This is a genomic window from Sabulibacter ruber, assembly GCF_017355955.1.
GTDB classification, from domain to species: Bacteria; Bacteroidota; Bacteroidia; order Cytophagales; family Hymenobacteraceae; genus Nibribacter; species Nibribacter ruber_A.
Genome location: NZ_JAFFID010000001.1, coordinates 2,707,083 through 2,764,753, shown reverse-complemented (window position 1 = coordinate 2,764,753; position 57,671 = coordinate 2,707,083). Strand labels below are relative to the sequence as shown.

Here is a 57,671-nt window from a genome sequence, read left to right as displayed (position 1 = left end):
CTGAAAATAGCTTTGAAATAAACCGGTTTTGGGGGCAAACGCCTAAAGGCAGTTACAAACTGCCATCATGGTAGGTCCAAGTCACAGACTTGAACCATGGAAAGGCAATGTGTGCAGGAGACAAGGCAGTGCCTTGTCTCCTGCACACATCACTATCACTGCTTCTCCTTCTGCTTATGACTCTTTTCCCGATTCCAGTCTTTCGGGCGAGCGCCTTAGCAGGTTCCGGTGCCGCCAGGCATTGCGACCGCCAGGGAGCAAAGGAAGCTGGTGCAGCGCGAGCGCGGAAGACGGGGCCCCGCGGCCGTGAGCGCATATCGCAACCTATGAAATAACTAAGCTTATGAGTCATTGGATCAGCGGTCAAATCGCCAGCATCAGCAGAATACAAGTCCTCATATATCTCTCATAAAAGCCATTTCAACGCCCTTACTCAAAAAATACCCTCAAAACGAAACCTCTTTCCAAGCCAGAAAGAAAAACTACTTCAGAACCCTAACTTCTTACCAGTGCCATAAGTACCAGTAAGTTTTATAATTTTGCCGCATGAACCACCCAGTATCTTTATATAATACCCTCACCCGAACCAAAGAACAGTTTGTTCCTCTGCAAAGCCCCTTTGTAGGCTTATACGTCTGCGGACCTACCGTTTACGGCGATGCGCACCTGGGCCACGCCCGGCCCTACATCACCTTTGACGTGCTGCGCCGCTATCTGCAACACCTGGGCTACAAGGTGCGCTACGTGCGCAACATCACCGATGTAGGCCACCTGCAGAACGATGCCGACTTTGGCGAGGACAAGATCCAGAAGCTGGCCAAGGCCGCGCAACTGGAGCCCATGGAAGTGGTGCAGCAGTATACCAACAGTTTCCACCGCGACATGGCCCGCCTGAACGTGGCTCCGCCCGACATAGAACCCCGCGCCTCGGGCCACATCATAGAGCAGATTGAGATGATCCAGGAGATTCTGGATAACGGTCTAGCGTACGTGTCCAACGGATCGGTGTACTTTGATGTGCCCGCTTATAACAAGGAGCATAACTACGGCAAGCTCTCCGGCCGCGTGATTGAAGACCTGCTGGCCAACACCCGCGATAACCTGGAAGGGCAGGAGGAGAAACGCTCGCCGCTGGATTTCGCGCTGTGGAAGAAAGCCTCGCCCAGCCACATCATGCGTTGGTCCTCGCCTTGGTCAGATGGGTTCCCGGGCTGGCACCTGGAGTGCTCGGCCATGAGCCGCAAGTACCTGGGCACCCAGTTCGATATCCACGGCGGCGGATTGGACCTCATGTTCCCGCACCACGAGTGCGAGATTGCGCAGAGCCAGGCCAGCCACAACCACACCGATGCCGCTCGTTTCTGGGTACACAACAACCTCATCACCATCAACGGCAAGAAGATGGGCAAATCCCTGGGCAATTTTATCACGCTGGGGGAGTTATTTACAGGCACGCATGAACTGTTGCAGCAGGCGTACTCGCCTATGACCATACGGTTCTTCATTCTGCAGGCGCACTACCGCAGCACTCTGGATTTCAGCAACGAAGGTCTGCTGGCGGCCCGCAAAGGCTACCTGAAGATCATGAACGGCCTGCGCATCCTGGATCAGTTGCATTACCCCACCGGAGCTGAGGCCGTAGACACCAAAGCCGAGGAGGAGATCAAAAAGCTGACCGCGGAGTTGTTTGTGCCCTTGAACGATGACCTGAACACTGCCAAATCCATTGCCGCGCTGTTCAACCTGCTCAAGAAAGTGAATAGCATGCACACCGGCGGCTTTAAACTGGAGACCATCTCTGAGGAGACCTTTGAGCAGATGCGCACTCAGTACCGCGCCTTGGTGCTGGACGTATTAGGCCTGAAAGTGGAGCAAACCGCCGATGCCCAGGAATTGCTGAACGTGGTGTTAAGCTTTTACAAAGAGGCGAAAGAAACCAAAGACTACGCCAAGGTGGATGTGATCAGAGCGCAGCTGAAAGGCCAGGGCATCGTGATCAAAGACATGAAAACCGGTATTGACTGGGCTTATGAAGAATAACATGAAAGCGCTGGCCTTAGGCCTCATGCTAGCCGCCAGCTTTCCGGCCTGCGATAAGAAAACCAATACGGAAACGGCAACCACCACCACAGAGCAACCCGCCGCGGTTGCAGATGTGAACGTGCCGGCTTTCAATGCAGACTCAGCGTACCAGTTTGTAGCCAAACAGGTGAACTTCGGGCCGCGCGTGCCCAACACCCCGGCGCACCGTGCCTGCGGCAATTTTTTGATCAGTAAACTCAAAGGCTACGGCGCCAACGTGTTGGTGCAGAGCTTCACGGCCAAGGCGTATGACGGTACTTCGCTGGATTTGCGCAACATCATGGCGCAGTTCAACCCCAATGCCAGCCGGCGCATTCTGCTGGCCGCGCACTGGGACACCCGCCACGTAGCCGACAAAGATTCCCTGAACCCCAAGAAACCCATGGACGGTGCCAATGACGGCGCCAGCGGGGTAGGGGTGCTGCTGGAAATGGCGCGTCAGTTTCAGGCCAATCCGCTGAAAGGAGACATTGGCGTAGACATCATGCTGTTTGACGGCGAAGATTACGGCCAACCCGACAATGCCGGCGAGTACAAGGAAGATACCTGGTGCCTGGGCTCACAGTATTGGGGTAAGAACCTGATGCCGAAAGGCTACACCGCCAGTTACGGAGTTCTGCTGGATATGGTAGGGGCGAAGGGTTCTCGGTTTGCCCGCGAAGAAACCAGCCGTGCCTACGCCGGCGATGTAGTGGAGAAAATATGGCGCACGGCCAACCAGATTGGGTACTCAGACTACTTCCCGTTTCAGGACAGCCCCGGCATTACCGATGACCACACCTACGTGATCCAGCACACCAACATCCGGATGGCCGATATCATTGCCTATGACCCCACCAGCCCAGACGGGTTCTTCGGGCCATACCACCACCGCCACACCGATAATATGGACATCATTGACCGAAACACGCTGAAAGCAGTAGGCCAGACCCTGTTGCACGTGGTCATGACGGAACAATAATTAAAGATTAACGAAGCGTTTTGAAGCCGTTTTTCGGGAAACAATCGGAAAACGGCTTTTTGTTTTGCCATAGGTGAATGCCCTGGAAGGCTCTGTTTTTAGTCCGATTTCGGAAAACTAGCTTACAAACGCGATTGCGTATACTCCAGGGCAACCCCCTCAGCGGTCACCTGAAGGGTAGCTTCCCGGCCCACTACCATTGCCAGATTAAGCGGCACGTGCCCTACCGGGAAATCAAAGCAGATAGGATAGCCGTAGCTGCCGCAATGTTCCAGGATAATCTGGGGCACGTCCTTCCCAAAGGGCACAGCCGTGTCGTTCATGTCTGAGAACTGGCCCACCACCAAACCGGCTAGTTTTTCCAATCGACCTAATCGGCGTTGGTGCACCAGCACGCGGTCCAGGTTGTAATAGTATTCGCCTACGTCTTCCAGGAACAGGATTTTGCCGGTGTAATCAATGTCTGAGGTGGTGCCGGTGATGGTATCCAGCAGAATGAGGTTGCCACCTACCAACTGACCGGTAGCGGTTCCTGGAATATTAAGCGGATGAGCGGGAATGGAGTAAGACAACTGCTCCCGGAAAAGTACCCGGCGCAGGCTTTCATCGGCTTCAGTGGTCTCGGGTTGGTTCATGAGCAGGGGCATGGTGCCGTGCACACTTTCTATGCCCATCTGGTGCAGGTGGCAGAGCAGAGCCGTTACGTCGCTGAAACCGACAATCCACTTGGGGTTGCTCCGGAATTGACTGAAATCAATCTGGTCCAGAATACGGGTGGTGCCGTAACCGCCCCGCGCCGAGAAAATGGCCTTGATCTCAGGGTTGTCCAGCATTCGTTGGAAATCAGAGGCGCGCAGAGTGTCTGAACCGCCCAAATAGCCTTCCTCGGCCCCCACGCTGTCGCCCAGTACCACGCGCAGGCCCCAGGCCTCCAGCAGGGAAATGCCTCCCTGGATATCTTCTAAACTTACTTTTCGGGCTAAGCAAACAATGCCAACGGCATCGCCTTTCTGTAGGGCAGGAATGGTCACGGTGGGTACGTCAATTGAAATGGAGTTCCAAAATAAGGAAATCTTTGGGTAGGATGTCTATCACTTCACCTTTTTAGCGGGTTTGAAAGCCAGTAACCGGCTTGAGGCTTGCCTGTTCAGGACTGTATTTGTTCCAATTTGTTCATCGTACTCGCAAAGTCAAGGAAATTAGTTGGACAATCTGAGTGGAGGTTATGAGGATATACCAAAAACTTGGTATTGAGATAAGCCTATATATAGAATTACTTTTGTTTCCTGTTGCTAATCTATAGTGGCAATGCACGTGCATGAATTGACTTTTCCCTACACCTGTAATTTTTTTCTATGACAAACATTTACACGAAAAACATGACACACGAGAATTGGCGGAAGGCTTTAGTTTTGGGCTTCCTTTTCCTGGCGCTTGCCCTAACCAGCTTGGCTCAAAATAAAAGTAACTCCTTCTTTGGCACCAATTACCGGAAAGCCGGAACAGGAACTAAAAACCCTTCCTCAGGTCTGCGCACAAAAGCCCAGCAGAATGCTTTTAGAAAGGGCATCAAAACCAGACAGCCGCGCAATGGTCAGGAATACTTTTGGGATGAAAATACCAACGGCTGGCGATTGGGCTACAATCACGCATATACCTATAACACCTCGGGTTTGATGATAGAAGACCTAATGACGGAGGCAAACAACAGTAATTTCTCAAAGTTTGTGACGGTCTATGATAGCCACAACCGTATCACTGAAAATCTTCAATATTACTGGGAGAACAGCGCTTGGTTATTATACAGCGGCTATAAAACTTCTTACACCTATGCCAATGATAAAGTGACAGAGATTGTGTATCAGACCTATAACATGGGTACTTGGGAACAGACTGATAAGGAAGTTTACAACTATAACACCTTAGGTAATCTGGCTGAAATTATAGAATATGAACGGGAGGGAAACACTTGGGAAGTAGACGAGAAAATTGTAGTAGGGTATAACCAAGGCAGCAACCAACCAATCTCCTTCACTTACCAGGAGTGGGAAAACAACGCTTGGGTGAACACAGAACGTGATATAGACCTGGTTTGGCATGACTTCAATAATGTTGATTTAACCGACTTTGAGGAGTGGAATTTATCTGGCTATACCTACCAGGAGTGGGTAAACGGCGCCTGGGTGAACGTAGATAGAGAGACCACCACCTACCAGGCCAACGGGAGTTTTGTGTTGCTTGACCAAGATTGGGAAAATGGAGCTTGGGTGAATGATGGCCGTACTACCGTCACCTACGATGACAAAGGCTATTTCACGTTGGACCAGGAAGAAGAATGGCAGGACGGCAATTGGGTGATAACCTACGGAATGAAGGCCACCAACACGTACAACACCTCTAACGATCTTACCGAGGTCATCTACCAGACGTGGTCGGCGGAGCCGGGCAGCGGCAGCGGAGGGAGCTATAAGAATGATTACCGGTTTGTGTATACCAACTTCCAGAATGTGCTTTCGTCCAGGGAGGAGTTGAGCCCGTTGGCGGCCTTGGTATACCCTAACCCAACCGTTGATGATCTTAACGTGAAACTGGAGAAAGCCGCCATCGCCACCGTGAAAGTAATGAGCCTCTCGGGCCAGACGCTGCTCAATACTACCTTGACAAAGGCATTGGAAGGCGAGCAGATCAGCCTATCCACCTTACCAGCCGGTACTTACATTCTGCAGATCCAATCCAGATCGGGAGTTCGAACCCAAAAGATCGTGAAGCGGTAATCAACGATGTTACTAGATCGCTTTAGCCCTGGTTCTGCAAAGAGCCAGGGCTATTTTTTGCCCTTTTTCTGAAAACCAGACCCAAAACGCCATCCTGCTGCCACCATACCCTATCTTTGCCCAGATTCTCAATTCCTAATTCTTAATTCCCAATTAATAAAGTGGCCCGCATCAAAATAGACCTTCCCGACCATTTCTCCTTCCAGACCGAGCTGCCCATCCGGATCACCGATCTCAACTACGGCAATCACCTGGGCAACGATGCGCTGCTGAGTCTCCTGCACGAGGCGCGGGTGCGGTTCCTGAAAGAACATGGCTATTCTGAGATGGATTTTGCCGGAGCCGGGCTCATCATGTCTGATGTGGGCATTGTGTACAAAGGCGAAGGCTTCTACGGAGATGTGCTCACCGTACAGGTGCACCCCACTGAGTTCAGCAAGTACGGCTTTGATCTGGTTTACCGCCTTTCTAACCAAAACGGCAAGGAAATAGCGCACGCCAAAACCGGCATGCTGTGCTTTGACTACAGCGCCCGCAAGCTCCAGACAATTCCGCCAGAAGCACTGGAGCGGCTGGAAACTAAAGCGTGAGATATTTTGTACCTTTGTAGTATGAGTACCACATTGATCCCAGATATAGAGATTCTGAACCGGCAGGACATCCGGAAACTGTCTTTGGACCAACTAAAGGCCTGGATGACGGAAAACGGGGAGAAGCCGTTCCGCGCCAAACAGGTTTACGAGTGGATCTGGAAACTGACGGCTACCTCATTTTCAGAGATGAACAACATAAGTCTGCCGCTGCGCGAGAAACTGGAGCGTTCCTTCACCATCAACAGCGTGGAAGTGAACACCAGCCAACGCAGCGATGACTACACCATAAAATCAACGTTCCGGCTGTTTGACGGCAACATCGTGGAAGGTGTGCTTATTCCGCACCCTAAGCGCATGACGGCCTGCGTTTCCAGCCAGGTGGGTTGCTCCTTGACGTGCTCTTTCTGCGCCACCGGCAAGATGGACCGCATCCGTAACCTCAACGCCGATGAGATCTATGACCAGGTAGTGCGCATCAAGGAACAGGCCGAACAGCATTATGGCAGGGCGCTGACCAATATCGTGTACATGGGCATGGGCGAGCCGTTGCTGAACTACGCCAACGTAATGAAGTCTATTGAGCGCATCACCGCGCCCGATGGCCTGAACATGGCCGCCCGCCGTATCACGGTAAGTACCGCCGGTATCGCCAAGATGATCAAGAAAATGGCCGATGACGGCATTAAAGCCAACCTGGCTTTGAGCTTGCATGCCGCCAATGACACTAAACGCAACGAGATTATGCCGATTAACGAGTCTAACTCGTTGGCGGCATTGAAGGAGGCCTTGGTGTATTATCACCAGAAAACCGGCCGCAAGGTGACCTATGAGTACATTCTGCTCAGCCACTTCAATGATACCTTAGAGGATGCGCAAGAACTGCTGCAGTTCTCTAAGATCATCCCCTGCAAGGTGAACATTATTGAGTACAACCCCATTGAGGGCGGGCTGTTCCAGAAATCGGAAGATGACCGTTTGGAGCCGTTCATGCGCTACCTGGCAGACAGAGGCGTACAGGTGAACGTACGCCGCAGCCGGGGCAAGGACATTGATGCCGCCTGTGGTCAGTTGGCCATCAAAGACAAGAAAGAGAACGTCTAACAATTTCCAGACAGAGCATAAAAAAAGGAGCGCCACCTGATCAGGTGGCGCTCCTTTTTTTATGCCGGATTGGTGCTACTGTTCAAAGACAGAAAGGCTTTTATACCCTGCTCTGACCTCTTAGGGCATCCCTGATCTCGGTGAGCAGCACTTCTTCTTTGGTAGGGGCCGGAGGTACGGTAGGTGACTCGGCCTTTTTCCGTTTAAGTTTGTTAATGAGCTTTACCACCGCAAAAATGGCCAGGGCGATGATAAGGAAGTCAAAAACGTTCTGCAGGAAGGCGCCATAGTTCAAGGTAACATCGGCTACCTTGCCGTCGGGGGCCATGACATCCTCGCGCAAGACCAGTTTCAGGTCTTTGAAATGGTTTCCTCCCACCACAAGGCCTAGGGGAGGCATGATAATGTCGTTTACCAAAGAAGTAACAATGTTCCCAAAGGCAGCACCAATGACTACCCCAACTGCTAAATCCACCACATTGCCCCGCATGGCAAACTCCTTGAATTCTTTCAAGACAGCCATAAGAATAACAATTTAAGGTTAGAACAAGACCACTCAAGAAGCAAGGGCCCTGAGCAGTTGAAGATAGTACGAGTAATTACGGAGGGTAGTTTTTAGAGGATTAGCTCCGTGTTTTTACTACTACTGTGCCAGCAATTTTATCATGAAGCGCCTGTTTACGGGAAGAAAACGCTGCCATGATGTACCCAATGCACATGAGAAGAGAAGAAAGGAAAGTAGCCAGGGAACGGCCCAGAGCCCGCAGGAAAGAAATGCGCTGGCCGTGTACATCTGTCACTTTCAGATCCAATGCTCTCTTTCCTAAAGTAGCCTGCCAGGAAGAGCTTTCCATCACCGCTTTATAAAGGAGGTTGAGCAGAGTGGAGGCCAGAATATAGGTACCCATACTGGCGAAGAAGATAAAAGGGTTCTCGGCAATGGCTTCCTGGCTGTAGATGGTGCTTCCTATGAAAAGGAATTGCAGCATTACATTAGGAATGGCGAGAACAATTCCGTCAATGAGCACTGCGACAAACCTGATCCAGAAACCGGCATACGCCACCTGGTGCGAGGATTCATAGATGTCTGAGAAAAAGGAGTCAGCGGTAGAGTTGTGTTCCATAAAGGGTTTGGTTGAGGGTTGGTTAGTTTGTATTCAATATAGGATTAATTCAACAAAACCCAAGCACTGACTCCTGCTAAGATCTAACTTTTTCGTTTTCTGGTTTCTTTTAAGAACCGTTTGATCCCTTTCCTGATTTGTTTAGCCATTTCTGCCTGAAACCGGGGATTGATCAGGCGTTGCTCATCCTCGGGGTTAGAGGCGAAAGCGGTTTCTACCAGGGCGTTAGGGTATTCTGTAGGAGCGTTCAGGGCGAAGTTGAAGCCGCCAATGTTCCCAAACTCTTTCAGGTCCAGTTTCAGGACCTCTTCATAAAGCGCCTGGGAGAGCGGCCTGAATGCTACGTGCCGGTAATAGGTGCTGGTGCCTTGTACTTCTGCGCGACCGGAGGAATTCACGTGAATGCTCACCAGAAGATCGGGCTGGGCCTGTTTCAGCAGGAGAATGCGTTCTGAGTTGTCTAAGGTAACATCGGCCTCACGGGTCATCACTACCCTGGCTTTCCGCTTTTCCAGTTCTTTTTTGAGGAGTTGCGCTATTTTGAGGGTGATTTCTTTCTCCGGAACGCCGGTTTTGCCTTTGGTGCCCACATTGGTGCCCCCGTGCCCGGCATCTACCGCAATGGTAAGATGCTTCAGCTTCAGTTTCTCTGGCTGGCGTTTCACCCGGATCACCAGTGACGTGCCCTGATAGCCCACGCTGTAGCCCCACGGTTGCGGATGTTTCAGGTCAATGATCACGCGGTACACGTCTGAGGCGATTTGCTGGTACTGCACATTCCTGACTTCGCGCAGGCTGCGGTGCAGGGTCATCCAGTTGGTGTTGGAAACGGCTCCGTACACATCCACCACAATTCGGGACGGATTCACATCCATGTACGAGGTGTAAGGCAACCGCTGCCCAACCGCTACGCGCACGTAATCATACTTGCCGTTGGCGTCATCACCGGAAACGCTCCAGGAGCTGGTGAGGCTCTCGCCAGGGTAGGTACTGGGGCCTTCCAGTTTTACCTGTTGTACGGGAATATAGGCGTTAAACGTGTTGGAAAGTTTGATGCGGTAATCGCGGCCCACTTTGCCATTGATCTGCACCCGCACCAGAGAATCCAGGTAGCCAACCTTAGCGCCACCCAATCGGTCGGCCCCCAAACCATAGTTCATGTACGGCATTTTGCCTTGCGTGAAGCCATAGATGGGCTGCGCCGGGTTCAGGATGGTGACTTTGGTTTTGGTCCCGAAAACGGTGTACGGATACAGATCGGTGGTGTCGTCTACCAGAACAGGGAGGTTCAGGTTGTTAAGTTTATCCGAAGGCTGCACAATGTAGGAGCACACGTACAGGCCTTTTTCGCCTTTGTTCTGTTCGGCGGGCAGTTCCTGCAGCGGGTGTTGGTTCCAGAGGCTAATCTTTAGCCCAGTTTTGGCTTTCACCTGTACATTCAGGCGGTCGCCGGGCTGCAGCCACAATTCCTCATTGGGTTGGGTCTGCACGTATTCCACCTGCAGCGAATCTACGCCAGATTGGGTGATGGATTTAGTAGCCGGGGTTGATTTTACAGGTTGGGTCTGAGCCGTAGCCATGTGCGCCAAAAGGCTAAGGAGCAGCAGGGGGAAGTATTTCATAGGGAGCGTTGGTCTGAGGGGCAATATAAGGCTTCTGCTATGTTCCCGCCAAACGAGGACGACCTCCGTTTCAGGCTTGCTTTAGGTAAAACTGCCTTAAAATGAAAAGTCCCGCCACGAACAGGCAGCGGGACTCTAGAAGAGTTTGCGGGAAACTACTTCGTTTCTTTTTTCTCTTTGAGCATGATGGCATCCACGTTCTTGCTCCGGATGAGTTGGTTCAAGGCCGGTAAATCGGTGGCGAACACCTGATTCAGTTTCTGCAACTGCTCGTCTATCTGAGCGGTTACTTCTTTCTGGAACGCGTACATCTGATCCGTAGGCCGGAAGTCACCTACCGATGCCTGCGAGGCCAGATTCGCCAGTTTGTTGTTCAGCCTGATGGGGAAGTTCAAAGGATCCTGGCCGCTGCGGTTTTTGGTTTGGTAAAGGGTTTCCTCCACCTCAGTCATCTTTTTGTTCATCGCTTTGGCGGCATCCAGTACATCCTTCATGTCTTGGCGGTCCTGAAAACGGGCGGTCACGCTGTTGATCTGCGTACGGGCCTCCCTGATTTTGCTGATGGCGTCATGCGTCTGGGTGAGTTTATCGCGCACGGAGATCAGGAAGTCATGCTGGGCCTGCAGATCGGCGAGCGGAGTCTGGCTGCGGGGATCGGGCAAAATCTCGAACTCAGTTTCCTGCGGCTGGCCGTTCAGTGTTAGGCGGGCTTTGTAGGTGCCCGGCACGGCTTTAGGTCCCTGCGTACCGCCGCCCCACAGAATCATGCCTTCAAACCGCGAGGCCTCTGGGTACAGCATGTTCCAGACAAAGCGGTTCATGCCTTCTTTTATCTCCAGTTTGTTCGTGGGGTCTTTCGCTTTGTTCTCGTACTTCCTGATCAATTTGCCGTCTTTCTGCAAAATCTCCAGAGAAACGGTAGTGGCAGTATCCGGGGCCTGCGGCAGGTAGAAGTGTACCATTACGCCCCCGGGGTGGTTCTGGCCCTCAAACTTGGTATTAGCCGAGTTGCCGCCTGCCAGTTTGTAAGAGGGCATGGGCTTGTACAGGTGGAACTTGCTGCTGGCCACCTGAGGCGTGAGTTGGTGCAAGGGCGTAAGGTCATCTATGATCCAGAAGCCCCGGCCCTGGGTGGCGGCAATGAGATTGTCGTTTTTTATGGTGAGATCGGTGATGGAAACCAGCGGCAGGTTCATCTGGAACGGCTGCCACGAAGCCCCGTCGTTGAACGAGACATACATGCCATACTCTGTACCCGCATACAGCAAGCCTGGGCGTTTAGGGTCTACGCGCACTACGCGGGTGAAATGGTGGGCCGGAATACCGGTGGTGATTTTAGTCCAGGTTTTGCCGTAATCTGCGGTTTTGAACAACAGGGGCTGAAAATCGCCGGTCTTGTACAAGGTAGCCGCCATATACATCACACCTTTCTGCGTAGGGTGCGGGTCTACGCTGTTGATCATGCTCCACTCGGGCAGAATCTTAGGCGTTACGTTGGTCCAGGTCTTGCCTCCGTCACGGGTTACGTGCACCAGGCCATCGTCTGAACCGGTCCAGATCACGCCTTCCTCAGCGGGAGATTCCATGGCCGCGAAGATGGTGCCGTAGTATTCTACGCTGGTGTTGTCTTTGGTGATGGGTCCACCCGATGGTCCTAGCTTAGATTTGTCGTTGCGCGTGAGATCCGGGCTGATGACTTCCCAACTCTGACCTTCATTGGTGGTGACGTGTACGTGGTTGGACGTGGTGTACAGCCGGTTGGCGTTGTGTGGCGAGAAGAAGATAGGGAAGTTCCACTGGAAGCGGTACTTCATGCCCTCGGCGCCGTGGCCCATCGGGTTGTCTGGCCACACGTTAATGGTGCGCTCAAAACCGGTTTTATGGTCTATGCGGCCCAGGAAACCGCCGTAGTTGCCGCCGTATACCACATCCGGGTCTTTGGGATTCACGGCCAGGTGCGCGCTTTCAGAGCCCGCGGTTTCTTCCCAGTCATGCATGCCAATGCTGCGGCCGGTGGTGCGGTGGGCAATCCGGATGGCGCTGTTGTCTTGCTGCGCTCCGTAGATGCGGTACGGGAACGCGTTATCCGTGACTACGCGGTAGAACTGGCCGGTGGGCTGGTTGTCCATGGTGCTCCAGTTCTCGCCGCCGTCAAAGCTCACTTGGGCACCACCGTCATCGGCAATGATCATGCGCTTGGGGTCTTCCGGGGAAATCCAGAGGTCGTGGTGGTCAGAGTGCTGGGTCCGGATGGATTTGAAGGTGCGGCCGCCGTCGGTGGAGTAGTGGTGGCCTACGTTGAGCACGTACACGCCTTCTTCGTTCTGTGGATCAGCGTAGACGCGGGTGTAGTACCAGGCCCTCTGGCGCAGACTGCGGTCATCGTTCACCTTGGTCCAGTTCTGACCACCGTCTTCGGAGCGGAACAAACCCCCATTCTCGGCTTCCACCAAAGCCCACACGCGCTGGTTGTTCACCGGCGACACCGTGATGCCAATAATGCCCAGCGTGCCTTTGGGCAGACCGTTGTTGCGGGAGATTTCTTTCCAGGTGTCGCCTCCGTCGGTGCTTTTCCAGATGCCGGAGCCGGGTCCGCCGCTGGAAAGGCTGTACGGCGTTCGCTGTACCCGCCAGGAGGTGGCGTACAGGTGCCGCGGGTTTACCGGATCAAGGATGAGGTCTACCATGCCCACCTCGTTGTTCACGAACAGCACGCGTTCCCAGGTTTTGCCCCCATCTTTGGAGCGGTACACGCCGCGCATGTCATTCGGCGCATAGATGTTGCCCAAGGCTGCCGCATACACCAGATCAGGGTTCTTGGGGTGAATGCGTACACGCGTAATATGCTTGGAATCCTTCAGGCCGATGTGCTGCCAGGTTTGCCCCGCATCCACCGACTTCCACATCCCAAAACCCGAAGACACGTTGCCCCGCACGGTTTTCTCGCCTTCGCCCACGTAAATCACGTTGGGGTCTGCCTCGCTCACAGCCACTGCTCCAATGGACCCACCGAAGAATTTATCAGAGATATTCTCCCAACTGGAGCCGCCGTCTTTGGTGCGCCATACCCCCCCGCCGGTACTGCCAAAGTAGTACAGGTTAGGTTTGCCCGGCACCCCCGTGACAGTAGCAGAACGCCCGCCGCGGTACGGCCCAATGGAACGCCAGGTAAGCCCGTTGTACAACTTGGCCGGGTAAGGGTCCTGAACGGCCTTTTTATTTCTGGAAGCCTTGGGAGCTGATTTTTTCTGGGCCTCCCCGGAAAGCGGGGCCAAAAGCGTCATTCCGCCTAAAAGCAGGGGAAGCCACCGCCGGACGAACCGTTGTGGTAAAGGTGTTTGCATGCTGGTTTGTTTGCTTTGTGTTTAGGAATAGAAGCAGTAAGCTACTGAAAATTTCAGGAAGGTGGGCAAACCAAGTGAAGCGTTCTTGACCTGTTTTCAGGAAAACAGGTCAAGAACGCCTTTGGGTAAAACTTCTAACTTTTGGAAATCTATCCGAAGCGGCTTTTCTTCAGGAATTCTCCTGAAGTAAGCTCAAGTGGGTGAACTGAAGAAGCTATGGCTGTTTTCAGCCTTTTTTCTCCATATCACGCAATAAACGTACGGTCATATAGCCCAACCCCACCGCCAGAAGCGCAATAGCGGCCCAGATCAGAATGGTAGAGCTGCGGGGAGACGGTTTCTTTTCTGCCTGCAATGATTGGATTTGCCTGGTCTCCACCACGGGAATATTCTGCGGAATGCTGTCCTGGAAAAACTGCAGGTCATACTCAGGCGCAGTCAGCTTCTCGCTTCCGAATTTCAAGGTGTACGTTTGATTGGGCGCCAATTCTGCTACCAGATACCGGTTGAGCTGTAGCACCCGCACAGAGTCAATGGTGAGCGGCGGGTTATCAGCGTTTTCAATCTGAATGGTTAAGGCTTCCACTTTCTGGCGGGGCAGGTCCAGTACCGCGGGCGCATTGGAATGCAGCAGTAGTGGGACAGAAGTTTCTTCCAACCTGGCGCGTCTTCTTCGCTTTCTGCGGCGCTCATGCCCTTGTTGTTCGCCCAACACTACTTGACCAGGCCGATGGTACAAAGCTGGGGCCGAGATGTAAAATGCTATCTGCTCTGGGTACACCGGTTGCCCAAACCTCAGCCGCAGATACGTGGTGTGGTTCTCGGTGCTGTCTACCCGGCTGAAGGACTGGACCGGAATGCGCGTGTACTTGCCTGCCTCTGAGTAGGTGTCATAGTAACCGGCTTTCAAGATGTTGAGCGGGGCACTGGTAGAGTCGTTGAGCTGGAGCCGGAAATATTGGTAATTGCTAAGCGGGAAGTCCAGCAGCTTTACCTCGGCGGTTTTCTGGGTGTTTCTGATGGCATAGAGCAGATCCTGTTCTTTGAGTACATACCAGTTCTGCTGATCATCGCTTCCGCTTAAAGAAACCTGCTTGCGGACCTCGGCATTGCCAATGAGCAGGCTGATGTTGTTGATGGCACGCTTCTGCGGATTGTGCACCAGCAACTCAGAAATGCCACCCGGCTGGCGGGTGTAACGCAAAATCTGGTACGGCTTGAACAATGTGCGGTACTGCACGGGCACCTCGGTGCGCAACAGGTACGGCACAGTCTGTCCCTTTGCATCAAAGAGCCGAATGTCTTCCTGGTTAGGCTGGGAGTGGCCCACCACCCGAGGGGAAAGCAGAATGCGGTAATAGCCTGGCTGGGCCACCGGAGCCAGTTGGGCCTGCCACGCAAAGTCCTGCGCCCAGGTGGGCTGAAAGGCCAGCAGCCAGCCAAGAGCCAGGAGGAATAGCTTACTCTTCATGGGCTAACGGGGCCTGATCTGTAGGGGTGGTGTCTCCCTCCAGGATCAGGTTTTTCAGTTTTTGGTACATAAAGGAAATCACCAGCAGGAGCAAGCCCAGGCAGATGAAAGCGGCAATCTTGCCTCCTTCGGTCATATCGCGCACATCAAACAGGAAGAGCTTGAGCAGCGTGAGGAAGAACAAACTGAGGGAGATGATCCGGAGGGTTTTGATTTTCCGGGACATGCCCACCATCATGAGCCCAAACGAGGTCACGCCCCACAAGATAGGATACCCAATTTTGCGCACGTGGCGCAGCGTTTCATAATGTTCGGCCGCGGAAGGGTGGGAGGTCAGCAACCAGAGATGTTCCAGCTCATAACTGAACAAGAACACGCCTGCCGCACTCGCCGCCCACAAACTGAGTTTTCCTATCAGGCTGGTAAAGCCGTACTGTTGCTGCACCTTCCTGAGCGCTGCCGCTAGTAAAACCAGCAAAGTCAACAGTGGCAGATAATGGAACAGAAACGCTCCTAACGTCTGGGTGCCGTTAAACAGATAACCGTTGCGGATGTAGGTGGTAGAAGGCTGCAGATTGGTCATGTACCCTAACAGCGCCACTACAGATAAAACCATGGTTATACGGGTGTAAATGGGGTTGACCAGACGACCACTCCACCAGAGCAGACCCAGTAAGAACAGGTAATGGTAAAAGCCTATTGCCAGCACCTGTACATCTCCGCTTAAAGCGGAATGCGCCAGTTGGTGTTGCAGTTCCAGTAAAAGCACTAGGTACAGAAACAGCACCAAGGCGATGCCCACCAACGTTCGGTATATCTTGAAGAACCTGTTTGGTGCCAGAGCATCGGTTAGCTGTTCGCGGCCCAGGAGGCTCCAGGTACCTGCCAGTGCGGCCACAGATACTATTCCAGTAATAAACAGTTTGTTGATCAGCAGCGGCAGTCCTTCGCGGGCGATAGAATAATCCAGCCAATCCATGAGGAGGCTGCCCAGCATCAAGGCCAGTACCAGCACTGAGGCATATTTCATCAGCTGAATGCCCGACCGTTGGGAGAGCCACAGCAAAAGAACTGCCTCTAATGCCCAGAAAAGGGTGATATAGTTGCCCTCCAGCTGAATGGGCGCCGATAAACTCAGGAAGGTAAGCACCAGGCCAATGAGCAGATACACCAGGTTGCGGTCTACGCGGTTGCTGCGGTACAAGCCAAACGCAAACGCGAAATTGAACACCCCCAGCAAAATGGTGAACAGACCCCGATAGTTGCCCTCGGCTACCTGAGACATCACGTACATGCCCACGCCGTAGTACAGAAACGTGTTGCTCAGCAGCATCATGATCTCCATGCCTGTGAATTTCCGGCGCTCCTTTACGTTGTAAATGATGTTCATCAGGAAAAACACCAGGTAAAACAGCGTGGCAAAGACCAGGGCTCCGGCGTACGGTGCATTGGGTACCTCTACTACCCGGGTGCTGAACCAGCCGCCGTACAGAATGATGGTGAACACGTAGGCGATGAAGTTGAGCAGGTTCCACTTCTTAAAATACGCCAGCACCAGAATGCCCACGTTCAGCAGCAGAATAAACACGAACAGCACTATGTAATTGCCCTCGCCGGTGCTCACCATGAACGGACTCCCGAAACCACCAATCAGCGCCAGCACCGCCAGTTCCATGCGGTCATAGGCAATGGACAGGAAAATGGTGAAGCCTGTAATAGCTACCATGAGCAAAAACGCCACCGTCTGGCTGAAAATCTGGTACTCATGAAACGCAATGGCAATGGTGAAATACAGTACCGCCATGCCGCCGCCAATCAGCACCGAACTGAAGGCTTTGTATTCTTTCCGTAACCGATGCGCCACGCCCATCAGGGCTCCGCCCGCCAGCAACCCGATGGCTACGCGGCCCACCTCGTTGATCCAGTCCTGGTCAATGGCGTATTTCACGAAGAACCCGATGCCCAGCACCAGAATAGCAATCCCCAGCTTGTTGATGAGGTTCTCACCGATGAATTTCTCCCAATCCAGCTTGCGCGAGAAGAAAGAAGGCCTTGTTGGTGCTGTTTCCGGTAAGATGGTAGTTTCCTGGGCGGGAGAAAAAGCGGCAACTGAAACTGGTTCCGGGGTTGGTGCAGGAGTTGGAATCTCTGCTGGAGCAGGCCTCGGGGTGAAAACTGGCGGCTCCACCATCGGTGGGGGCGAAGGGATAGGCTGAGGAGGAACTGGTATCTCTTCCCGCGAGGGGGCAGCCGTACTAGCGGCATCTCTGCGCGCTGCCGCGGCGGCGGCATCAATAGGCGGACGAACCGTAGACCTGCTAACCTGTTCCCGCAAGCGGGTGAGTTCATCCCGCACTTCCTGCATGTCGCGGCGGTGCTGCTGCAAGTGGTTGGAGATTCGGGTGCCAAACCAGATTGCCAGTACCACCAACACCAAAAGCAGAAATACCTCCATAGAGCCCAGTTATTGTCTAGGCTCTATATTACAAATTATCTTGTAAAATAGTGAGTGGCTTGTTCTTGGAAGGGTTTTGAGAATGTCCCTCGGGTTGTATTTGGCCTACTTTGAAGAAATCAAGCTAAAAACGCTCCTCAATCAATTCTTTGTTGATGGCGGCCCCGGCCATAGTTCCGGCTGCGATAGCCATGGACACAGTTCGCATCATAGTGGTAGCATCACCGGCTGCGTAAACGCCGGGCACCGTTGTTTTCTGTAGGATGTCTACTTTGAGGTGCCCTGTCTCGGTTAGTGCGCACCCTAGTTCCTCGGGCAATGTACAATGCTGGGTGAACGCCGGTCGGGCAAAGACGGCTTTCAAGGGCAACGTGGAGCCATCGGTGAACTCCACATTTTGTAAATATCCTCGGTCATGATGTAAAGAGGCAATTTCCCGTTCTTCAACAGAAATCTGGTGCTTCTGCAAAGCCTTGAGTTGCTCTTGGCTGAATGTATGTGCCCCGTTCGTCAGCACTATTAGTTTGGGCGACCAGTTGGAAATCAGCTTGGCTAGTTCAAAGGCCATGTCGCCGTTGGCCAGAATGCCTAGTTCCTGGTGGTGTACCTCGTAGCCGTGGCAATATGGGCAGTGCAGCACCGAGATGCCCCAACACTCCGCAAAGCCTTCCATCTCCGGCATAAGGTCTTTCACACCCGTAGCAAATAAAAGTTTACTGCCCTTGAACGTAGCACCGGCTTCGGTAGTCACCTCAAAGGCGCTGTTCTGCCCGGTTACCTGCACGGCTTTGCCCGTTTTAAGAGTAACCGTGGGGTAAGCCAGTACCTGTTCCCTGGCTTTCTGCGCAATGGCCGTGGGAGTTGCACCGTCTCTTGTAAGAAAGTTGTGCGAGTGGGGCGTCTGCCGATTGCAGGGCTGACCGCTGTCCAGCACCAGTACGTGCCGGAGGGACCGGCCCAGTGCCATGGCTGCGGAAAGCCCGGCATAACTTCCGCCAATAATAATCACGTCAAATTGGGTTCTCTCTTCCATGGTCTTTAGTATTGAGAGGCAACAAACCGTGGGAAAAGCCTGGTCTCAGGAGCGACCGTGTCTCGCGCAGAGGTAAGCTTCTTCTGGAAGTAGCCATACGTGTACTGTTTTTGGCAAATGTAGAAGAATTTTTTATTATTGCAACATTGTTGCATTAGTGAGTATGAAAAGAAGGAACACGCCCGCCCAGCAAGCCATTTTGGCCATGCTGAAATCGAGTCCGTCGGCGCTGAGCCAGGACATGATTGAGCAGCAACTGAAAGGTGAGGCTGATAGAGTCACTATTTACCGGGTGTTGAATCGGTTCTGCGAGGATGGCCTCACTCACCGCATTGTCTCAGATGATGGTAAGTCTTACTTTGCGCTCTGTAAGAAATGTGAGAAGCACCACCACGCCCATGACCATTTCCATTTCAGGTGCGTGCACTGCCAAAAGGTGGAGTGCCTGGAGGAGGAAGTAAAAGCGAGCCTACCCGCAGGTTACTCCGCGCTGAATGTGAATTGCTGGGTGTCTGGCTATTGCGCGGAATGCAGAGTTTGAATGGCAAGCGCCGCTTTAAAACCGTTTGTTAAAAATCAAGGCAGAACCACAGTACTTACAGTAATGACCGCTGGCGCGAGCCTCCGGCTCGTGTCCACACATATTCCTGTTCTTTTAAGCTGTTCCTCAAGAATAGTTCTGGTACGCGTACGGACACGAGCCGGAGGCTCGCACCAGCGAATAAGATCAGTGCTTTTAGCTTGTTTTCTAAAAAATGGCTCAGAAACGAGCCCATTATGGCGCGGAAGTAACTTCCGTATCTTCTGAGAACCATAAGAAAGTCACGGAAGTAACTTCCGCGCATTGAAGGCTCAATGATGCGCAATCTCGCTGCGGTGCAGCGAGGGTAGTCAGGAGACTACCCATCATCTGTAGGCGCGAGTTGTAAACTCGCGCCAGCGTTTTTTAAGATTTGTACAACAATCAACAATCTCGCAATCAACAATCCAGCAATCCTGAAAATCATCTAAATCCTGAGAATCCTGCTTCTGGGAAAAAGAAAAAGGGCCTCACTCGTAACAGCGAGACCCTTTCGGCAGATTTGAAATCTTTACAGTATTAACCGTTGGCTTCTGCGTAGCGGCGGTTTACTTCATCCCAGTTAATGACGTTGAAGAACGCAGAGATGTACTCTGGTCTGCGGTTCTGGTATTTCAGGTAATAGGCGTGCTCCCATACGTCCAGACCCAGGATTGGAACGCCGCCGCAGGTGTCAACGCCTTCCATCAAGGGGTTGTCTTGGTTTTGGGTAGAGCAGATGGCTACGTTGCCGCCTTCCAAAGCGCACAGCCAGGCCCAGCCAGAACCGAAACGGGTAGTAGCAGCTTTGGTGAACTCTTCTTTGAACGCGTCATAAGAACCGAATGCCTTGTCAATCGCCTCAGCTACCGGACCAGTTGGGTTTCCGCCGCCGTTCGGGCTCAGGATGGTCCAGAACAGGTTGTGGTTGTAGTACCCGCCGCCGTTGTTACGGATAGCCGGAGTTTTGGCGGCATCGCGCAGGATCTCCTCAATAGACTGACCTTCTTTCTCAGAGCCGGCAATGGCGTTGTTCAGGTTGGTCAGATAGGCCTGGTGGTGCTTGGTATGGTGGATTTCCATGGTCTGACGGTCGATGTGCGGCTCTAGCGCATCGTACGCATACGGAAGTTGCGGAAGTTCAAATGCCATAGTTTTATTCGATTTTAGGTTAGAAGATACAATTGCTGTTCCTACATACATACTGCCCGGAACGCGCCAAAGTTAAGATTAAATTCTTTTCGCCCGGAAAAACTCGGTCATCAATTGCGCGCACTCATGGGCCATGATGCCGGTCACCAGCTCGGTCTTGGGATGCAATAGGTTCACACCAGTTCGGCGGTAGCCGCGTTTCTCGTCTGCGGTGGCGTAGACAATGCGTTTCAGTTGGCTCCAGTAGCTGGCGCCGGCGCACATCACGCAGGGCTCCACGGTTACGTACAGGGTGCAGTCGTGCAGGTATTTGTTGCCTAGGTGGTTGGCGGCGGCGGTGAAGGCGAGCATTTCGGCATGGGCCGTCACGTCGTTCAGTTTCTCGGTCTGGTTATAGGCGCGCGCAATGATTTTGTTCTGGCACACCACTACGGCGCCAATGGGAATTTCGCCTTCTTCGAGGGCGTAAAGCGCTTGCTTGTAGGCCTCGCGCATGAAATGTTCGTCTGAATGGATGCTTAGCACAGGATGAAGTTAAAAGAAAAGGCCGACAATTGTTTACTGCCGTCTTTATTCTGTGGTTGGGTAGAAAAGGTTTCGGGCCTGTTTTCTGGAAAACAGGCCCGAAACAAAGGCAATCTCAATCTAATAAAAAAGTTATTTCACGGTGGCGCTGGCCATCACGACGCGGGCAGTTTCCTGCCAGTCTTTCTGCAGTTGCACCGGCGCGTTGAAGCTGAAGATAAGCATTTGGTCTTTCAGGAACGTGTACTGAATGAGCGTGTACTTGCGCACGGGTGCCATGTTGCTGTTGCGGCGCTCATCGCGCACGGTGGAGACAAACTCATACACCAGGAAATCGCGGCCGTTGATGGTCTGCTTTTCCTCACGCAGGAACTGCACCTCGGTGAACATCCGCTGGATAGACGCCTTGTAGAACGGCAGCAGCATGGTGATGTCATTGGTGGGGAAGGTGCTGGGGCGCTGGTTCACGCTGATGTCCACGTTTCCGTCTGGGCTGGTGAACACGCCCAACGGTTTACGGGCAGCGGGGTACTCGCGGGCGATTCCGTCATCGGGCATCACTTCAAAATTCTGCGGTATAGAAAGCGTCACGTTCTTGGCTACCGTCACTTTCTTCAACTTTGGGGCAAAGGCCAGTAAGAACATGAGCGGCAGCAGAAGCGCAAAAAGATAGTTGGGTTTCATTCTAAACTAAAACTGAGTGTCTTTGATGGTCATCATAGCCCAATGCAAATAGCAGGCCATTAAGTTCCGGAAGGGTGCAAAGGTAGCCCTGAAACAGGGTTTTGCAACCAGGTGCCCAAATGGAAAAAGCCCAGCTAAAATAGCAGGGCTTTTATCAAAGAGAAGAAAACTTACTAAATACCTTTTTTTCAAAGGGAAAGCCGGAGGGAACAACTGTCCGCTTGAATGAGTGTAATTTCACTACTCATGTGTATTAGTGATTAAATGTTATAAATTATTACAAGAAAGCCTAATATTTTCTCAAATATTTAATTTCCATCGATTGCAATTGATTGATTTTATAAAATAATCAGAACGGATGTTCGTTTGATACTAAAGGAAAAGCAAAGTATAGTCCAAACTGCTTTTTAATTTGAATGTTAGGTAGAGTTGCCTAATTTTGTTCCAAATTTCTTTATTCTATGGAAACAACTGCCCCTGCACAATATTTACCGGGAGATTATCTGCCTATTGTGATTCAGTTTGCGGCGGCCTTGGGTTTTGTGGTGTTCTCTATGGTGGTGACCCACCTTATTGGCCCCAAACGCAAAAGCCAGGTGAAAAACGCCTCCTGGGAGTGCGGTATTGAGTCGAAAGGCGATGCCCGTACCCCCATCTCCATCAAGTATTTCCTGATTGCCATTCTGTTTGTGTTGTTTGACGTGGAAGTGATCTTCCTGTACCCTTGGGCGGTGAACTTCCGGGCCCTGGGCATAGATGGCTTTATCTGGATGCTGCTCTTCATGGGACTACTTTTGACCGGGTTCTACTACGTGATCCGGAAAGGGGTTCTTAAGTGGGAGTAGAATTGTACTTCGCCGCCAAAACGGCAAACTTTTACAAGCGGTAATGTGTTCAGGAAGAGGCTGATTCTGGCCTGTTTTTCTGAAAACAAAGCGAAAACCAACATGAGCGATAACAAAAGCGATATTCAACTGGTGGAGGCCCCTGAGGGCATGGAAGGTGCTGGCTTTTTTGCCACTTCTTTTGAGAAAGTAGTAGGTCTGGCCCGCAAGCACTCCTTGTGGCCGTTGCCGTTTGCCACCTCTTGCTGCGGTATTGAGTACATGGCCACCATGGGTGCGCACTATGACATCTCCCGCTTCGGGTCTGAGCGCCCCAGCTTCTCGCCCCGCCAGGCCGATCTGCTGATGGTGATGGGTACCATTGCCAAGAAAATGGGTCCGGTAGTAAAACAGGTGTACGAGCAGATGGCCGAGCCGCGTTGGGTAATGGCCGTGGGTGCCTGCGCTACCAGCGGCGGTATCTTTGACTCTTATAGCGTGCTGCAGGGTATTGACCGCGTAGTGCCGGTAGACGTGTACGTGCCCGGTTGCCCGCCCCGCCCAGAGCAGATTCTGCAAGGCTTGATGCGCATCCAGGACCTGGCCGAAAACGAATCACTGCGTCGCCGGAACTCACCGGAGTATCAGGAACTATTAGCTTCTTACAACATTAAATAAGGCATGGCCGAAATCACGAACGAACTGCTGATCCAACGACTTCAGGAGAAGTTTGGCGACCAGGTGTTCGACATCCAGGAGCCTTACGGGCTTGTCACCGTTACCACCACCCGGGAAAACATTATTCCCATGCTGCAAGCCCTCTATGACGATGAGGTGCTGCAGATGCAGTTCCTGACCACCATGTGCGGGATTCATTACCCAGACAACAAAGGCCAGGAATTAGGGGTGATTTACCACGTACACAGTCTGGTGAACAACATCAGGCTACGCATTAAAATCTTCTTCCCCGAAGACGATGCCGTAGTGCCAACGGCCACCAACCTGTACGCTACAGCCAACTGGATGGAACGTGAGACCTGGGACTTCTACGGCATCCGCTTTGAAGGCCATCCTAACCTTATCCGCATCCTTAATGTGGAGGAGATGGAAGCGTTCCCAATGCGCAAGGAGTTCCCGCTGGAAGACCAGACCCGCGAAGACAAGATCAATACCTTCTTCGGAAGATAAACACGGGAAACGCCAACGGCTTTGCTTTACAGGCAAGGCCGCCGGCGTTTCTGCTTACTTTTAAGCGCCAAGATGGAGTTAGCCAAACAAACCACTGAGATAAATACCACGGATACCTTCATTCAGGAGTTAACCACCCTGAACTTAGGTCCCACGCACCCCGCCACGCACGGTATCTTCCAGAACATCCTGCAAATGGATGGCGAGAAGATCGTATCGGGCGTGCCCACCATTGGGTATATCCACCGCGCCTTCGAGAAAATTGCGGAGCGCCGTAACTTCTACCAGATCACCCCGCTCACAGACCGCATGAACTACTGCTCCTCGCCCATCAACAACATGGGCTGGTGGATGACAGTGGAGAAACTGCTGGGCGTGACGGTTCCCAAGCGTGCCGAATACATCAGAGTAATTGTGATGGAACTGGCCCGTATTGCCGACCACCTGATTTGTAACTCCATCCTGGGTGTGGATACCGGAGCCTTCTCTGGTTTCTTGTACGTTTTCCAGGAACGCGAGAAAATCTACGATATTTACGAAGAGATCTGCGGTGCCCGCTTAACTACCAACATGGGTAGAGTAGGCGGTATGGAGCGTGATCTGTCTCCTTCGGCCATCCAGAAAATCAAAGACTTCCTGCGTGACTTCCCTAAAGTAATGCAGGAGTTTGAGACCATGTTCAACCGCAACCGCATCTTCATTGACCGCGTGGAAGGCGTTGGCCCTATCACCGCAGAGCGTGCCTTGAACTACGGTTTCACCGGCCCTAACTTGCGGGCTGCTGGCGTAGACTATGACGTGCGCGTTATGAACCCTTACTCTTCTTACCAGGATTTTGATTTCGAGATTCCGGTAGGCACCAAGGGCGACACCTACGACCGCTTCATGGTACGCAACGAGGAGATCTGGCAAAGCTTACGCATCATTCAGCAGGCCATTGATAACCTGCCCGAAGGTCCGTTCCACGCCGATGCCCCTGAGTTCTACCTGCCGCCAAAGCAAGAGGTGTACCGCAACATGGAAGCCTTGATCTACCACTTCAAGATTGTGATGGGTGAGATTGATGCTCCGGCCGGTGAAGTGTACCACTCGGTAGAGGGCGGAAACGGCGAGCTGGGCTTCTACCTGGTGTCTGACGGAGGCCGCACGCCGTACCGTCTGCACTTCAGAAGACCTTGCTTCATCTATTACCAGGCTTATCCGGAGATGGTAGTGGGTTCACAGTTGTCTGATGCCATCGTGACGCTGTCTTCCATGAACGTGATTGCCGGGGAACTGGACGCCTAAGTAACTCCTGTAAATAAGAAACGATTTTTCCCAAGCCTGCCGCAAGGCAGCTTTTATACCTGCCATTGACCAAATGGATCAAACAGTAGAAAAAAAAGAAGTACAGTTCTCGGAAGGGGCCATGGCCGAAATCCGGCGCTACATTTCGCATTACCCAGAAGGACGGCAGAAATCTGCCATCCTGCCTATCCTGCACATCGCGCAAGCGGAGTTTGGCGGATGGGTGAGCCCCGAGGTAATGGACAAAGTGGCCGAAATCCTGAATATCCTGCCCATTGAAGTGTACGAGGTAGCCACCTTCTACACCATGTTCAACCTGAAGCCGGTAGGCAAGCACGTGTTGGAAGTATGCCGCACCGGTCCTTGCATGCTGCGTGGCTCAGACCAACTGATTGAGCACCTGGAGAACCGCCTGGGCTGCAAAGTGGGCGAGACCTCTGCCGATGGCAACTTCACCCTGAAAACCGTGGAATGCTTAGCCTCTTGCGGAACTGGCCCAATGTTGCAGGTACGCGAGAAATTCTACGAGAACCTAGACCCCGCCAGCGCTGACCAGATGCTGGAAGAGCTGAAAGCCTTAACTGTAAGGAAACCATGGGAAGAAAATTATTAACTGAACATATCAACGTTGAAGGCATTCAGTCCTTTGACGTGTATCGCAAGCACGGCGGGTACGCCTCAGTAGAGAAAGCCCTCAAAACCATGACCCCTGAGGAAGTGGTGGAAGAGGTGAAAGCTTCTGGCTTAAGAGGCCGGGGTGGTGCCGGTTTCCCTACCGGTATGAAGTGGAGCTTCCTGGCCAAGCCAGAAGGCAAGCCACGTTACCTGGTGTGCAACGCCGACGAATCAGAGCCGGGTACTTTCAAAGATCGGTACCTGATGGAGAAACTGCCGCACCTCTTAATTGAGGGCATGATTACCTCCAGCTACGCTTTGGGCTGCCGCACTTCCTATATCTACATCCGTGGAGAATTGTTGTACGTGCTGCGCATTCTGGAGAAAGCCATTGCCGAGGCGTACGCCAACGGTTTCCTGGGCGAGAATATCCTGGGCAGCGGTTACTCCTTAGACTTGCACGTACACCCAGGCGGTGGCGCGTACATCTGTGGCGAGGAAACGGCGCTGTTAGAGTCTCTGGAAGGCAAGCGCGGTAATCCACGTAACAAGCCTCCGTTCCCAGCGGTTTGGGGGCTTTACGGTTGCCCAACTGTGGTGAACAACGTGGAGTCTATTGCTACGGTGCCGTGGATTGTGACCAACACCGGAGCAGAATACGCCAAGTTTGGGGTAGGCCGTAGTGCGGGTACCAAGCTGATCTCTGCGGGTGGTAACATCAACAAACCAGGTGTGTACGAGATTGAGTTGGGCGTTCCGGTAGAGGAATTTATCTACTCAGACGAGTACTGCGGCGGTATCTGGAAAGGCCGCGACATGAAAGCGGTGATTGCCGGAGGTTCTTCCGTTCCAATCCTGCCCAAAGAATTAATTCTGAAAACGGCTGCAGGCGAAGACAGATTGATGACCTATGAGTCGCTGTCTGACGGAGGTTTTGCCACGGGTACCATGCTGGGCTCCGGTGGGTTCTTCGTGATGGATGACCATACCTGTATCGTGCGCCACACCTGGACCTTGGCCCGCTTCTATCACCACGAGTCTTGCGGACAGTGCAGCCCGTGCCGTGAAGGAACTGGTTGGATGGAGAAAGTCCTGCACCGCATTGAGTACGGTCACGGCCACATGCACGACATTGACCTGTTGGTGAGTGTTGCCAAGCAGATTGAAGGAAACACCATCTGCCCGTTGGGTGATGCCGCTGCCTGGCCGGTTGCCGCCGCCGTTCGTCACTTCCGCGAGGAGTTTGAATGGCACGTGAAACACCCGCAGGCTGCTACAGCTCCAGGTGCGGTGTTCAACAAAGCTGAATCTGTATTAGCATAAGGATTTCCGTTTTAGGCCGGTTTTATAAAAAACGGGCCTGAAACACAATCTAAAGTAAGCATTCCTGATAAGTCCCCCTTTGAGGGGGTAGGGGGATGACAAAGAGGTTAGAAGAACCGATAACTCACTTTAAACGCGAAAGGGAATTGATGCTCGGAAATGCAAATGTCAGCACGAGATATCATCCCCCTACCCCCTTCAAAGGGGGACGAAATGCGTGAAGCTGGTTCTGACTAGAAGTAAGTAAAGTGCTGTTTAGAGGCAGTTTTCCTGAAAAGAGACTCTAAACAGAAATACAACTAAATAGCCATTTGCTGAATGTTCACAACAAGTAACAATCAGCAATCAACAATAAACAAAACATGGTAAAGATTACTTTTGATGGCATAGAGGTGGAGGTAGAGGAAGGAACTACCATCCTCAACGCAGCCCGTAAAATCGGCGGTGAGGTGGTGCCCCCAGCCATGTGCTACTATACTCCTTTAAAAGGAAGCGGTGGTAAATGCCGCGCGTGCCTGGTGAAAGTGGCGGCTGGCTCAGCCAAAGATCCTCGACCAATGCCTAAGTTGGTGGCCAGTTGCGTGACTCCGGTACAGGACGGTATGGTGGTGGAAAACACCACGAACCCAGATGTACTGGCTGCCCGCAAAGGCGTAGTGGAGATGCTGTTGATCAATCACCCCCTGGATTGCCCTATCTGCGACCAGGCTGGGGAGTGCGACCTGCAGAACTTCGCCTACGAGCACGGTACTTCCGGCACCCGTTACGAAGAAGAGCGCCGCACCTTTGATAAAATCGACATCGGACCATTGGTGCAGCTGCACATGACGCGCTGTATCCTGTGCTACCGCTGCGTGTACACCGCCAACCAGATCACTGATAAGCGCGTGCACGGTGTGTTGGGCCGGGGCGATGCCGCCGAGATTGGAACCTACATTGAAAACGTGATTGACAACGATTTCTCCGGAAACGTGATTGACGTGTGCCCGGTAGGTGCTTTGACTGACAAGACGTTCCGCTTCAAAAACCGCGTGTGGTTCACCAAACCGGTAGACGCGCACCGCGATTGTCCGAAGTGTTCTGGTAAAACCGTGCTGTGGATGCGGGGGAATGACGTGCTACGCGTTACGGCCCGCAAAGACCAGTACAACGAGGTACAGGAGTTCATCTGTAACGAGTGCCGCTTTGACCACAAAGACCCGAACGACTGGACCATTGAAGGCCCTCGCAAGATTGACCGTGGCTCGGTAATTTCTACCAACCACTACGAGTTGCCGGTGTTGAACGTGCCGGTGGTGCCTAACTTACCGGGCTCTACCGAAGAAGATTTGAAAGACACTCCTTTTAACTTAGGAAGACACGCATAATGGAGCTATCCTTATTATTAATCAAAGCACTCATCATCCTGGCCGTTTTCGGGGTTACGTTGCTGATTGCCACTTATTCTACCTACGCCGAGCGTAAAGTAGCTGCTTTCATTCAGGACCGCGTGGGGCCTAACCGGGCGGGACCGTTCGGGTTAGCACAGCCTTTGGCCGATGCGGTGAAGCTGTTCTTCAAAGAAGAGTTTGTGCCCGCTAACGCGAACAAGTTCCTGTTCATTGCCGGACCATCGCTGGCCATGTTAACGGCTTGTATGTCCAGCGCGGTGATTCCGTTTGGCGGTACCTTAATCATTGGCGGTGAGGCTATTCACTTGCAGGCTATTGAGGTGAACATCGGGATTCTGTACGTGTTCGGGATCGTGGCCTTAGGGGTGTACGGCATCATGATTGGCGGTTGGGCTTCCAACAACAAGTTCTCGCTGTTGGGAGCTATCCGGGCGGCGTCGCAGAACATCAGCTATGAGCTGGCCATGGGGATGTCTATCATCGCCTTGTTGCTGGTAACCGGCACCTTGTCTATGCGCGACATCGCGGCTCAGCAGGGGCAAGAGCTGTTCGGGATTTCTGGTTTGAACTGGAACATTTTCTACCAACCCCTGGGCTTCCTGATCTTCATTGTCTGCGCTTTCGCGGAGACCAACCGCGTACCGTTTGACTTACCTGAGTGCGAGACCGAATTGATTGGCGGGTACCACACCGAGTATAGCTCTATGGGAATGGGCTTGTACCTGTTTGCCGAGTACGTGAACATCTTCGTGGCTTCGGCGGTAATGGCCACCCTGTACTTCGGGGGGTATAATTTCCCGTTCATGAACCAGTTAGGTTTGCCGCACAACGTGGTGACCATTCTGGGTACTCTGGTGCTGTTTGGTAAAATCTTCTTCTTCATCTTCTTCTTCATGTGGGTACGCTGGACCTTGCCGCGTTTCCGCTATGACCAGTTGATGAACCTGGGCTGGAAGATCTTGATTCCGTTGTCCATTGCCAACGTGATCATCACCGGCGGTGCCATTCTGCTAAAGCAGGAGTTGTTCTAAGCACAATATGAATAGGAGGGGAGCAGCCCTCAAAACTGCTCCTCTGCCAGATCATTTAAGAGTTTATAAGAGACATGCAATCACTTAGTAATAGAGCTAAAAAGCTGGAGAAGAAACCCATGACCATGTCGGAGAGAATGTATCTTCCGGCTATTTTCCAGGGGTTGTCTATCACCATGCGTCACTTCTTCAAGAAGAAAGCGACCATTAAATATCCAGAGGAAACCCGCCCTATGAGTGCTGTGTGGCGTGGTCTGCACGTGCTTAAGCGTGATGAGAAGGGGAGAGAGCGTTGCACAGCCTGCGGTCTGTGCGCGGTGGCGTGTCCGGCCGAAGCCATTACCATGGTGGCCGGGGAACGCAAGCGCGGCGAGGAGCACCTGTACCGCGAGGAGAAATACGCGGTGAGCTACGAGATTAACATGCTGCGTTGCATCTTCTGCGGCCTTTGTGAGGAAGCCTGCCCTAAAGCGGCTATCTTCCTGCAGAACGATAAACTGGCTCCGGCCCGCTACGAGCGCGATGAGTTCATCTACGGCAAAGACCGTCTGGTAGAGCCCATGCCCATTCAAAATCAATAATCCGCTGCCACCGCGCATCACCTATAACCATTATGACGGGTAATCTTTTTTACTTTCTCACTTTTCTCACGCTGTTTGCCGCTATTGGGGTAGTTGCCTCTAAAAACCCCGTGTACAGCGTATTGTTCATGATCCTGACTTTCTTCGCGCTTACCGGGCATTATATCATGCTCAATGCCCAGTTCCTGGCGGCGGTGAACTTTATTGTGTACATGGGCGCCATCATGGTGTTGTTCCTCTTTGTAATTATGTTCCTGAACATGCGCGAAGACACCGAGCAGCACAAACCTATGCTAAGCAAAATTGCCGCGGCCATTGCCGGAGGTATCTTGTTTGTGGTGATGATTGCCGCCTTGAAAGACGTGAACACCCAACTGGCCACTACCGCCGTGTTTGACTCGCAGATAGGCATGGTGGAGAACCTGGGGAAAGTGCTTTTCAGGGATTACCTGTTGCCGTTTGAGTTAGCGTCTGTGTTGTTCCTGGCAGCGATGGCGGGTGCCGTAATGCTGGGTAAGCGCGAGCCGGGCGAGCAGAATAGATTCTAAGTCTCTTTCAAGAGGCTGAAAAAGGACAGCTATCCACGTTGTCCTTTTTTATTGCCACTGCCGCAAGCCATTTTAGGGCTGTTTTCCTGAAATCAGGGCCAAAATAGGATAGCGTTTCTGGCAGGAGGCCCATCGTTTTAGAGGCTTTTTCCTGAAAATAGCTTTAAAACGCCAACAGAAGAGTGCCAGCTGCCCGGTAGAGGGTGGCTTTTCATATGGTTTTACCAAAAAATGGGAATAACTTTGGGCGCTGTTGTCAAGCGCGTCCAACGCTTATTTCACCAACGTATTTATCATGAATGATATTCCTGAGGTCATTAGGACCATCCCGCTGAACTATTACCTGTTTTTCAGCACCGCTCTTTTTTGTATCGGGATTATTGGGGTACTCACCCGCCGCAACGCCATCATTATCTTCATGTGCATTGAGTTGATGCTCAATTCTGTGAACCTGTTGCTGACGGCTTTCTCTTCGTACCGTTCAGACCCCAACGGACAGATTTTCGTGTTTTTCATCATGGCAGTGGCCGCCGCCGAGGTGGCCGTGGGTTTGGCCATCATTGTGATGATTTACCGGAACGTGCGTTCCACCGACATCAACATCCTGAACAAACTGAAATGGTAAAGCGGGTTTCCGCTCTGCTGAATCTCTAAAGAATACCGTTCCATTTACGTTTTAACAAATGCAAGAATTTATTTTGCCGGCAAACAACGCTGAGATGACCTGGGTGTGTTTGCTGATTCCGCTCCTGCCGCTGATCGGGTTCCTGATCAACGGGCTGGGTAACCGGAAATTGCCGAAAGGGCTGGCGGGACTGGTGGGTTGTGCCACCGTAATCGGTTCATTCCTGCTGTCATTGTACCTATTCTTCGGGTTTGAAGGTTACGGCAACCGTCCGTATACGACAGATATTTTCAATTGGATCAACGTAGGCGCCCTGCGTATTCCGTTCTCGTTCCAGATTGACCAACTATCGCTTATCATGCTGCTGTTGGTAACGGGCGTAGGATCGGTGATCCACATCTACTCGGCGGGCTACATGAGCCATGACGAGAACTTCGGTAAATTCTTCGCATTCCTGAACCTGTTCGTGTTCTCCATGCTCCTGCTGGTGATGGGGTCTAACTACGTGATGATGTTCGTGGGTTGGGAAGGTGTGGGGCTTTGCTCGTACCTGCTCATCGGGTTCTGGAACAAGGTCACGCCGTATAACAACGCCGCCAAGAAAGCTTTTATCATCAACCGCATCGGGGACCTGGGCTTCTTGCTGGGTATTTTCCTGATTTTCATTACCTACGGAAGCGTGAGCTACGGCGAGGTCTTCAACCAGGCTTCTCAGTTGAGCGAGGTGAACGATGGTGTAGTAGTAGCCATTACCCTGCTGCTGTTTGTAGGCGCGATGGGTAAATCAGCTCAATTACCGCTTTACACCTGGCTGCCAGACGCGATGGCCGGTCCAACTCCGGTTTCTGCCCTCATCCACGCCGCTACCATGGTGACGGCCGGTATCTACATGGTCATCCGTTCCAACGTGTTGTACACCCTGGCACCAGATACGCTGGAGATTGTTGCCATTATTGGTTTGGCTACTGCGCTGTTTGCCGCTACCATCGGTCTCTTCCAAAACGACATTAAAAAAGTATTGGCTTACTCTACGGTAAGTCAGCTGGGTTATATGTTCCTGGCCTTGGGCGTAATGGCGTATTCATCTTCGCTCTTCCACGTATTGACGCACGCCTTCTTCAAAGCACTTCTGTTCCTGGGTGCCGGTAGCGTGATTCACGCCATGAGCGGCGAGCAGGACCTGCGTAGAATGGGTGGCCTGAAAAAAGCGCTGCCGGTTACGTTTTTGACCTTCTTAATCGGGACGCTGGCTATTTCCGGTATTCCGCCGTTTGCCGGTTTCTTCTCGAAAGACGAGTTGCTGGCGCACGTGTTCATGCACAGCAAAGTGATGTGGGCCTTCGGTCTGTTGACCTCGTTCATGACCGCGTTCTACATGTTCCGTCTGCTGTATCTGGCTTTCTACGGCGAGTTCAGAGGCACTGAGGAGCAACGCCATCACCTGCACGAATCTCCGGCCGTGATGACCATTCCATTGATTATCCTGGCAATACTTTCCACCATTGGAGGGTTCATGGGCTTGCCGGCGGTATTCAGCGAGAACCACATGCTGGGTAACTTCCTGTCGCCGGTGTATGAACTGGCCAGAAGATCTGTGCCGAGCGCGTTTGAAGCACACCACTTATCCCACGAAACCGAGTACATTTTGATGGCCGTTTCAGTCGCGGTTGCGGTGGTGGCTATTATCCTGGCTTACGTCATCTACGGCAAGAAAAGAACCGTTCCCGCCGAGGAAGGGGCTGCCCTGTCGCCGCTGCACAAGCTGGTGTACAACAAATACTACGTGGATGAACTCTATAACGGGCTGTTTGTGAAACCTGTGATGGGCTTGTCTACCGGTCTGTACCGCTTTGTGGAGAAAGGCATCATTGACCCCATTGTGAACGGGTTTGGGAAAGCCACTTTAGGCGGAGGCCGTACGCTGCGCTTCGTGCAGAGCGGCGCCATAGGCTCTTACCTGCTCCTGATGGTGCTGGGCATCGCGTTAATCTTATTGCTGAACTTTATTATCTGATACTGCCAAACATGTTAACCGCTTTATTAATCTTATGGCCGGCTCTGGCCGCACTGCTGGTACTGTTGGTAAAAGGACAGGGAGCCAAGAGAATCGCGTTTGGCGCGGCTTTGGCAGAGCTGGTGCTGGGAGTATGGGCCTGGATCAATTTCACCCCGAACGCCAGTACTCAATTCCTGCTCAATGAACCCTGGATTGCCGAGGCCGGCATTATGTTCAAAGTAGGCATGGATGGCATCAGCTTGCTCATGGTCCTGTTGACCGTGTTCCTGGTACCCTTGATCATCCTGTCTACGTTCAAGCACAACTACGAGAAGCCTTCTTCTTTCTACGCGCTTATCCTGTTCATGCAAACCGGTCTGGTGGGTGTGTTCACCGCGCTGGATGCCTTTGTGTTCTACTTCTTCTGGGAAGTAGCCTTGATCCCGATCTACTTCATTGCAGGGATGTGGGGCGGCGAGAACCGGGTACGCGTAACGTTCAAATTTTTCATCTACACCGTATTTGGCTCTCTGTTCATGCTGGCCGCGTTCGTGTACCTGTACTTCCAGACGCCGGGCACGCACAGTTCTGAGGAAGTAGCTTTCTACCAATTAGTGCTGGATGCCGGTACCCAAAGCTGGCTGTTCTGGTTCCTGTTCATCGCTTTCGCTATCAAAATGCCGGTGTTCCCATTCCATACTTGGCAACCCGATACCTACTCTGAGGCTCCTGCCGCCGGTACTATGCTTCTGTCTGGTATCATGCTGAAGATGGGTATTTACGGTGCGTTGCGTTGGTTACTGCCAGTAGTGCCGTTGGGCGTAAGCCAGTGGTCTACGGTGGTGCTGGTGTTGGCCATCATCGGGATTATCTACGGGGCGATCATCGCCATCCGTCAGCAGGACCTGAAGCGCCTGGTGGCATTTTCTTCTGTCTCGCACGTGGGCTTGATTGCCGCCGGTTTGTTCACCTTGAACGAGCACGGAATGCAGGGCGCCATGGTGCAGATGCTGAGCCACGGGATTAACGTGGTAGGCATGTTCTTCATCATTGACATCATTCAGAGCCGCATCGGGACCCGCGAGATCGCCGCTATGGGCGGAATCACGCAGAACACACCATTTATGTCGGTTTGCTTTCTGGTATTGTTGCTGGGAACGGTGGCCCTGCCGCTTACCAACGGGTTTGTGGGCGAGTTCCTGCTTCTGATGGGCGTGTACCAGTACAACAACTGGATGGGCGCTATTGCTGGTCTTACCATCATCCTGGGAGCCGTGTACATGTTGCGCATGTTCCAGCGCGTGATGTTTGGCGAGCAAAACGAGATTACCAGAGGCTTCACTGATCTTACTTTCAACGAGAAAGCCGTGTTGGTGCCGCTGGTAGTGATGGTGTTCTGGATTGGCTTACACCCTAACACGTTTTTGAGCCTTTCTGAACCGTCCGTGCTGAAACTATTGGACGTGATCAAACGCTAACCCCGACGCTATTTCAATTACAGGAGAAATTACCTGCTCATGACATCCATAATTCTACTCTCCATATTCGGTATCCTGAACCTGTTCGTTGGGTTCATGAAATCCAAAAGAGTGCTCATGCCCGTGGTGTTGCTGTTTTTGGCAGTAGCCTTGGGTGCAACCCTGTTTGACTGGAACCAGCCGAAAAGCTATTTCAGCAACATGCTCTCCACCGATAACTTCTCCGTTGGTTTTACGGCGGTGATGGTGGTGTCTACTTTGCTCATTCTGCCGTTTTCCCGTCGGTACGCCATCAACGAGAACGCCAACCTGGCTGAGTATTACTCTCTGTTGCTGTTCTCGCTAGTGGGCGGCATCATGATGGTGTCCTATGAAAACCTGCTGATTCTGTTTGTGGGCATCGAGATCATGTCTATCAGCATGTACATTCTGGCCGGTTCTGATAAACGCAACATCCTTTCCAACGAGGCTTCCATGAAGTACTTCCTCATGGGGTCGTTCTTTACCGGTATCCTGCTGTTTGGCGTGGCTTTGTTGTACGGGGCCACTGGTGCCTTCTACCTGACGGATATCGCCGCGGCTGCTACCAGAATGGATCCGGCTACGGCTCCGCTGCTGTTGATGGGCTTGCTGCTGGTATTGACCGGTATCACTTTCAAGATTGGTGCGGCTCCTTTCCACTTCTGGACTCCAGACGTGTACGAAGGAACACCAACCGTTTTCACCAGCTACATGTCTACCGTGGTGAAAACCGCTGGTATTGCCGCTTTCTACAAACTGATGTCGGCTGCTTTTGGTGGGGTGTACGATCAGTGGTTCCCAACGGTAGTAGCCATTACGGTGCTTACGCTGTTGATCGGGAACATTGGAGCCGTAACGCAAACCAGCATGAAACGGATGCTGGCGTACTCCAGTATCTCGCACGCGGGTTACCTGATGATCGCCCTGACTTCTTTCAACGACCGCTCCGAGAACGCCATTCTGTTTTACTCCCTGGCGTACGCCGTGGCTACTATTGCTGCCTTTGGTGTGATGAAGTACGTGTCTGATGAGCGCGGTTCTGATGAGTATGCCGCCTTCAATGGCTTGGGTAAAACCAACCCGCTGCTCGCTTTTGTCATGACTGTTGCCATGCTGTCATTGGCGGGTATTCCGTTGACCGGAGGTTTCTTCGGGAAGCTGTTCTTGTTCTCCGCAGCGCTGGAGCAAGACATGGTTTGGCTGATTGTGATTGCCGTGTTGATGTCTGCCGTAGGTATCTACTACTACTTCAGAGTGATTATTGCCATGTACATGAAAGAGCCAGCCGGTGACCGCATCGCTTTAGATCCTTTGGCTACTTTCACCTTGATTTCACTGGTGGTTCTCACCGTCTTGATGGGGGTGGCACCAGGCCTGTTCAGCAATTTGCTGTAAGACTAACTCCGTCTTAGATAAAGCAGAAGAGGCGCCTTTGGGCGCCTCTTCTGCTTTATCGTGTTTTGGATATATTTTGTGAAAAGTAGGCTTGAAAAGCTTTCGGCGGAGACACTCGTAGGAGCTGCGCACACTACGAGGTCTCTTGAGCCAACTATATATCGGCAGGAGAAACAAAAACCTCACAGGTTTTAAAAAAAACTGTGAGGTTTAAACTTACTTAAGCAACAGTCTGTATGACCTCGTAATGTGCGCAGCTCCTACGAGTGTCTCACCCTAAAGACAGGTCTACCTTGTCTCTGCTTTTACTTATTATACAACAACCACAGCTCTTCTATAGGCACATCCTTTCTGCTAACCTTGTTGATGTCTTTTCCTTCGGAAGTCCAGAGGTATGGGAAACAATGGATGCCTCGGTCCCCGGCAAGCTTCTTTACGTCTGCTTCCCAGCCTTTCCAGCGCATGCCTTCATAAAAGCCTGCTAAGTTGGCAGAGAAACAAAATCGAAGAAATTCTGAATAACCCAGTTCAGTGGGTTCCCATTGTAGATTATCCGGGGATAAGTAGAAAATCTTTCCGATTTGAGTTTCGCTGATTGCACCTGCATTGATCGCAAAGAACCCGCCCAAGGCATCATCCGCTACCAATAAAAACGAGGGCTGTTCTCCCTCTGTTAAGTAGGATTTGCCTTTGTTCCAAGCCATCAGGCTCCTTGGTAGCCGAGGAGAACCTGAACCCAGAATTCTTAGCCAGCCATTGTCAATCAGAATGCCGCCTGTTTCATAGATCACCGCTCCCATAGGCGAGCGGGTAGTCACCTGTGCCTGCAGCAAGGCGGCATCGGCGTTGGCTTGGGTTTTGGGAAGCACTTCCACTTTGTTTTTGGCTTCTTTCATCCAGGTAGTAACCAAATCCCAACCAGGTTCCTGGGTGTTGATGAGCTCCTTCAAGGTTCGTTTGGGTTGCCCCTGGCCATAGACCTGGATACAACAGCACAGCAATAGGAACAGGAGGAGGTTTTTCATTAGATTAGGCTTAGCCGGGAAGATAGCAGAAAACCTGTTTTTAACCCGTATTTTGAGAAAGAGCGGCTAAACGTTTTATAAGCTCATCAACTCCTTAAACACCTGAGTCTGCCGGCGGCTTACTTCCACTTCTTCGCCGCCTCTGAGTTGAAGTTTGATGCTGCCGCTGAACCAGGGATTGATCTGTTCAATGTAGTTCACGTTGATGATCTGTTGGCGGTTAGCCCTGAAGAACACCTTCGGGTTTAAGCGGCCCTCCAGGTAATTCAATGATTTTAAAATACAGGGGCGTTCCTGGTCAAAATACAGGAAGGCGTAGTTGCCGTTAGATTCAATTAATCTTACCTGCTTTAGCGTCACAAACCAGCACCGCTCCCCGTCTTTCACAAACACGCGGTCTTCTTCGCTCAGCAAAGGACTAGCTGCAGCAGGTTTAGCGGGCTGGTGATTGGCCAGGGCTTTTTCCACAGCTTGCCGGAGCCGGTTTTCCTCAATAGGTTTCATGAGGTAGTCCAGGGCATTCCTTTCGAAGGCTTTGAGCGCATATTGGTCATAGGCGGTAGTGAAAATTACCTGCGGCGTGTGTCCCAGTTCTTCTAACAGCTCAAATCCGTTTTTCTGGGGCAAATGGATGTCCAGAAACAGCAGATCGGGCCGATGTTCTTCAATCAAGATAATGCCTTCCTCGGCGTTTTCGGCTTCCCCCACCAACTCCAGCTCCGGAAACTTTGTTAACAGGTGTTTCAATTCCAGGCGGGCCAGTCTGGAATCTTCAATGATGCAGATTTTCATAGTCTTTGAAAGGAAGAGTAAGGGTGGCGGTTACGCTGGTGTCAGATGATTTGGCAAGCAGGAAGGTTCCTTGCTGCTCAAGCGAGTGATTTACCCGTTCCAGTAACCGTTCAATGCCTATGCCAGCAGGGGCCGTGCCGTTTTTTAGGCTGCCGGTGTTTTCTACCTGTACCTGTAGGTGCCCGTTCTGCCGATAGAGGGAAAGTTGGATTTGCCCGCCTTTGGGTTGGGTGGAGATGCCGTGCTTGATGGCGTTCTCCACCAGCAGCTGAATGCTCATAGGCGGAATAGCGGCCGTCATGACCTGGGCAGGAACCTGGGCGGAGAACTCCAGCTTTTCCTCAAAATGGATTTTCTCCAAAGCCACGTAATGGTCCAGAAATTCCAGTTCTTCGGCCACGCTTACCAGATTGTTTCTGTTATACCCAATCACGTACCGCATCATGGCCGACAGGCGGGTAATCATTTCCCGTGCCTTGGCCGGGTCTTCCAGTACCAATGACCGGATGTTGTTGAGGCTGTTGAACAGAAAGTGCGGATTCAGTTGTGATCTGATGACTTCCAACTCGGCTTCCCTCAAAGAAAGTTGGAGCTTCAATGTCTCCACTTCCTTCGCTTTCCATTGCTGAATGGCCTGGTAGGCGAAGTAGATCGCCGACCAAAAACTCAGAATCACCAGCCCGTTCAGGCAGTACATCAGTAAGTACCCAAAGTTGTACTCCTGCCAGGTGAACATGCCCAGAGCCAGCATGAAGATACTTGTCAGTACCTGTACCACCAGGGAGGCTACTGCATTGTAGCCCAGGATAAGCAATACCAAATGTCCCAACGGGAGCTTAAGCCATTGATACCGATGGCTCAGTTGCCGCTGCAGGTGGGTAGTGGCAAAGAAAATTCCTGTGCCCACAAACTGCACCGCAATCATGCCTGGCTGTCTCTTGAAGAAGAGAAAGCTCATGAGAAGGCCTATAAATAGGTAAAAGGTCCAGCCAATGGCTTGGCAGACCCAGTACCGATGAGGTGAGTGCTTTGGCATGTAATGTTAGTTCTTCTTCAGGAAAGCATCCATTTGCGCGAACATCCAGGTGGGTTCATCAAACATGATGAAGTGCCTGGCGGTATCGGCTACCTTGATTTCTGCGTTAGGCAAGTTAGCGAATTGTGCCTTGAATGTATTGGTGGTCATTTCTTTCGTTATGCCGTACTCTTTGAACCCGTACCAGGCGCCCAACACCAGTACCGGACTTTTGATGGAGGCAATGTCTTTGCGTAGATCAGAGGTGTACATCTCATACATGGCCTGGCCGGTAGTGGCGTAATCAGATTTTCTGCCCCAGTCAATAATCTTCTTGATATGTGCAGAGTCTGCCGCCATGGAGCCCATGTTGGCTTCCTGTTGTTTCTGCATCTGCGGATTAGGAGTGGCCATAGATTTGCGCATTTGGTCAGCCATTGGTTTAATGCTTTCTACCGTGGCATTAGGGTTCCGCACCGCCCCAATAAAGGGCAGACCGTCTACGCATACCACTTTCCCAAACATATCAGGCGCTTTCACGCTCAAGGCCAGCACCAGGTACCCGCCCAGGCTGTGCCCCACCAGCACCGGCTTTTTAAGCTTATTTTCCTGAACATAGGCGATAATCTCATCTCTAACGCTATTCAGGAAATGATCTGTTTTCACGGCAGGCTGCCCCGCAAAGCCCGGAAGCGTAAGCACGTAACAGGTGTAGTTTTTCTGGTAGTGCGCCACTGTCTCATCCCACACCTCGCCAGCCGAGTTAAGGCCGGGAATCAAAATCATGGCCGGGCCTTTACCGGTTTTCACCACGTTGAAAGATGGCGTTTTGGCCTGTACCTGAATGACGAGGATCAAGAGTAGAACAAGAATAGAAGTAATTTTTGCTTTCATGGCTTTATGGGGTTTAGTTGTTTCCGTGATTGATTGAAACAAAGGTGAAGCATGAAAGCCTGATGTTGAAGTGAAATATGATGAGTGGTAAAAGGCCGGGGTGAACGGCGGTTGGATTGGGAGCTGCCAAGTATCAATGGCGATTCAATCCCTTTTTTGAAAACGAAGCCGCAAACAAGGAGGTTGATTTACAACAGAACTGTAGCGTCGTTACACCGTAACGACGTGTCTCTATGGAACAAGGACGCTTCTACTGGCAAGCAGTAACATTCAACCCAAGAAAGGATAAAGAGCGGTTTTAATGGATAGGAACGTTTCTTGCGGTGTGGAACCACGTCGTTACGGTGTAACGACGCTACAGTTCTGACCTCTTCTCCGCAAAAAAGCCGGTGAAGTCTCCAGGACCTCACCGGCTTTCTATAGCCATCAGCAATAAACAATCAGCAATTATTTCACGCGGGTGTCAATCTGCAACTCATCTAGCTGCGCTTGCGCAATAGGGGACGGAGCATCAATCATCACATCACGACCTGAGTTGTTTTTAGGGAACGCGATGAAGTCACGGATAGAATCGGCGCCGCCGAACAAAGAGCACAGACGGTCAAACCCGAAGGCGATACCACCGTGCGGAGGCGCGCCGTACTCAAAGGCATCCAACAGGAACCCGAATTGTGCTTGTGCCTCTTCTGGGGTGAAGCCCAATAGGTTGAACATGCGAGACTGCACGGCCCGGTCATGGATACGGATAGAGCCGCCACCTACTTCCACACCGTTGATGACCATATCATAGGCGTTGGCGCGCACGGCACCGGGGTTGGTGTCAATCAGGTCCATGTCCTCCGGCTTGGGCGAGGTGAACGGGTGGTGCATGGCGTGGTAGCGGTTGCTTTCCTCGTCCCACTCCAGCAGCGGGAAATCCAGCACCCACAGCGTAGAAAAGGTGTCTTTGTCGCGCATGCCCAAACGGGTACCCATCTCCAGACGCAGCTCATTCAGAGCTTTGCGGGTTTTATCAGCTCCGCCAGCTAAAATCAACAGCAAGTCGCCGGGTTGGGCGCTGAAGGCCTGGGCCCATTGCTGTAAATCCTCCGGCGAGTAGAATTTGTCCACGCTTGATTTTACAGAGCCGTCTTCCTGCACGCGGGCGTACACCAAACCAGTGGCACCTACCTGTGGGCGTTTCACGAAATCAGTCAGTTCATCTATCTGTTTGCGGGTGTAGAAAGCGCTGCCGCTGGCGTTGATGCCCACTACCAACTCGGCGTCATCAAATACCTTGAAGCCTTTGTTCTTCACCACATCGTTCAACTCCACAAACTGCATCCCGAAACGGGTGTCCGGTTTGTCTGAACCGTAGAGACGCATGGCATCGGCGTAGGTCATGCGCGGGAAGTCTGCCAACTCTATTCCCTTCACCGTGCGGAACAGGTGCTTCACCAGACCTTCAAAGGTGTTCAGGATGTCTTCCTGGGTCACGAAGGAAAGCTCGCAGTCAATCTGGGTAAACTCCGGCTGACGGTCAGCACGCAGGTCTTCGTCCCGGAAGCATTTCACAATCTGGAAATACTTGTCAAAACCCGACACCATCAAGAGCTGCTTGAAGGTCTGCGGAGACTGCGGCAAGGCGTAGAACTCACCGGGGTTCATGCGGCTGGGCACCACAAAGTCGCGGGCACCTTCAGGTGTGGATTTAATCAATACCGGCGTTTCTACCTCAACGAAGTCTTGGCTATCTAAATAGGAACGAACCTGCTGGGCCATGCGGTGGCGCAGTTCCAGGCTCTTGCGTACCGGTGAGCGGCGCAAGTCCAGGTAGCGGTACTTCATGCGCAGGTCATCGCCGCCGTCGGTCTCGTCCTCGATGAGGAACGGCGGCAGTTTGGCGGGGTTCAGCACCTCCAGCGCGGTTACTTTTATCTCAATGTCGCCGGTGGCGATTTTGTCGTTTTTAGACACGCGCTCAATCACGGTGCCGGTGGCCTTCACCACGAACTCACGACCCAGCGTACGGGCAGTGGCCAGAACGGTAGCATCAGAAACACCCTCTTCCAGGCTCAGCTGCGTGATGCCGTAACGGTCGCGCAAGTCAACCCAAAGCATGCCGCCTTTGTCGCGTGATTTCTGTACCCAACCGGTCAGGGTCACTTCCTGACCAACATTCTCGAGGCGCAATTCGCCGCAGGTGTGTGAACGAAGCATTGTATCTGTTCTTTAGAAACTAAGCCACAAAGGTAACGATTGTTTCATTAGTTGCCGAAACGCGTTTAGGGGCTGTTTTGACAAAAACGGCTTATAAACAAAGTGTCTTGTCTGCCCCGGATAAAAGTGTCCGGAAATAAACTACAGTGTCCAATTTCGGATGAAAGGATTGTTCAGTTGTGAACAGTAAAGCGGGGGCGGTGTTGGTATTGCGTTGATAATCAATAATATATGATTTTGGCATGTGCCTTGTCAAAGGTATAGCACAGACGTTGGTCTGTACGCTACCCTGAATTCCATTATTGATTAACCCTTTATAAAACTATGTCTACACAAAAACTATCTGCCCTGTTCACCTTTTGGCTGGTGTGCTTCGCATCTCTGGTCTACGCCCAAGGGCAGAGATTTGAATTGAAAGGAACCGTTAAAAACTCAAAAGGCGAGGCCTTGGTAGCCGCTAACCTGCAACTGGTGAAAGACAGCAGTCAGGTGCTGGTGAAGGTGGAAGTGTCAGACGTGAACGGGAAGTTCGCTTTCAGTAACATCCCCGCCGGTAAGTACAAACTGATGGCTACGCACTATGACCACGCCATGTACACCTCAGGGGTAATCAACCTGCAAAACCACACCGACTTAGCTAATGTGGTGATGCCAGATAGGGCAGTGGCGCTTAAGGAAGTGAAAATTGAAGCACAAAAGCCTTTTGTGGAGCAACACTTTGATAAAACGGTGCTCAACGTGGAGAACAGTATCTCGGCGGCGGGCAGCACGGTGCTGGAGGTGCTGGAGAAAGCCCCCGGCTTGTCTGTTGACCAGAACGATAACATCAGCATGCGGGGCCGCACGGGCGTGATGGTGATGATCAACGGCAAACGCGTGCCTATGTCGGGTACGGAGCTGGCTACCATGCTGCGCGGCCTCAATGCCAATGATGTGGCTAAAATAGATTTGATCACGAACCCCTCGGCTAAATACGATGCAGCCGGTACTGCGGGCATCATTGATATCAAACTGAAGAAGGATAACAGAGTGGGTACCAACGGTAGCATCACCTCGTCTTTCGGACAGGGCGAGCTGCCCAAAGTGAACCAAGGCCTGCAGTTGAACCACCAGAACAAAGCTCTGAACGTGTTTGGCTCCTATAATTACGTGCACCGCAAAGACTTCAACAAACTGAACCTTTACCGGCAGTTTTACTCTTCCAACGAAGCGCGTTCTTTTGAAGGGGCCTATGACCAGCAGAATCTGTTCAATTTTCAGTTGAACACCCACAACATCCGGACAGGGTTTGACTACAACCTGTCGCCTAAAACTGTGATGGGCGTGGTAGGCAGCCTTTTGTTAGTAGATGTAAACCGGTCGGTGGGCAACCAGGCGAGAGCGTTGGATAATCAATACCAGTACCTCTATTCCTTTTTAACCAACGGCCGCACCAACACCGATAGGGGAAACCAATCCCTGAACCTAAACTTCAAGCATTCCATTGACACCACCGGCCGCGAAATCACCGCTGATGTTGATTATGCCGCGTTTCAGACAAAAGACGACCAAAACTACATTACGCAGTATGAGAACACGACCAGACCAGACTCGGTGCTGCGCGGAAACCTGGACGGAAGCCTGCGCATCTACTCGGCTAAGGTAGACTACACGCAGGCTCTGAAAAGCCTTGGCGCTACCCTGGAGGCAGGGCTTAAGTCCAGCCTGGTAGAGGCAGACAATGACCTGCAGTTCTTTGACCAGACCGAGAGCCGGAATAATTTCCTGGATAGTTTAAGTAATCACTTCCTCTACAAAGAGAACATCAACGCGGCATACGTGAATGTGAACAAGAAATTTGCAAAAGTGAGCCTGCAACTGGGGCTACGGTTGGAGAACACCATCGCCGAAGGCAAGCAGTTAACCAACGGGAAGGAATTTGACCGTAATTACACCCAGTTGTTCCCTAGCGCCTTTGTGGGCTACACCGTTAATGAAAAACATGATGTAGGATTATCGCTCAGCCGCCGGATTGATAGGCCTACGTATAACCAACTGAACCCTTTTGTGTTCTTCCTGGATCCTAGCACCAAAGCCGCCGGAAACCCGTTCCTGCTGCCGCAGATGACGTATTCGTTTGAGTTTACCCACACCTTCCTGCAGAAGTACGTGACCAAACTCAGTTACAGTCGCACCACAGACAATATCATCACTATCCTGTCGCCTGAGCCAGGTACCGGCGAAGGAGAAGAGAACCCGGTGGTGATTCAGCAGGACCGTAACCTGGCTAAATTTGATTACTACGGCTTGAGTGTATCAGTGCCCATTTCAGTGGCCCGGTGGTTTACCAGCACCAATAACCTTCAGGTGTATTATGGCTTGTACCAAGGCAACCTGGCCAATACGAACCTCAGAAACGGAAGACCTTCTTATAGCCTGAACTCCAACAACGCTTTCCAGTTACCCAAAGGCTGGTCTGCCGAGGTGATTGGTGTGTATAACTCGCGGGAAATCTATGGATTCCTGGATATTCAGCCTGTACGCCATCTGTCAATAGGAGTGCAGAAGCAACTGTGGGATAAGAAAGGCAACGTGAAACTGAATGTGGCAGATGTGTTCTATTCTAATAAAACCCGCGCCACTACTACGTTAACGGGTTATTCTGAGAGGTTCTACCAGCGCCGCGATACCCGGGTGGCTACCCTCAGTTTTACGTACCGTTTCGGGAAAAACCAGGCGGCTCCTGCGCGCCGCCGTACCGGTGGGGCAGAGGAGGAGAAACGCCGGGCTGGTTAAAAAAAGGCTTGCTAAAATAGGACAGTCCAAGACGATTTTCGCGCTTGGGCTTTCTTTTTGCCTCAGCTTTAAGTAGAGCTTTACGCCACTCAACCTTGTTAAATTAAACAAATTCCCGGTAGAAAGATATATGGTATTTAGCTCTTTAAAGGACTGTTTATTGTACATAGCCTTTTTAATATTGAACACTACTTGATTAGTTTTTAAAAGTTTTATGTAATAAAAAGAAGTTGTTATATTCTTTGAAGAAACATTTTGCGGGTCCAGAAAACCATATTAAATAGCTTAAAAATAAGTGAAAGAAATGCTGGTTAGCACAGCTATTTTGAAAGTGTACTTATTTAAGTTGAAACCCCTGTAAGAGTTGATTTAAGCTATACAATTAAAAATTATTTGGTGATGTTTAGTTCTGTCTGGAATACCTTGATATTGAGAAAGTCTAAGAAAAGGTTAGAGGTGGTAGGTCAAAGTAAAGAGGATTATTTTGATAGGGTAAACTATGTGCGTACTGTGGCCGGTATGCGCAATGTGTTGACAGACCGCAAAAAGAGTAAAGTAAACACCAATCAAGAGGTGACTTTTAGGGGTTTGAGTTTTGGTGCTACTATTAAAGAAGCAAAAAAGCTTTTAGGGAGACCTGAGCTTCATATAAACAAAGAGCAGGAAGTAGTAGGGCATGAAGTACTTTTCTACTTCTCTTCACTGGGTTCTGTGAAAGTGACGCAGTGCCTTCATTTCTTACATGGTAAATTTATCATGGGGCAGAGCATTGTGAAGACTTCCAATTCAGAGAAGCGTAAAGCGTTCTGTGAATCCATCTTGGAGAAATATGGCGTGAACTTCCAGGATGACCTGACTAACTTAACCGAGGCTTTCCCGGTATGTGATCAGGCTGGCAACCGTATTGAATTGCTTTATGCCTTTGACTTAACCATTACTTATGTAACCGGCGATCCTCAGGTGCTGCCAACTGTAGCCATGGTTCAATCTCCGGAGAGAGCGCGCAGAGCTATGCTGCACAACGCTTTCAGAGAGCGCGTAGTGCAATACGTGTAGCAGGTTAAGTAACTATACATTCCCAAAAAGCCGGGCCTTTTCTCCAACTGGAGAAAAGGCCCGGCTTTTTTTGTTAGCTCTGCGGGCTCTACTTCAATGTTTAGCAAGCCAGGCCTGGGAGTTTGAAATGGGGTGCCCCGCATTAAGCATAGTCCTGCGCTAAGAGTCCTAAGAAAACAATTCTGGAATAATTGTTTCGGTAATCCCTTCTCCATTTTCAACGTGATTTCCTCCTGAGGGCAAAATAATCCCTTTGTGGCAAGTTTCTGAAATCAACCATAATCATGTTTGTTGGTAAGGAATAGGCATTACCGAATCTTGTTTTCAAGACAATGAGGCTAATTGTAATAGAGTATTTAGCGTCTGAAGAAGAGGTTCCTGGCTGAAGTACGATAAGAAAAAGGCAATAAATCTATGCTTTTACCGGAAGGTACCTTTTTGCTGGTACTTAACTTATGTTTCCATATGGCTGATAGCTATCTGTTTTCTATTTTTTATGCCCTGTTTCCTAAATTTTTAGAATAATTTTTGATTTAAAAAGTGCCTTTAAACTCATTTTAAGCCCTTTTTATCGTGAAAAGTTAAACAAATTCATATATTTTTAATATATATCCTTGCTTTAATGAAGTGAGTCGCTATATATTTGTCACATTCTTGTAAGGAATTGACATATTCTATTCTACATAATAGCCTCTATCCTTCCTGAAAAGATAAGCGACATACAGTATAAGTTTAAGTATAAGTAAAGTTAAAAGAATGCAACATATCAGATTGATTCTGTGCATGTTGATGGTGATTGCGTGTTTGCAGGCCAAAGCTTGGCAAGGTACCCCGCCCTCTACTGGAGAGGCGAAGTTGAAGATTAAAGAAGTAACCTTACTGATAAAACAGAACCCGAAGGATGCTCAAGCCTATGCAGATCGGGCAGCGCTTAAAGTGCAGTTGCAGGATGTGTATGGGGCAATCAAAGATTTTTCAGCAGCAGTAACCCATTCATCAGCTGCAAACCCCGCTTTTCTCATTGGTCGTGGGCAGGTTTTCCTGGAGATCGGGGCCTTTCGTGAAGCGCTGAGAGATTTTGATGCTGCCCTCTTGGTGTCTAATTCACAGGATGCCTTGTACGGAAGGGCAGTGGCTAAATACTACCTGGATGATTACTTCGGGGCAATCCGTGATCTGGATGAAGTGATTGCCGTAGCTCCGGCGCACCCCAAAGCTCTTTACAATAGAGGCGTGGTGAAGATGGAGTTAAACCAGCTGGAAGGGGCAATTGCCGACATGAAAGCTTTTCTGGAGTATCATCCCGGGCATCTGGAAGCAGAATCTGGGTTGGCAACTGCTTCTGCCCGGTTAGAAAGACGCTTTGTAAGGCGCTAATCAACTCTCTGGCTATTTCCCCTTGCCCTGCTGTAGGTGCAAACAACATAGTAAAAACGACAATCGACAAAAAAACAAAACAATCATGAAAAACTTTGCCTTGACAATCTGTTTCGTGTGTGCTCTGGTAATGCAAACCCTGGCGCAGGGTGGTTCTGTGGATCCGGCCGTTGAAAAAGCCAGCAATACCGTTTCTCGGCTGATGATGCGGTCAATGGGCCTGAATGAAAGCGAATACCTGGTGGTGCGCACCTTAAATCAGACCCGTTTGGCGAAAGCCGCGGAAGCAGCCAAAATGTACAGCGGCGATACAGAAATGCGGAACGCCCTTCTGAAAGAAATTGAGAGCAACTTTGAGAACGAACTTTTCAAGGTCCTGAACTCTCGCCAGGTAGAAGCCTACAGTGAGTTCAAAGCCAAGCCAGAAGGCAACTTCTTGTCTTTGGTTCAGGAAATGACAAAATCAGCTAAAAACTAAATATTTTGGTTTTAAGAAAGAAGCGAGGCGCATCCCAGATGCGCCTCGCTTCTTTCTGTTTTAAGGTTAGTCAGTGTCTAGCAGCTACCGCCGCGTGATTATAGTTTGCTCAGAAAGACCCACGCCACTACGCCCACCGTCACCGATACATTAAGCGAGTGCTTGGTGCCAAACTGCGGTATTTCCAAAACTCCGTGGGCCGCCTTCACCACTTCCTCTTCCACGCCAAAAACCTCGTTACCGAAAACAAAGGCGTATTTCTCTCCCTCAGCGGGTCTGAAGTCTGAAAGAGAGGTGCTGCCTTCGGCCTGCTCTACGGCCCACACCTGGTAGCCTTGCTTTTTCAAGCCTTCCACCGCTTCTATCGTGGCGGGAACGTGCACCCACTCCACAGATTCTGTGGCGCCCAAAGCCGTCTTATGGATTTCTTTGTTAGGCGGAGTGCCCGTGATGCCGCATAAATAGATTTTCTCCACGGCAAAAGCATCGCCGGTCCTGAACGCCGAGCCTACGTTGTGCAGGCTGCGCACGTTGTCTAACACCAACACCAACGGATTTTTTTGCTTATTTTTGAAGTCCTCCACCGAATCACGTTGGAGTTCTTCCATGCTTAATTTGCGCATATCAGATTAGATTTCCGGCGTAGCCGAATGATGTGCAAAGGTAACACAAAGCAGGGATAGATGGACTTTAGGGGCATTTTTGAGAAAACAACCCGAAAACCGCGCATCAAGGGGAGGGAAGGAGAGCTGTTTTGGGGTTGTTTTCCAGAGAGTAGCCCTAAAACAGAAAGTAGTAAAATGGCTGCGCCGATGTTCTCCCCGGAGACATTGGCCCATCAGCACCTTAAAATTAGCATTTAGACATTGGCCAAATCCGCAGAGTTCAGCGCCACGCCGCTGATGAAACAATACAATGCCATCAAGGCGAAACACCCCGGGGCGCTGCTGCTTTTCAGGGTGGGGGACTTCTACGAAACCTTCGGCGAGGACGCTATCAAGGCCAGTAAAATCCTGGGCATTCTGCTCACCAAACGGGGCAACGGCTCGGCCGCCGAGACGGCTCTGGCGGGATTTCCGCATCACTCCCTGGATACCTACTTGCCCAAGCTGGTGCGGGCCGGCGAGCGCGTGGCCATTTGCGACCAACTGGAAGACCCTAAGACAGTAAAAGGCATTGTGAAGCGCGGCGTAACCGAGCTGGTGACGCCCGGTGTGTCTTTCAACGACCAGGTGCTGGAGCAGAAACGGAACAATTATTTGGCCTCGCTGCACTTCGGGAAAGGACAGCTGGTGGGCATTGCCCTGCTGGATGCCTCCACCGGCGAGTTCCTGCTGGCCCAAGGCGATGCCGGGTACGCCGCCAAACTGCTGCAGAACTTCAGCCCCGCCGAGGTGCTGTTCTGCAAAGGCAAAAAGGAAATGTTCTTCCAGACCTTTGGTGGTGATTTCTGCCATTATGCCCTGGATGAATGGGTGTACAGCTATGAATTCGCGCTGGAGGCCCTCACCAAACAGTTCAACACCACCACCCTGAAAGGCTTTGGCGTGGAGGCGCTCACCGAGGGCATTACCGCCGCCGGAGCCATTCTGCACTACCTAGCCGAGACCCAGCACCACGACCTGCGCCACATCACCGCCCTGGGCCGGTTGGAGGAAGACAGATACGTATGGTTGGATCGCTTCACGGTACGGAACCTGGAGCTGATCTATCCGCAGCACCCCGAGGGCGTGCCTCTGATAGATGTGCTGGATAATACCATCACGCCCATGGGCGGACGTTTGCTGCGCAAGTGGTTGGTATTGCCATTGAAAGATGCGACCCAGATCAGACGCCGCTTGGATACGGTGGAGGCGCTGCAAGCCCGTCCGGAGCTGTTACAGGACATCCACCATTACCTCAAGCAAATCAGTGACCTGGAGCGTCTCATCTCCAAGGTGGCCGTGCGCCGGGTGAACCCCAGGGAATTGCTGCAATTGGCGCGGGCGCTAGAAGCCACGCTGCCTATCAAGGAGCTGTTAGCCGTGAGCGGCGTTCCTGCGTTGCAAAAACTTTCTGACCAACTGCTGCCCTGCGAGAGCATCCGCGACGAGATTCAGAAGATCCTGAAGCCCGATGCACCGGTGCTTACCAATCAAGGCAACATGGTGCAGAACGGCATTGATGCGGAGCTGGACGAGCTGCGGGCCATTGCGTTCTCGGGCAAGGATTACCTGTTGCAGATTCAGCAGCGCGAGGTGCAGAACACAGGCATTTCCAGCTTGAAAATTGCCTATAACAAGGTGTTCGGGTACTACCTGGAGGTGACGCACGCGCACAAAGACAAGGTGCCTACTTCTTGGATACGCAAGCAGACCCTGGTGAACGCCGAGCGCTACATCACCGAAGAACTGAAAACCTACGAGGAGAAAATCCTGCACGCCGAGGACCGACTGTACGTGATTGAGCAGCGCATCTTCAATGAATTGGTGCTGAGCGCCGCTGAGTTTGTGCCGCAGATTCAGCAGAACGCCAAAGCCTTGGGCATGCTGGACTGCCTGGCCAACTTCGCGCAGCTGGCTACCCAAAACGGGTACGTGAAGCCGCAGGTGGACGAGAGCACCGTGTTGAACATCACGCAGGGCCGTCATCCGGTCATTGAAAAGCAGTTGCCGGTAGGTGAGCGCTACGTGCCCAATGACATCAGGCTGGACAACGAGGACCAGCAGATTATCATCATCACGGGGCCTAACATGGCCGGTAAAAGCGCCTTGCTGCGGCAGACCGCTTTGATTGTGCTTATGGCGCAGATCGGGTCGTTTGTGCCCGCCGAGGCGGCGCAGGTGGGCGTGATCGATAAAATTTTTACCCGTGTGGGCGCGTCAGACAACCTGAGTCGGGGTGAGAGTACGTTCATGGTGGAGATGACCGAGACGGCCAGTATCCTGAACAACCTCTCGGACCGCAGCCTGGTGCTCATGGACGAGATCGGTCGCGGAACCAGTACCTATGACGGTATTTCCATTGCGTGGGCTATTGTGGAGCACCTGCACAACGCGCCTAAAGGCCGAGCCAAGACCTTGTTCGCGACGCATTACCACGAGCTGAACCAACTGGCCGAGGATTTCCCAAGGGTACGCAACTTCAACGTGAGCGTGAAGGAGAGCAACGGCAAGATTCTGTTCATGCGTAAGCTGGTGGAAGGCGGCAGTGCCCACAGTTTCGGGATACAAGTGGCCCAAATGGCGGGTATGCCTAACAGCATTGTGCTCCGGGCCAACGAGATCATGCACCACCTGGAACAAGAGAAAATCAGCCATCCGCACCAGGATCCGCAGGAAACGCTTAAGTCTTTGCCTAAGCAGCCGTATCAACTCAGCATGTTTGAGCTCAACGACCCGCAGTTGGTGCGCATCAAAGAAGTTTTCGAGAAGCTGGATATCAACACCATCACGCCTGTGGAGGCGCTCATGAAGCTGAACGAGCTGAAAATGTTGGTGGAAGGTAAGAAGCAGAAAGCCTGAGGAAAAAATTCTGCGCCTGGAAACTTAGTTGTGAGCAAAAGTTGAAATCCGTTTTAGGGCTGCTTTAAAGGAAGAAGCCCTAAAACGGATTTTTTATTTAAGGCTAGTTAGTTATTGTCTTGGAAGGAAAATAAGTCTTGTGATCAGGGTTCGTCAGTAAGGGTAAGGTGTGATGGAGAGAAAGGGGCCTTTTCAGCTTTCAGATTTTAGATTCTGGGCGAAACAGATGCCAAGTGCTAGAGTAATTGAGAAGAAAAATGGTTTTGTGGGAAAATTTCCCCGCTTTCTATCGCTGGGGTTCACCCGTTTTTCTGCGTTATGCCTTTTCTATTTCGGGGCTGAATCCCGAAAAGTAGGTTTAAACCAAATGAGGGCATAAAATTGTTGAAATTTTTCTCCTTGATTTTCAGGGAGAAACTAGAATTGGTGAATTTTTTTTGAGGGGTGCGCTTGACATTAAGAATTTTGTGTATACCTTTGTATCACTAATTCAAACAGCGAGTTAGTCAAAACAAAACGCGAAAGTAGCTCAGTTGGTAGAGCGCGACCTTGCCAAGGTCGAGGTCGCGGGTTCGAACCCCGTCTTTCGCTCAAAACAAAAGACGTTGCCTCGGTAACGTCTTTTGTTTATCTGCCTAGTTCGTTTCCCGCTTGGGAGATGAGGTTGCCGGGATGGTGGAACTGGTAGACACGCAAGACTTAAAATCTTGTGACCATTAGGTCGTGCGGGTTCGATTCCCGCTCCTGGTACAAAAAGCAAGAGGGCTTCTCTAAACAGAGAAGCCCTCTTGCTTTTTGAGCTTATACACTTCGTATACCAATGATAGTCTGCTGGAATGGCTTCCAGGACTTATACTGCAGGCAATCTTAGTCCCTGATCTTGGCTTTGTATGCGCAAACAAGCCTTCAGGAAAGGATCTGTTGCTGTATTGAGGCATTTTCTTTGCCCCAACAGAATCGCTTCTATAGGTATATATTATTACCTATATTTAGGTAGCGAAATACAGGAAAGCTCTTGAAAAACATTCCCCATCCAATCATAATTCTTTCTATTGTCATCGTCTTAGCGGCAGCGGCTACCTGGCTGGTTCCTGCCGGCGTGTATGATAAACTAATGTACGATGGTGGAGATACTTTCCGCTTGGTGCAGCAGGAGAAGCAGATATCCCTGCCGTTCACAGAAAGTACGCTGGATAGCTTGAGAATACCTGCCGAGCTGAAAAGCTTTAAGCAAGGCGAAGCGGGAAAAACTTTGTCGGTGCCGGGAACATTTCACCGGTTGCCTCAGCAGGGGCAGGGTGTTCTGGCAGTACTCCAAGCGCCATTGAAGGGATTTTATGAGACAGTGCAGATTGCGTTGTTCCTTTTACTGATAGGTGGGTTCATCAATGTTTTCTATGCCACTGGAGCCATGGAAAAGGGATTGGCTTCTCTTGCCGACAAAATGAAAGGGCATGAAGGCTGTCTGATTATTGTGTTGACCTTCTTGTTTGCTTTTGGTGGAGCCTCGTTTGGGATGGCAGAGGAAGGTCTGGCGTTTTACCCCATCTTAGTTCCGCTGTTTCTGGCAGCCAGGTACGATTTACTGGTGCCAGTGGCGGTAATCTTTGGTGGTACCCAACTTGGAATGGCAACCGCCTTCAGTAGTCCTTTTTCCACCATTATTGCCTCCGGGGCAGTTGGGGTAGACTGGACCGATGGAATGTACCCCCGTATCGCATTGCTCCTGTTGGCTGCTGCATTTTACATAGTGTATGTGGGCCGGTATGCCAGCAAAGTAAGAAAGAACCCGGCCGCCTCGCTGGTGTTGCGTTATGAGGGAGAGGTAACTTCCATGTATCAAAGCATCTCAGGTGAAAAGTCATCTTTGTCTGGCAGGCATACGCTGCTTTTGGCGCTGTTCCTGGGTACTTTCCTGCTAATGGTGGTAGGGGTTGTTTTCTTCCGTTGGTGGCTGGTAGACATGTCGGCGGTCTTTCTGGTAGCCACCATTCTGGTAGGGCTTATTGCGAAGATGAACGGAAAGGAGTTTCTGGAAAGGTTTATCAAAGGAGCCGAAGGGATGGTGGTAGTTACGTTTATTATTGCCGCGGCAAGAGGCGTTGGGGTTCTCCTGGAAAGCGGCAGCATCAGCGACAGTTTGGTGCACTATCCGGCTCAGGTTATTGGCTATATGCCCCCCGCTTTGTTTGTGCTGCTGTTGATGCTTTTCTTCATGGTCCTGACGTTTTTTATTCCCAGTACCTCAGGAATTGCGGTGGTCACCATGCCTATTATAGGTTCAATGGCTGGAATGGCTGGAGTGCCGGGTAAGGAGGTAGTAAACGCTTATCTTTTCGGGATGGGTATGGCGGGCTACATCATCCCCACTGGTTTGGTGCTGCCTTCCCTTTCTATGGTAGGCATCGGTTTAAGAACCTGGTGGCAGTTTATAAAGCCGGTTCTCCTCTTCCTGTTTGTTCTGTGCAGCCTGTTCCTGGTGGCCGGTGTTTACCTGAGCTAGAAACTTGGCTCCCGCGCTAAGCACCCTGCCTTTGTAGTTACTAATTATTCCCACTTATAGAAATAGAGGCTCACTGCCGCCGCCATGCCTTTCTCGCTTAAAGTGAAGTATCCCGAGTCTGCCGCGGCAAAGGTGACGGCTTCTCCTTGCGGTTCAATCCGGTAGGGCAAGGTTTTGAAATCCTTCAGAAGGAATTCTGCAAGCGGTTCATTTGTCTTCTGCCGATAATGGTACAAGGCAGAGTACGTTTTCACGATGGCTTCTTTCCCATCCCGGGAGATGGCGGCGCTTACCACAAACGGATAAGGGAGATTCCCAACCAACTCAGCAACATTGGTGGACGTGGTAGAATACGGGTAAGATAGTTTATAGATAGCAGACAGGGAGTCTTGTTTGGTCAAGAGGAGAATGTCCTTGGTTTTGGGATCAACCAGGAAAGCTTCGGCATCATGTGACCCGTCAGGATATCTGAAGCGAATGGGGGTGATGTTCTTGACCGTGTCGGTGGAAGGGGAAGGCTCTTTGAACTGGTAGATGGTGTATTCCTGGACTGTTTTGCTGTTGTCGCCAATATCAGCTAAGTAAAGTTGATCGCCCACCAATGCCATGTCTTCCCAGTCCCTGTTTTTGACCCCTTCTATGAAAATAGTTCTGAAAACCCTGCCGCTGTGTTCAAGCAGGAACAGTTGAGTTGGGTTCCCGCTGTCTTCGTGTACCCAGATGTAACCCGAATATGATTTGCTGTCGGCCATGCCTGATGTTTCCTGGATCATGGGAGTAACCGCAATCTTCATCGGCTCAGGGTCAGCAATCTCTTCTGTGAGGTTGTCTTCCAGTTTGCTGCAACTGCTTAACCAGACCTGGAGAACTAAGATAAAGTAAAGGCACACGTTGATTTTCATATTAAAATCTTACCCGATAGTAGGCCTGGAGAGCCGTTCCAGAAGCCGCGGTATTCTGCCTGGCTTGAAGCTAAACTATACTCGCTCCTATTTTGGCTACTACCTGTTTTATAGGTTTCCTTACCAGAGGTTGATCTATAAAGTTATAATAAATACTGGTAAAAGATAATGGATTCATGCGCAGAGAAATTCTCGTTTGAATTCCAGTTATTCGGTAGGCCTCTGTAAATGGCAGAAAGAATTAAGGAAGTCCTTATTCATGGAAGGGGTAAATGATTTCCCAGGAGTGCCCGTCGGGGTCTTGGAAAAGGCCAACAAAGCCCCATGGTTCCTCTTGTCCGGCATTAATCACCTCTGCCCCGGCAGCCTCGGCTCGCTGGAGGAGCCTGGTGACCTCGGTTTTGCTTTCAGTAGTGTGGGTAAGAATACACTCAGAAGCGTTGGGGGGAGAAGCAAGGTGGTTGGGTACGGTTTCTTCCCTAAGGGAGAACGCCAGCGAAACGCCGTTTGCGCCTTCGAAGAGGAGTTGGTCTGAGAAGTCAAAGAGAATGCCCTTGCTGGTGAGGCCTAGCACAGAGCTGTAAAAACTCAAAGATCTTTTCAGGTTGCTTGATGCAAGGGTGATGGTGTTTATTTTGATGTTCATAAGATTACTTGCTGCTTTAAGAGAGAACTGGTTAAAATAAAATCAAAAGAGATGTTTGCTTTGTCCTTAGAAGATTCAACGCCAAACCGACGTTCGCCTTCGTGCCCTGAGCAAGAGGCCCGACTTTTTGGCGAATAGATCATTAGGTCAAAGATGCGTCAGCGGTGTTTCGGGGCTGTTTTTCTCAAAAAGACCCTAAAACGTAGCCTTCCAGAAAAGTGGTTTTTGGCCAGTTCATGGCAGTTTTGAAGTTGCTTTGAAAATTGTGGTGTTGATTAAGCTTCATAAGGATAGCAGTTGTATTGATAGGTTTCCTGAATGTTGTTTTTGGCCTGCTTTGGGTAAAAAGGGCAGAAAACAACCAGGAATGCTCTGCCCGAAAAATTATTTCTGGTTGACTCTCTGATTTTTACAAGCTTTTGCTAACTTGGCAATTGCTAATGAGAGTGTCACAAAGCTAAAATGTTTGGCAATAAAAGAGGGGAGCTTGGCGCGTCAATGAAGAGGGGTATTTGAGACAAAAATAAACTCACCATTAAACCGGAAGAATATGGTACAGCTTGGAGTTATCCTGACCCACCAATACCGGCTGCTGAGTCTGGCGGCTATTCTGGATGTGTTTGAAACCGTCAATGAACTGCGTAAGGCATCGGGGCAACCTCCGGTTTTCCGGATTACGTTGCTGTGCGATGGCGAAGAAGTAAGTGGTGAGGGTTTTGAGAAGTATACTCCCCAGCCTATTGCTCAAACGCCGCCGCAGGACTTGGTTCTTGTGCCTGCGTTTGCGTCAGAGAATATTCTGCAGGCGGTGCAAAGCAATGCCCGTTTTCTGCCCTGGCTGCAACGGCAGCGTTCTATGGGGGCAGAAATAGCCAGTTTCTGCACAGGGGCTTTCCTGCTGGCGGCATCCGGGTTATTAGACGGTAAAAAGGCTACCACGCACATCCGGGCCACCACTACCCTGGCTTCCTGCTTCCCCCAGGTGCAGGTGCAGCCTGAAGCCGTGGTGACACAAGACAATGGCGTGTTCACCAGTGGCGGAGCCACCAGCAGCTTTCATCTCATGCTGCGGCTTATCCAGCTTCATTGCGGACAGGAAATGGCGGTACAAATAGCCAAGTACTTCGCCATTGACATGGACCGCACCCAGCAAGCCTGCTTTGACACGTTCAGCCCCAGCCAGAACCATGGTGACGCATTGGTAGCCAAGGCCCAGAAGCTCATAGAGTCTGATTACAGCCGTTTGGGTTCACTGGAGGAGATTATGGAAGAGATTCCAGCCAGCCGCCGCAACATCGTTCGCCGGTTCAAGCAAGTTACGGGCATCACACCCATTGCCTATCTGCAGAAAGTGCGAATGGAAGCCGCTAAAAAGCTGCTGGAGCAGACCGATCAGCCTATTCTGGATGTCATGCTGCAGGCCGGGTATAATGATTTGAAAGCTTTCAGGCAGTTGTTCAAAAAGAGCACCGGTTTACCACCCAAGGCTTACCGTGAAAAATTCAGCGGCAGCAGGAAAGTGTCAATGCCTGTGCCTGTCTGATGGCATAAGATACCTTGAAGCAGTGAGTCCTGTTTCCAGTGTGTTTTAGCTACAATGGGCTGGAAACACCAACGCTGTTTTGTAGCAGAGGCCTGTTTTTAGGTAGTTGCCCCTCGTGGTTGAATTTATATCCTGAGCCAAGAGGCAAGGGCAAGGTGATTGCCGCGGAAGGCCTGTTTACCTTTCGTTCTCTGCCATTTCTGGGAGCAGACTTGGGACTGACTGCTGGTCTTCAAACTCAATGATGAACTGAGTGCCTTGGTTTACTGCGCTCTGAATATCAATCTTGCCGCCTAAGGTTTCTACCTGAGTTTTCACCATGAACAGGCCCATGCCTTTGCCATCGGTATGGAAATGGAAGCGCTTGTACAGCCCAAATACCTTCTGTTTATGCTGGTCCAGGTCAATGCCCAAGCCGTTGTCCTGGAAAGAAATAGTGATTCTTCCGTCTCTTCTTGCAGCTGAAATCCGGATGATGGCTCTCTGGGAAGGCTGCCGGTATTTGATGCTGTTTGAGATCAGGTTAGAGAAAATGCTGTGCAGGTAACTCTTGATGGTGTACATGTGCCTCAGATCAGAGAAATCTGTCAGGATGGAGACATCTTCCCTGGAGAGTTGGCTGGCGGTCATGGATTTGATGTCTTCCACCAGTTGCTCCAGGTCAATGATCTCTTTCTTTTCATTAACCTCCTGCCTGATCTGCAGCACATTGCTCAGGTCTTTGATAACATTGTCCAGTTTCTCCACTGAGGTTTCCAGACCTTCCAGCGATTTCTGGTAGGTGGGGGTGTCTGGCGTGAGAGTACGAATCAGGTGGGAGAGGCCCATGATGTTGGCCACCGGGGCACGCAGATTATGGGAAACAATGTAAGCGAACTGCTCCAGGTCTTTGTTGCGTTGCAGCAAATCAGATGTGATGCGCTCATTCTCCAGTTGAGCCAGGCGTTCTTTGGTGACATCATGGGTGATGCCGGTAAGCTGGTAAGGCTTTCCATCCTGGTCAAGCTTTACCTTGAACTCATTGTAGAGGTATCTGAGGGTACCGTCTTGGCGGATGATGCGGTAATTGAATTTATAGGATTTGCCGGCCACCCGCGGCGACTCTGTTAAAATCCCTTTCACCCGGGCGGCGTCTTCTGGGTGTACAAACTTCAGGAACTGGTCAAGACAGGCCTTGGTC

General features: G+C 51.3%; 47 protein-coding genes and 2 tRNA genes (1 of these 49 only partly in view). 29 read left to right on the top strand and 20 right to left on the bottom strand.

All coding sequences use genetic code 11. From position 1 onward, the window contains the following. The first annotated feature begins 546 nt into the window (after nt 1-546). Both cysS and JT719_RS11280 read left to right on the top strand, forming a co-directional pair. Nucleotides 547-2,040, top strand: coding sequence for a cysteine--tRNA ligase (gene cysS, locus JT719_RS11285; protein WP_207433164.1), 1,494 nt, complete (start codon nt 547-549; stop codon nt 2,038-2,040). Beyond that, entirely contained in the window at nt 2,030-3,043 is a 1,014-nt protein-coding gene (locus tag JT719_RS11280; protein ID WP_207433163.1) for a M28 family peptidase, read from the top strand. The genes cysS and JT719_RS11280 overlap by 11 nt, the downstream gene beginning before the upstream one ends. A gap of 122 nt (nt 3,044-3,165) precedes the next feature. On the opposite strand, the gene JT719_RS25520 is transcribed toward JT719_RS11280, so the two are convergent. After that, entirely contained in the window at nt 3,166-4,074 is a 909-nt protein-coding gene (locus JT719_RS25520) for a S66 peptidase family protein (RefSeq protein WP_341350753.1), read from the bottom strand. A gap of 348 nt (nt 4,075-4,422) precedes the next feature. Between JT719_RS25520 and JT719_RS11270 the strand changes: the two genes are divergently transcribed. The 3 genes from JT719_RS11270 to rlmN all read left to right on the top strand — a co-directional run bounded on the left by JT719_RS11270 (nt 4,423) and on the right by rlmN (nt 7,511). Continuing rightward, entirely contained in the window at nt 4,423-5,817 is a 1,395-nt protein-coding gene (locus JT719_RS11270) for a T9SS type A sorting domain-containing protein (protein ID WP_207433162.1), read from the top strand. A gap of 161 nt (nt 5,818-5,978) precedes the next feature. Continuing rightward, the gene (locus tag JT719_RS11265; protein ID WP_207433161.1) at nt 5,979-6,407 is read left to right on the top strand and encodes a thioesterase family protein; all 429 of its coding nucleotides are present in this window, start codon (nt 5,979-5,981) and stop codon (nt 6,405-6,407) included. A 21-nt stretch (nt 6,408-6,428) separates the two neighbouring features. Next, nucleotides 6,429-7,511 carry a dual-specificity RNA methyltransferase RlmN gene (gene rlmN, locus JT719_RS11260; RefSeq protein WP_207433160.1) on the top strand — a complete coding sequence of 361 codons (1,083 nt, stop codon included), beginning with the start codon at nt 6,429-6,431 and terminating at the stop codon, nt 7,509-7,511. 100 nt (nt 7,512-7,611) lie between these two features. On the opposite strand, the gene mscL is transcribed toward rlmN, so the two are convergent. The 7 genes from mscL to JT719_RS11225 all read right to left on the bottom strand — a co-directional run bounded on the left by mscL (nt 7,612) and on the right by JT719_RS11225 (nt 18,560). Continuing rightward, on the bottom strand, nt 7,612-8,034 hold the full coding sequence (gene mscL / locus JT719_RS11255; RefSeq protein ID WP_207433159.1) for a large-conductance mechanosensitive channel protein MscL: 423 nt from the start codon (nt 8,032-8,034) through the stop codon (nt 7,612-7,614). A gap of 100 nt (nt 8,035-8,134) precedes the next feature. Next, nucleotides 8,135-8,635, bottom strand: a complete 501-nt coding sequence (locus JT719_RS11250) for an RDD family protein (protein ID WP_207433158.1) — start codon at nt 8,633-8,635, stop codon at nt 8,135-8,137. Between the two features lie 83 nt (nt 8,636-8,718). Further along, nucleotides 8,719-10,257, bottom strand: coding sequence for an N-acetylmuramoyl-L-alanine amidase (locus JT719_RS11245; RefSeq protein ID WP_207433157.1), 1,539 nt, complete (start codon nt 10,255-10,257; stop codon nt 8,719-8,721). A 155-nt stretch (nt 10,258-10,412) separates the two neighbouring features. Then, the gene (locus tag JT719_RS11240; protein ID WP_207433370.1) at nt 10,413-13,541 is read right to left on the bottom strand and encodes a VPS10 domain-containing protein; all 3,129 of its coding nucleotides are present in this window, start codon (nt 13,539-13,541) and stop codon (nt 10,413-10,415) included. Nucleotides 13,542-13,827: 286 nt separating this feature from the next. Further along, nucleotides 13,828-15,072 (bottom strand): hypothetical protein, encoded by a 1,245-nt coding sequence (locus tag JT719_RS11235; protein ID WP_207433155.1) that lies wholly within the window; start codon nt 15,070-15,072, stop codon nt 13,828-13,830. After that, nucleotides 15,062-17,527: a DUF2339 domain-containing protein gene (locus JT719_RS11230; RefSeq protein WP_207433153.1), complete on the bottom strand. Its 2,466-nt coding sequence runs from the start codon at nt 17,525-17,527 to the stop codon at nt 15,062-15,064. Before JT719_RS11230 ends, JT719_RS11235 begins: the two co-directional genes overlap by 11 nt. Before the next feature lie 124 nt (nt 17,528-17,651). Further along, nucleotides 17,652-18,560: an NAD(P)/FAD-dependent oxidoreductase gene (locus tag JT719_RS11225; RefSeq protein ID WP_207433152.1), complete on the bottom strand. Its 909-nt coding sequence runs from the start codon at nt 18,558-18,560 to the stop codon at nt 17,652-17,654. A 163-nt stretch (nt 18,561-18,723) separates the two neighbouring features. Between JT719_RS11225 and JT719_RS11220 the strand changes: the two genes are divergently transcribed. Then, nucleotides 18,724-19,101, top strand: coding sequence for a Fur family transcriptional regulator (locus JT719_RS11220; RefSeq protein WP_207433151.1), 378 nt, complete (start codon nt 18,724-18,726; stop codon nt 19,099-19,101). Nucleotides 19,102-19,659: 558 nt separating this feature from the next. Here JT719_RS11220 and JT719_RS11215 read toward each other — a convergent pair. The 3 genes from JT719_RS11215 to JT719_RS11205 all read right to left on the bottom strand — a co-directional run bounded on the left by JT719_RS11215 (nt 19,660) and on the right by JT719_RS11205 (nt 21,480). Then, nucleotides 19,660-20,271 (bottom strand): superoxide dismutase, encoded by a 612-nt coding sequence (locus JT719_RS11215; RefSeq protein ID WP_205501538.1) that lies wholly within the window; start codon nt 20,269-20,271, stop codon nt 19,660-19,662. Nucleotides 20,272-20,349: 78 nt separating this feature from the next. Beyond that, a complete protein-coding gene (locus JT719_RS11210) occupies nt 20,350-20,796 on the bottom strand; it encodes a nucleoside deaminase (protein ID WP_341350752.1) in 447 nt (148 codons plus the stop codon). Between the two features lie 132 nt (nt 20,797-20,928). Next, on the bottom strand, nt 20,929-21,480 hold the full coding sequence (locus tag JT719_RS11205; RefSeq protein ID WP_207433150.1) for a hypothetical protein: 552 nt from the start codon (nt 21,478-21,480) through the stop codon (nt 20,929-20,931). Nucleotides 21,481-21,941: 461 nt separating this feature from the next. Between JT719_RS11205 and JT719_RS11200 the strand changes: the two genes are divergently transcribed. The 14 genes from JT719_RS11200 (at nt 21,942) to JT719_RS11135 (ending at nt 35,783) form a co-directional block, all read left to right on the top strand. Next, nucleotides 21,942-22,325, top strand: coding sequence for an NADH-quinone oxidoreductase subunit A (locus tag JT719_RS11200; protein WP_207433149.1), 384 nt, complete (start codon nt 21,942-21,944; stop codon nt 22,323-22,325). Between the two features lie 102 nt (nt 22,326-22,427). Next, nucleotides 22,428-22,982, top strand: coding sequence for an NADH-quinone oxidoreductase subunit B (locus tag JT719_RS11195; RefSeq protein ID WP_205501541.1), 555 nt, complete (start codon nt 22,428-22,430; stop codon nt 22,980-22,982). 3 nt (nt 22,983-22,985) lie between these two features. Further along, the gene (locus tag JT719_RS11190) at nt 22,986-23,492 is read left to right on the top strand and encodes an NADH-quinone oxidoreductase subunit C (protein WP_207433148.1); all 507 of its coding nucleotides are present in this window, start codon (nt 22,986-22,988) and stop codon (nt 23,490-23,492) included. Nucleotides 23,493-23,564: 72 nt separating this feature from the next. Next, nucleotides 23,565-24,779, top strand: coding sequence for an NADH dehydrogenase (quinone) subunit D (gene nuoD, locus JT719_RS11185; RefSeq protein WP_207433147.1), 1,215 nt, complete (start codon nt 23,565-23,567; stop codon nt 24,777-24,779). Between the two features lie 73 nt (nt 24,780-24,852). Continuing rightward, entirely contained in the window at nt 24,853-25,392 is a 540-nt protein-coding gene (locus tag JT719_RS11180) for an NADH-quinone oxidoreductase subunit NuoE family protein (RefSeq protein WP_207433145.1), read from the top strand. Then, nucleotides 25,374-26,717 carry an NADH-quinone oxidoreductase subunit NuoF gene (nuoF, locus tag JT719_RS11175; protein ID WP_207433143.1) on the top strand — a complete coding sequence of 448 codons (1,344 nt, stop codon included), beginning with the start codon at nt 25,374-25,376 and terminating at the stop codon, nt 26,715-26,717. Before JT719_RS11180 ends, nuoF begins: the two co-directional genes overlap by 19 nt. A gap of 362 nt (nt 26,718-27,079) precedes the next feature. After that, nucleotides 27,080-28,084 (top strand): NADH-quinone oxidoreductase subunit G, encoded by a 1,005-nt coding sequence (locus JT719_RS11170; protein ID WP_205501546.1) that lies wholly within the window; start codon nt 27,080-27,082, stop codon nt 28,082-28,084. Further along, nucleotides 28,084-29,139, top strand: a complete 1,056-nt coding sequence (gene nuoH, locus JT719_RS11165) for an NADH-quinone oxidoreductase subunit NuoH (protein ID WP_207433141.1) — start codon at nt 28,084-28,086, stop codon at nt 29,137-29,139. Before JT719_RS11170 ends, nuoH begins: the two co-directional genes overlap by 1 nt. Nucleotides 29,140-29,213: 74 nt before the next feature. Next, nucleotides 29,214-29,720, top strand: coding sequence for a NuoI/complex I 23 kDa subunit family protein (locus JT719_RS11160; RefSeq protein ID WP_242693141.1), 507 nt, complete (start codon nt 29,214-29,216; stop codon nt 29,718-29,720). 32 nt (nt 29,721-29,752) lie between these two features. Beyond that, the gene (locus JT719_RS11155; protein ID WP_205501549.1) at nt 29,753-30,268 is read left to right on the top strand and encodes an NADH-quinone oxidoreductase subunit J family protein; all 516 of its coding nucleotides are present in this window, start codon (nt 29,753-29,755) and stop codon (nt 30,266-30,268) included. A 295-nt stretch (nt 30,269-30,563) separates the two neighbouring features. Further along, nucleotides 30,564-30,893, top strand: a complete 330-nt coding sequence (nuoK, locus tag JT719_RS11150; RefSeq protein WP_123131430.1) for an NADH-quinone oxidoreductase subunit NuoK — start codon at nt 30,564-30,566, stop codon at nt 30,891-30,893. Nucleotides 30,894-30,951: 58 nt separating this feature from the next. Then, a complete protein-coding gene (gene nuoL, locus JT719_RS11145) occupies nt 30,952-32,907 on the top strand; it encodes an NADH-quinone oxidoreductase subunit L (protein WP_207433139.1) in 1,956 nt (651 codons plus the stop codon). 11 nt (nt 32,908-32,918) lie between these two features. Next, nucleotides 32,919-34,367, top strand: a complete 1,449-nt coding sequence (locus JT719_RS11140; protein WP_207433137.1) for a complex I subunit 4 family protein — start codon at nt 32,919-32,921, stop codon at nt 34,365-34,367. Between the two features lie 39 nt (nt 34,368-34,406). After that, nucleotides 34,407-35,783, top strand: coding sequence for an NADH-quinone oxidoreductase subunit N (locus JT719_RS11135; RefSeq protein ID WP_207433135.1), 1,377 nt, complete (start codon nt 34,407-34,409; stop codon nt 35,781-35,783). A 305-nt stretch (nt 35,784-36,088) separates the two neighbouring features. Here the strand turns inward: JT719_RS11135 and JT719_RS11130 are convergent, their stop codons facing one another. The 5 genes from JT719_RS11130 to aspS all read right to left on the bottom strand — a co-directional run bounded on the left by JT719_RS11130 (nt 36,089) and on the right by aspS (nt 41,708). After that, a complete protein-coding gene (locus JT719_RS11130; protein WP_207433133.1) occupies nt 36,089-36,808 on the bottom strand; it encodes a DUF2625 domain-containing protein in 720 nt (239 codons plus the stop codon). 75 nt (nt 36,809-36,883) lie between these two features. Then, nucleotides 36,884-37,600 (bottom strand): LytR/AlgR family response regulator transcription factor, encoded by a 717-nt coding sequence (locus tag JT719_RS11125; protein ID WP_207433131.1) that lies wholly within the window; start codon nt 37,598-37,600, stop codon nt 36,884-36,886. Further along, nucleotides 37,581-38,636 carry a sensor histidine kinase gene (locus JT719_RS11120; protein ID WP_207433130.1) on the bottom strand — a complete coding sequence of 352 codons (1,056 nt, stop codon included), beginning with the start codon at nt 38,634-38,636 and terminating at the stop codon, nt 37,581-37,583. The genes JT719_RS11125 and JT719_RS11120 overlap by 20 nt, the downstream gene beginning before the upstream one ends. Nucleotides 38,637-38,642: 6 nt before the next feature. Beyond that, nucleotides 38,643-39,509, bottom strand: coding sequence for an alpha/beta fold hydrolase (locus JT719_RS11115; RefSeq protein ID WP_207433128.1), 867 nt, complete (start codon nt 39,507-39,509; stop codon nt 38,643-38,645). A gap of 447 nt (nt 39,510-39,956) precedes the next feature. Next, nucleotides 39,957-41,708: an aspartate--tRNA ligase gene (aspS, locus tag JT719_RS11110; protein ID WP_207433126.1), complete on the bottom strand. Its 1,752-nt coding sequence runs from the start codon at nt 41,706-41,708 to the stop codon at nt 39,957-39,959. Between the two features lie 324 nt (nt 41,709-42,032). On the opposite strand from aspS, the gene JT719_RS11105 reads away from it, so the two are divergent. The 4 genes from JT719_RS11105 (at nt 42,033) to JT719_RS11090 (ending at nt 47,394) form a co-directional block, all read left to right on the top strand. Next, nucleotides 42,033-44,483, top strand: a complete 2,451-nt coding sequence (locus JT719_RS11105) for a TonB-dependent receptor domain-containing protein (protein ID WP_207433124.1) — start codon at nt 42,033-42,035, stop codon at nt 44,481-44,483. Between the two features lie 429 nt (nt 44,484-44,912). Next, the gene (locus JT719_RS11100) at nt 44,913-45,539 is read left to right on the top strand and encodes a hypothetical protein (protein WP_207433122.1); all 627 of its coding nucleotides are present in this window, start codon (nt 44,913-44,915) and stop codon (nt 45,537-45,539) included. Nucleotides 45,540-46,295: 756 nt separating this feature from the next. Continuing rightward, the gene (locus JT719_RS11095) at nt 46,296-46,916 is read left to right on the top strand and encodes a tetratricopeptide repeat protein (protein WP_207433120.1); all 621 of its coding nucleotides are present in this window, start codon (nt 46,296-46,298) and stop codon (nt 46,914-46,916) included. An 85-nt stretch (nt 46,917-47,001) separates the two neighbouring features. Continuing rightward, nucleotides 47,002-47,394 carry a hypothetical protein gene (locus JT719_RS11090; RefSeq protein WP_207433118.1) on the top strand — a complete coding sequence of 131 codons (393 nt, stop codon included), beginning with the start codon at nt 47,002-47,004 and terminating at the stop codon, nt 47,392-47,394. 98 nt (nt 47,395-47,492) lie between these two features. On the opposite strand, the gene JT719_RS11085 is transcribed toward JT719_RS11090, so the two are convergent. Beyond that, nucleotides 47,493-48,002, bottom strand: a complete 510-nt coding sequence (locus JT719_RS11085) for an RNA methyltransferase (protein WP_242693139.1) — start codon at nt 48,000-48,002, stop codon at nt 47,493-47,495. Between the two features lie 294 nt (nt 48,003-48,296). Here JT719_RS11085 and mutS point away from each other — a divergent pair, with 294 nt between their 5' ends. From mutS to JT719_RS11065, 4 genes are all read left to right on the top strand, one after another. Then, nucleotides 48,297-50,897, top strand: a complete 2,601-nt coding sequence (gene mutS, locus JT719_RS11080) for a DNA mismatch repair protein MutS (protein ID WP_207433364.1) — start codon at nt 48,297-48,299, stop codon at nt 50,895-50,897. Between the two features lie 518 nt (nt 50,898-51,415). Next, a tRNA-Gly gene (locus JT719_RS11075) sits at nt 51,416-51,488 on the top strand. 75 nt (nt 51,489-51,563) lie between these two features. Continuing rightward, nucleotides 51,564-51,647, top strand: a tRNA-Leu gene (locus JT719_RS11070). Between the two features lie 265 nt (nt 51,648-51,912). Next, complete coding sequence (locus tag JT719_RS11065) at nt 51,913-53,400, top strand: YfcC family protein (protein WP_207433114.1); 1,488 nt, start codon at nt 51,913-51,915, stop codon at nt 53,398-53,400. A gap of 44 nt (nt 53,401-53,444) precedes the next feature. Here JT719_RS11065 and JT719_RS11060 read toward each other — a convergent pair whose 3' ends face one another. Then, on the bottom strand, nt 53,445-54,302 hold the full coding sequence (locus tag JT719_RS11060; RefSeq protein ID WP_207433112.1) for a hypothetical protein: 858 nt from the start codon (nt 54,300-54,302) through the stop codon (nt 53,445-53,447). Nucleotides 54,303-54,555: 253 nt separating this feature from the next. Continuing rightward, on the bottom strand, nt 54,556-54,948 hold the full coding sequence (locus JT719_RS11055; RefSeq protein WP_207433110.1) for a VOC family protein: 393 nt from the start codon (nt 54,946-54,948) through the stop codon (nt 54,556-54,558). A 550-nt stretch (nt 54,949-55,498) separates the two neighbouring features. On the opposite strand from JT719_RS11055, the gene JT719_RS11050 reads away from it, so the two are divergent. Beyond that, nucleotides 55,499-56,491 (top strand): GlxA family transcriptional regulator, encoded by a 993-nt coding sequence (locus tag JT719_RS11050; RefSeq protein ID WP_207433109.1) that lies wholly within the window; start codon nt 55,499-55,501, stop codon nt 56,489-56,491. Between the two features lie 177 nt (nt 56,492-56,668). On the opposite strand, the gene JT719_RS11045 is transcribed toward JT719_RS11050, so the two are convergent. Continuing rightward, nucleotides 56,669-57,671 carry the end of a PAS domain S-box protein gene (locus tag JT719_RS11045; protein WP_207433107.1) on the bottom strand. It continues 1,964 nt past the right edge of the window, so only the last 1,003 of its 2,967 coding nucleotides appear in the window; its start codon lies beyond the right edge, outside the window; its stop codon occupies nt 56,669-56,671.

Bases quoted from the DNA above. Each gene is read 5' to 3' on its own strand.
- cysS (WP_207433164.1), top strand. From the start codon at position 547: ATGAACCACCCAGTATCTTTATATAATACCCTCACCCGAACCAAAGAA.
- JT719_RS11280 (WP_207433163.1), top strand. From the start codon at position 2,030: ATGAAGAATAACATGAAAGCGCTGGCCTTAGGCCTCATGCTAGCCGCC.
- JT719_RS11270 (WP_207433162.1), top strand. From the start codon at position 4,423: ATGACACACGAGAATTGGCGGAAGGCTTTAGTTTTGGGCTTCCTTTTC.
- rlmN (WP_207433160.1), top strand. From the start codon at position 6,429: ATGAGTACCACATTGATCCCAGATATAGAGATTCTGAACCGGCAGGAC.
- mscL (WP_207433159.1), bottom strand. From the start codon at position 8,034: ATGGCTGTCTTGAAAGAATTCAAGGAGTTTGCCATGCGGGGCAATGTG.
- JT719_RS11250 (WP_207433158.1), bottom strand. From the start codon at position 8,635: ATGGAACACAACTCTACCGCTGACTCCTTTTTCTCAGACATCTATGAA.
- JT719_RS11245 (WP_207433157.1), bottom strand. From the start codon at position 10,257: ATGAAATACTTCCCCCTGCTGCTCCTTAGCCTTTTGGCGCACATGGCT.
- JT719_RS11240 (WP_207433370.1), bottom strand. From the start codon at position 13,541: ATGACGCTTTTGGCCCCGCTTTCCGGGGAGGCCCAGAAAAAATCAGCT.
- JT719_RS11235 (WP_207433155.1), bottom strand. From the start codon at position 15,072: ATGAAGAGTAAGCTATTCCTCCTGGCTCTTGGCTGGCTGCTGGCCTTT.
- JT719_RS11230 (WP_207433153.1), bottom strand. From the start codon at position 17,527: ATGGAGGTATTTCTGCTTTTGGTGTTGGTGGTACTGGCAATCTGGTTT.
- JT719_RS11225 (WP_207433152.1), bottom strand. From the start codon at position 18,560: ATGGAAGAGAGAACCCAATTTGACGTGATTATTATTGGCGGAAGTTAT.
- JT719_RS11220 (WP_207433151.1), top strand. From the start codon at position 18,724: ATGAAAAGAAGGAACACGCCCGCCCAGCAAGCCATTTTGGCCATGCTG.
- JT719_RS11215 (WP_205501538.1), bottom strand. From the start codon at position 20,271: ATGGCATTTGAACTTCCGCAACTTCCGTATGCGTACGATGCGCTAGAG.
- JT719_RS11205 (WP_207433150.1), bottom strand. From the start codon at position 21,480: ATGAAACCCAACTATCTTTTTGCGCTTCTGCTGCCGCTCATGTTCTTA.
- JT719_RS11200 (WP_207433149.1), top strand. From the start codon at position 21,942: ATGGAAACAACTGCCCCTGCACAATATTTACCGGGAGATTATCTGCCT.
- JT719_RS11195 (WP_205501541.1), top strand. From the start codon at position 22,428: ATGAGCGATAACAAAAGCGATATTCAACTGGTGGAGGCCCCTGAGGGC.
- JT719_RS11190 (WP_207433148.1), top strand. From the start codon at position 22,986: ATGGCCGAAATCACGAACGAACTGCTGATCCAACGACTTCAGGAGAAG.
- nuoD (WP_207433147.1), top strand. From the start codon at position 23,565: ATGGAGTTAGCCAAACAAACCACTGAGATAAATACCACGGATACCTTC.
- JT719_RS11180 (WP_207433145.1), top strand. From the start codon at position 24,853: ATGGATCAAACAGTAGAAAAAAAAGAAGTACAGTTCTCGGAAGGGGCC.
- nuoF (WP_207433143.1), top strand. From the start codon at position 25,374: ATGGGAAGAAAATTATTAACTGAACATATCAACGTTGAAGGCATTCAG.
- JT719_RS11170 (WP_205501546.1), top strand. From the start codon at position 27,080: ATGGTAAAGATTACTTTTGATGGCATAGAGGTGGAGGTAGAGGAAGGA.
- nuoH (WP_207433141.1), top strand. From the start codon at position 28,084: ATGGAGCTATCCTTATTATTAATCAAAGCACTCATCATCCTGGCCGTT.
- JT719_RS11160 (WP_242693141.1), top strand. From the start codon at position 29,214: ATGCAATCACTTAGTAATAGAGCTAAAAAGCTGGAGAAGAAACCCATG.
- JT719_RS11155 (WP_205501549.1), top strand. From the start codon at position 29,753: ATGACGGGTAATCTTTTTTACTTTCTCACTTTTCTCACGCTGTTTGCC.
- nuoK (WP_123131430.1), top strand. From the start codon at position 30,564: ATGAATGATATTCCTGAGGTCATTAGGACCATCCCGCTGAACTATTAC.
- nuoL (WP_207433139.1), top strand. From the start codon at position 30,952: ATGCAAGAATTTATTTTGCCGGCAAACAACGCTGAGATGACCTGGGTG.
- JT719_RS11140 (WP_207433137.1), top strand. From the start codon at position 32,919: ATGTTAACCGCTTTATTAATCTTATGGCCGGCTCTGGCCGCACTGCTG.
- JT719_RS11135 (WP_207433135.1), top strand. From the start codon at position 34,407: ATGACATCCATAATTCTACTCTCCATATTCGGTATCCTGAACCTGTTC.
- JT719_RS11130 (WP_207433133.1), bottom strand. From the start codon at position 36,808: ATGAAAAACCTCCTCCTGTTCCTATTGCTGTGCTGTTGTATCCAGGTC.
- JT719_RS11125 (WP_207433131.1), bottom strand. From the start codon at position 37,600: ATGAAAATCTGCATCATTGAAGATTCCAGACTGGCCCGCCTGGAATTG.
- JT719_RS11120 (WP_207433130.1), bottom strand. From the start codon at position 38,636: ATGCCAAAGCACTCACCTCATCGGTACTGGGTCTGCCAAGCCATTGGC.
- JT719_RS11115 (WP_207433128.1), bottom strand. From the start codon at position 39,509: ATGAAAGCAAAAATTACTTCTATTCTTGTTCTACTCTTGATCCTCGTC.
- aspS (WP_207433126.1), bottom strand. From the start codon at position 41,708: ATGCTTCGTTCACACACCTGCGGCGAATTGCGCCTCGAGAATGTTGGT.
- JT719_RS11105 (WP_207433124.1), top strand. From the start codon at position 42,033: ATGTCTACACAAAAACTATCTGCCCTGTTCACCTTTTGGCTGGTGTGC.
- JT719_RS11095 (WP_207433120.1), top strand. From the start codon at position 46,296: ATGCAACATATCAGATTGATTCTGTGCATGTTGATGGTGATTGCGTGT.
- JT719_RS11090 (WP_207433118.1), top strand. From the start codon at position 47,002: ATGAAAAACTTTGCCTTGACAATCTGTTTCGTGTGTGCTCTGGTAATG.
- JT719_RS11085 (WP_242693139.1), bottom strand. From the start codon at position 48,002: ATGGAAGAACTCCAACGTGATTCGGTGGAGGACTTCAAAAATAAGCAA.
- mutS (WP_207433364.1), top strand. From the start codon at position 48,297: ATGAAACAATACAATGCCATCAAGGCGAAACACCCCGGGGCGCTGCTG.
- JT719_RS11060 (WP_207433112.1), bottom strand. From the start codon at position 54,302: ATGAAAATCAACGTGTGCCTTTACTTTATCTTAGTTCTCCAGGTCTGG.
- JT719_RS11055 (WP_207433110.1), bottom strand. From the start codon at position 54,948: ATGAACATCAAAATAAACACCATCACCCTTGCATCAAGCAACCTGAAA.
- JT719_RS11050 (WP_207433109.1), top strand. From the start codon at position 55,499: ATGGTACAGCTTGGAGTTATCCTGACCCACCAATACCGGCTGCTGAGT.